Here is a 57,671-nt window from a genome sequence, read left to right on the forward strand (position 1 = left end):
ACAGCTTCGCGCCGCCGGAACTCAAGTACTTCCGGATCAACGACAACGCGGAGCGCACCGCGAGTCGCGAGGTGACGCTGAGCATCGGCGCGAGCGGCGCGGCGCAGATACGGTTCAAGAACCGCCCCGACGATCCGTGGAGCGCGTGGCAGCCGTACGCGACCCGCGCCCAGTGGCTGCTGGCGTTGGGCGCGGACGGCGAGCGCGCGGTCTATGCCCAGTGCCGCGACTACCTCGGCTGCCTGTCACAGGTGCAGGCGGATACGATCATTCTGGAGCGGTAGGGGCTGGAAGGCACCCGCACCGCGTTTCATTGCCGCATGACGGAAGAGCGACGAGCACGCTGCAACGCGGCGGTCATGGTTGACAAATCGCCGAGGATTGCCTACCATTTCCCCGGCTGACCAGCGACAAAACGATAACGACATGGCAGCCCAGGCGGCTCCGCCTGGCTTAGCAGGATAACGCGAACTCAGCCCGTGACGCGCCTGCTTCACGCCACCCGAAGTGCTCGGGGGGTGCGGCTACGCCGCGCTCCTGGGGGATCCCGATGTGTCGGGACACGGGTGGTGCGAGGCAGGCGCGTTTTCTTTTGGCGTCTGAAAGCGCATCAACGCAGACTCGTGGAGGTGACCCGCGAAGCCGCGTGCTGAGTTGAGAAGGTACGACCGATGGAGATACTGCAATTCGAGCCGGAGATGGCAGCGGGTGTCGCGCGATGCTACAGCGACCTCGTCGCGGGCGTGCCGCACTGCGCGCCGGTCAGCGCAGAGGCATTTGCCGCACTGGAGCCCCTCGCAGGTCCGCGTGCCCACAGCGATGAGATGCTGGTGGCGCGCGGCGCGAACAGCGAGGTGGCCGGCTTCGTTCACCTCGCAGTCGCCGCGCCGCCGACGGAGGACGGGCACCCAAAGGATGAGCCGGGGTTGATTCGCTTCCTGTCATACCGCCCCGGCCAGCGGGCGGTCGGTCAGGCGCTACTCGATGCGGCGGAGAGCTGGGTGCGCGAGCGCGAAAGGCCGAGCATCCTCGCGTGGTGCAACGATTACATGTATCCGTTCTACCATCTGCCGTTCGCGCATCTCTCGGAGCGCATCAGCCACGTGCACGCGCTGTTCGGGCTGCGCGAATACACCGTTCACTGGAGCGAGCTGCTATTCGAGTGGCGCGACTTTACGCCGCCGGCGGCGGTGCGGCCCGATCTGGATTTCGAGTTGAGGATCGAGCCCTTGGAGAACATCACGATCGGCCACAAGGTCATGGCCACCGGCCTCGCGGTGCGGGCGCTGCGCGGGACGCAGGAGGTCGGTGTATGCGGCATGGCACGTGCAGGCGAGGACTTCCCGCGCACCAATGCCTCGGACTGGTGCTTCTGCTACGAACTCCACGTCGAGGAATCGCTGCGCGGCCACGGCCTCGGCAAGTTCCTGCTCGCGACGGGGCTTGGGGAAATGAAGAGCCTGGGCTGCCCTCACGCTGCCATCAGCACCGACTGGGACAACTACCGCGCGGCGCTGTTCTACGCCAACGTAGGCTATCGGCTGATCGATCGGACGTTCAGCTTTCGCAAGGAGATGAGCGGCGGTGGCGGCGCCGCCCAGGATTAGCGGCACGCGCATGAAAGCACGAGCAGACGAGGATCCATGCGGGGAAGAGCGCCTGCTGGCGCGGCTGCGGGAGTCGCCGCTCGATTACCGCTCTGCGCTGGGCGTGCTCGACCCGGAGCATCTGGAATGGCGCGATGAGGGCAAGCCAGAGCATGACTTGACCTTCGTCGCCGACGTGCCGCTGCTCATGGTGTGGACGGACGGCGTTTGCCACGTTCTAGCGGAGCCGGACGAGGCCGCAGCGCGCGCCGTCGCGGAGTTCGTCTCACGCCTGAGCCTCAACGAGCTGTGCGTGCTCGGTGATGCCGCGTTCAGGGTCTTCAGGCCGCTTATTGCCAACGGTCGGTGGCGGTGGTCGCGGGAGTATGGCGTGACGGCGGAGGAGTTTCGACCGCGCACGTCCGACTGCGTCAGGAGGCTTGAGCCGGATGACCGAAGTAGACTCGAACGGGCGTGCCAGAGAGTCGCGGTGCTGCGCAAGTCACAGAGCACGAAGCGGGATTTCGATCTGATGGCGCGCGGATTCCCGGTGGTGTGTTATGGCGCCTTCGCGGGTGAGGAGCTTGTGGGCTTTTGCTCGTCCAATCCGATCTATCGCGGGGTCACGGAGATCAGTTGGCTCGCGGTGTCAGCAAGGCACCGCCGTCAGGGGCTGGCGTCGGGCCTGCTCACCGCGCAGGCGCAGCAGGCTTTCGCGCGGGGCGATGCCGCGGGTTACTATGCAGGCTCAGCGGGAGACCACCTGCACGCGATGCTATTGAAGCTGGGGTTCCGTGAGTTGCTGGCTCATTACCGTTTCATCCCGGAAGGCGCTCGCGACCAGTGGCGCGCGGACTGGGGCAAGCCGGTGTAGCCCCGATTATTCATGACGGGCGCAAGCTCCGGGCACACTGCCCGCCGCGATTGCGCCAGCGGTTCACCCGCTTCCGGCGGGCGCACAAGCGTCATGAATCATCTGCGGGCGAGGACTGTGGCGCGCGCATCAACGATGCCGCCGACCCGCGACAGCCAGGAACAAGGCAAGGTAGGCGCAATGGCACGGCGGTGAAGAGGGATGGGATTCGAATGCCTGCGGTTCCGAGAGACCAAGTCGGCGTTGCGCTCGACGTGTTCGGCTGCCCGAACCGGTGCTGGCACTGCTATCTCGGCGTGCCGCCAGTCGCGCGCAAGCCGCTGACCGAGGAGGATCTACGCGCGGTCGTCGGGCAAGTTCGCGCCTTCAAACGCCCGGGGGAGCATGAGCCGCTGTGGCGGAAGCTGCGCGTGTCAACCTGGGTGCGCGAGCCCGATTACTCGGACGACTACAAGCGGCTGTACGATCTGGAGAACGAACTCGGCGACGTGCCGTCGCCGCGGGCGGAGTGGGAACTGCTCAGCGTCTGGCGGCTGGCGCGCGACCCGGAGTACGCGGAATGGGCGCACAGCATCGGCGTGCGCGTCTGCCAGATATCGTTCTTCGGACTGGACAAGGTCACCGACTGGGCATACCGCAGGCGCGGCGCGTTCCAGGACGCTATCGTGGCAACCGAGCGACTGCTTGCCGCCGGCATCCGCCCGCGCTGGCAGTGGTTCCTCACGAAGCGCATTATTCCCGATCTGCCCGGGCTGATCAAACTGACCCGTGAGCTGCGGCTGCGTGAGAGATGCGAGGCGCTGGGCGGGCCGTTCACGCTGTTACTGCATTGCCCATCGCCGGACGGTGAAGCGTGGAATCTGGAGCACCTGCGGCCGACGGTTGAGGATGTGACGCACGTCACCGCGCTGCTGCGCGAGCGCGGCGAACTTGAGATTCTGCGGCCGCTGGGTGAACCCGAGGGCCGCTTGGTGCGTCAACTGATGAGCAACCATCACCCGGCACTCACGTCCGTGGCCGACGTGGTCCCCGGCGGCTTGTGGCTATTCGTCCTGCCCGGGTCCGACGTGTACTCCAATCTCCTCGGCGAGCTGAGCCCGGCCTGGCGGCTCGGAAATCTCAGACGTGACGGACCGGCCGCGATCGTTGACGCACTCCAGAACGAGCGACCGCCGGGCCTACAGGCGATGTTCCGCGTGCCGGTGTCGGACCTCGCACGTCGCTTCGGCCGGCCCTACGGCCGCCGTGTCTACACGGCGGATGACTTGAAGGAGCGCTGGGCGCGGATGTGGGCGAACGCAGCTTACTCGGCCGAGCCGGGCGGGATGTCACCCCAAGCGCAGCGAGGTTTGCCGGCCTGCGGCGGGAATCTCGGCTCGGGCGAAACATGCCGGCAGCATGTGGAAGGGCAGGAACCATGACCGACCGAGTCAACATGCGCCAGGCCTGGAACCGGATCTCACCGGGTTACCAGGAGGACTACCAGATTCCGACCGACTTCGTGCACTATGGGCCGCACTGCCCGAACGAGGATCAGCTTCAATTGATCGGCGACGTGCGCGGCAAGCACGTGCTCGAGATCGGCTGCGGCGGCGGCCAGTGCGCCGTCGCTTTCGCCAAGCGCGGCGCAATCGCAACCGGCGTTGACATTGCCGACACGCAGATACGATTCGCGCGTGAACTCGCGCGGCGCGAGGGCGTCGAGGTCACTTTCATCCGTCGCGGCATCGAGGACTTGACGCCGATAGCGGACGCGAGCCAGGAGGTGGTCTTCTCCGCATATGCCGTCAACTACGTCCGGCGCATTGACCGCTGCTTCGGCGAGGTCGCGCGTGTGCTGCGCCCGGGCGGGCTGTTGGTGTTCAGCGGGTGCCATCCATTCTGGCTATGCCTCGCCGAAGCGAGGATGGCCGTGGTGACGAGCTACCACGAGCGGACGCCCGATGAATGGGACTGGGAGCGACGCGGCAAGCGGCTCAATGCGGTAGTCAGGGAATACCGGCGCACGATCGGCGACTGGCACCGGCTGCTGCGCGAGGCGGGGCTGGAGGTGCTCGACATCATCGAGCCGGAGCCGGTGGAATCCGGCAGCGGCCAGGATTGGGGCGGCCACTATTCGCCGAAGCGCCAGCGCATGGTGCCCGCGACGATCATCTGGAAAGCAAGAAGGCCTTTCACGACTCGAGGCGCGCTTCGGCGACAGGAGTCAGACGATGAAAGGCCTTGATTTGTCTCGCCGCTACTTCAATGGACTGGGGATGCCTGCATTGCAGCGGCTCTTCCCGGAGTGGGTAGATCGCGTCGCCTGCGGACTCATCGGCGGAGGCTCGGACGTCTGCGGCTACGACGACGGGGTCTCGCGCGACCACAATTGGGGGCCGCGGTTCTGGGTCGTCCTGCGCCCGGAGGATTACGCCAACATCGGCGAGCGCATGCAGGAGGTGCTGCTCGCCGGACTTCCGGAGCAATTCGAGGGGCACCGCATTCGCGGATTCCCTCCCGGCGCGGGGGAGCGTCACGTCAGGGTGTGGGACCTACGCGCGCTGTGCGAATCCATGCTCGGCTATCCGGAGGTTCCCGACGACGACCTCTCGTGGCTGGGGGTACCGGAGCAGAAGCTGTTCGAGATCCACGCGGGAGAGGTGTGGCACGATCCGCAGCGCCTGCTCGTCGGACTGCGCGAGCACACCGCGTACTTCCCCGAGATGGTGTGGCGCAAGCGCATGGCGTTTCTGTGGGAAGGTCTATTCTTCGCCGACAACTTCGTGCGCTGCGCCCTTCGCGGCGAGCGGGTCGCGGAGCAGATGTACCTGGCGTGGGCGCTCCACTGCATCATGCGCACAGCGTTCTTGCTCAACCGGCGCTACGCGCCCTACCGCAAGTGGCTGCATCGCGCGTTTCGGGAATTGCCCCTCCTGGCGGATGAACTCGACCCGCGGCTGGCGCGCATGATGGACGGCCCTTCGCCGCAGGAGAAAGCCGATGCGTTCCGCGGGGCGCTCGAAATCCTCGGCAGGGCGACCAATGACCTGGGCATCATCGCGCGTCAGGCGTTCGAGAGTGACGAGTCCTTCGGCGTCGCGTTCAACTTCTATGGTTTCGCGACCGCCATCCAGGGGACGATCACCGGCCCTCTCGCCAAGCTCTCATACGCCGAGGGCGCGCCCGACCAGTGGGCATTTGACCTCGGCACGGCCAGGCCGCTGCGGTACCCCGACATCGTGCGCGCGCTGTTTCCCGACGCCTGTCGGAGAGACACGAGCGATCCCTCAGCGCAGTGAGCGCGTGCCTGGCGCAGTTCGGCCGCGTGGGGTAAGCGGATGGCGTGCCCGCCCTGCCGCTGATTTGATTGTTCGCTGATTCTGTTGTATGCTCTTGATATCGTGGGTCGTGCACCCGCGCACCCCGGCGTCCGCACCACACTCCCAGTGCGAGCGCGCCATGAGTTGTCCAAGGCATGTGATGGATTCCAGTACCGCCAGACTAGGCCGCGAACCGGTGCGCCTGCGGGCGCTGCGGTTCTTCCATGAGTCGAACACCACGGGTCCGATTCTACTCGCACTGGTGGTGGGCCTCGGCGCCGGCCTCGGCGCGGTAGCGTTCCGTTGGCTGATTACGTCAATCAACCGGCTGTTCTTCAGCGGCCTGGGCGGCACGCTGTTTCCCGTCCTGGGGCGGTTCAACGTCGTGGTGATCCCCGCGGCGGGCGGAGTGATCGTCGGGCTGCTGACATATTACCTGGCGCGAGAGGCCAAGGGCCACGGCGTGCCGGAGGTGATGGCGGCGGTGAGCCTGCGCGGTGGGCGCATCCGGCCGCGGGTTTCGGTGATCAAAGCGCTGGCATCCTCGGTGTGTATCGGCTCCGGCGGATCGGCGGGACGCGAGGGGCCGATCGTGCAGATCGGCTCGGCCCTCGGCTCGACCCTCGCCCAGGTGCTGTCGCTCGCCGCGTCGCGGACGCGCCTTTTGGTGGCGTGCGGCGCCGCGGGAGGGATATCCGCTACCTTCAATGCGCCCATCGCCGGGGTCATCTTCGCGCTCGAAGTCATCCTGCGCGAATTCACGGCGCGCTACTTCGGGTTGGTCGTGCTTTCATCAGTCGCCGCGGCGGCGGTGTCACAGAGCATCCTCGGCGATTACCCCGCCTTCCGCAGTCCGCAGTATTCGCTGGTCAGCGTATGGGAACTGCCGTTGTACTTCGCGCTCGGCATGGTAGCAGCGGCGGTCGCCCTCCTGTTCGTGCGCGGCCTGTACGGCATAGAGGACATCGCCGACCGGTGGAAGTTCCCGGAGTACCTGAAACCGGCGGTCGGCGGCTTGCTCGTTGGCCTCATCGGCGTATGGTATCCCCAAGTGTTTGGCGTCGGATACGAGACGATTGATGCTGCGCTCATCCACAAGCTGACGCTGGGCACCGCGCTGGCGCTGGTGGCATTGAAGCTGCTCGCCACGTCGCTCACGATCGGCTCGGGCGGATCGGGGGGCGTGTTCGCGCCGTCGCTGTTCCTCGGCGCGATGACCGGCAGCGCCTTCGGCGAGATCGTTCACCGGTGGTTGCCGGACATCACAGCCCAGTCCGGAGCATATGCCCTGGTCGGCATGGCAGCGGTTTTTGCCGGCGCCGCGCACGCGCCCATCACCTCAGTGCTGATCCTCTTCGAGATGACCCGGGACTACCACATCATCTTGCCGCTGATGATCGCCGTCGTGGTGAGCACGCTGCTCTCGGAGGCCTTGAGCCGGGAATCCATCTACACCATCAAGCTCGTGCGCCGCGGCATAGACATCAGCGGCCGCGCGACCGGCAATCCGCTGGAGCGCATACCCGTGTCCGAGGCCATGACCCCCGATGTCGCCACCATCCCTGATTCGGCGACCGTGGAGGAGTTGATCTCCCGCATCGAGAGCACGGGCGAGCACGGCCTGCCGGTGGTGGACGACCGAGGCCGCCTCACCGGAATCGTGAGTGTGTCCGACATCACCGATGCCGGCCCCGACGCCGGCGACCGCGTCGGCGACATCGCGACCCTGGCGCCCGCAACCGTTCACCCCGACGACCCGCTCAGCGAAGCCGCCAAGCGGTTCGCGTCCCTCGACGTCGCCCAGCTTCCCGTCGTTGATCGCCTGCGACCCGACCGGCTCGTCGGCATGCTGCGTCGGCGCGACATTATCAGGACCTACGGCCAGGCAACTGCGGACCAGTCGGCCCTGCGCCAGCGCGTCGAGCAGATGAAGGTTGCTTCGCCCGGCGCGCGCTTCGTGCACCTGCGACTGGCGGAGAAATCGCCAGGCGTCGGCAAGCACCTCGCAGAACTTGACCTCCCGGGGGAGTCCGTCATCGTGTCGGTCGAGCGCGGGGGGCGGATTCTGTTCCCGCACGGCGATACCGACCTGCGGCCCGGAGATCGCGTGGTCGCCTTCACTAGTGCCGGGGCGGAGAAGGCGGTGCGCGCGGCGCTTGCCGGCGAACCGAGTGCAAGTCGCGCGCGGGAGTAAACGAGCCATGCGCCTGGAATTGCGAGAAGTCAGCGCGGCGTATAACGGCGAGCCGGTGATTGCCGACATCTCGCTGGGCGTGTCCGACGGCGAGTTCGTCGGCCTCGTTGGACCCAACGGCTCCGGCAAATCAACCGTCGTTCGCGTGATGAGCCGCGTGCTGCGGCCGCAATCGGGAGAGGCGCTGCTCGACGGCGGCGACATCTTCCGCATGCCGAGCGCGCAGGTCGCGCGCCACATCGCCGTCGTGCCACAGGATTCGAGCTACTACTTTGATTACTCAGTGACCGAGATCGTGCTCATGGGGCGGTCGCCGCACATGGGGCGATTCGCGCTGGAGGGCGCGCAGGACTACGCGGCCGCGGAGCGGGCGATGCAGCTTACCGGGATCGCCCACCTTGCCCAGCGCCCGGTCACCGCGACCTCCGGCGGGGAGCGGCAGCGAGTCGCGATCGCGCGCGCGTTGGCGGCGGATCCGCAGTTACTCATCCTCGACGAGCCGACTGCGCACCTCGACATCAACCATCAGATCGAGGTGCTCGACCTCGTGCGCGCGTTGAATCGCGAGCAGCGAGTGGCGGTCGTCGTCGTCATGCACGACCTCAATCTGGCCGCGCAGTACTGCGGGCGGATGCTCCTGCTGCACCAGGGGCGGCCGCTCGCCGAAGGGCCGCCGCAGACGGTCATCACGGCGCAGCACGTGCGCCACGCGTACGGGACTGAAGTCGCCGTGAAGAGCCACCCCGTCACCGGGCGGCCGTACTTCACGCTGCTCTCGCGCCTGCCGATTACCGCGCGGCGCGAGGGCTTGGCGGTGCACGTCATCTGCGGGGCGGGGACAGGCACCGAGCTGATGGAGCGGCTGATCGCGACGGGCTGCCGCGTCTCGGCGGGCGTGCTGAACGTTGAGGATTCGGACCAACAGACGGCGGAGCGGCTCGCGCTGCCGCGCGCAGAAGAGGCGCCGTTCAGTCCCATTTCCGACGACGCCCAGCGCGAGAACGCGCGACTGATCGAAGTCGCGCGGGCGGTGGTCGTGACGCCGATCCCCGTCGGGGCCGGCAACCTGGCGAATCTCGAAGCGGCGCTCGCCGCGGCGCGGGCGGACAAGCGGGTTATCATCGTCAACTCGCCGCCGATTGAGGAGCGTGACTTCGCGCAAGGACGCGCCGCGGACCTCCAGCGCGAGATCGAAGCGGCCGGCGCTGAGGTCGTCCGAGGCATCGAAGACGCGGTCCGGCTGGTGGCGCGGGAAGCAGACGCCCCCGCTTCCGGCGGAGGCGGCACGTGAAGGCGTGCTGGCGGCTGTTGGACACGGGCACCGCTGCGGGCGACTGGAACATGGCGCTCGACCGGGCGCTACTGTAGGGGGGCGCTGTGGAGAGCGCGCGGCCGATTCTGTGGTTTTATTCCTGGGCGACGCCGACGCTGTCGTTCGGCCGCCTCCAGCACCCCGCGGAGGAACTGCTGCGGCGGTGCCGCGAGGCGGAGGTCCCCGCAGTGCGGCGACCCACCGGCGGCAAGGCAATCTTGCATCACCGCGAGGTCACGTTCAGCATCATTGCGAGCGCAGCCGGCTTCGGCTCAGTGATAGATTCGTACCGCATATTCGCGCGCGCTATCGCTGCCGGCCTCGCGAGACTCGGCGTCGAGGCAACGCTGTGCGAGCCGCATAGCCCCGCACGCGACGCGACCTTGCTCTGCTTTGCTGCGGCGGCGGAGTGCGACCTCGAGGTGGACGGGAAGAAGCTCGTCGGCAGCGCCCAGGCGCGCCGCGGAGGCGCGCTCTTGCAGCAGAATTCCCTGCCGCTGGCTCTGTCGCACGAACTGAAGGGGCACCTGTTCGGCGAAGAGGCGGCCGAGGAGGCGCGCATCGCGACCGACCTGACCGCAGCGCTGAGCCGCGAGCCGTCCTTCGGCGAAGTCCGGGACGCCATCGTCGCCGGCTTCGAGCAAGAGCTGGGGGCGGTCTTCGAGTCGTCCCTTCCGAGCCCAGAGGAATCCCAGACTGCGGAGAGTACACGACAGGCGGTGGCGATGTGACCGCTCACGTCGCAGGTACTGCACTACCCGCCCACATGTCCGTTACGCGCCGAGCTCGATGACGGCCTGCGCCAGCTTTCGCCGTCGCCGGCAATGCGACGCCACGGTGAAGCAGTCTCCTCGGCATCCATGCCCCACGGGCTGTCGCGCCTTGTGGGCAATGGCTGGCACGGGCGAGTCGGGTGGCAGCCCGGACCGAGATGATCACCAGAGGCGATCTGCGGCGGGCTACTTCTGGAGATGCTCTTTGCTGCGGGTGTAAGCGAGGGGTGCGTCGGCGCGGCGCCCGGCCATCAGATCGGCGGCGAGGGCGGCGTCCTCGCGCAGCTCTTCGGGTGACAGCACGCCGATGGCCACGGTGTCAATGGGCTTGACGCGATCGTAGACGAAGGTCAAGCCCGGCGCCGGGGTCAGGCGGCCGGCGGCGAGCGGCTTGATGATGATCAGCGGCTTGGGGCATTGGTTGATGAGATGCGCCTGCCACTCGACTTCGACCGGGCAGAGGAACCCGAGGACGTTGAAGGGCAGGATGAACGTCTCGACATCGTAGCCGCGCTCGACGGCGATGGGCAGCACCTCGGGCCGATGCGTGGAGACGCCGGGAACCATCCCCGCCTGGCGGATGTAGTCGAGCACCTCGGCGAGCCCGGCTACTTCGCGTTCGCCGAGGTGCAGGTGCGCCTCGATCCATGAGGTGTGGGGGAGGCAAATCTCGGCCCCGAGGCGTGCGGTTCGGTCGGTGTCCGCCTTGAGGTCCTTGAGGTCGCTGCCGGCCGGTGTGCACGCCCAGTAGATGTGGTGGCCGGTTTCATCCTCGAGTCGTCGGCGCAGATCGGCGAAACGCTGCTGTGTGCCGCTGACGAACAGGTTGACGCCGAGTTCGGCCGCGACCTGCAGCACCTCGTAGATGCGCTCATCGGTGAAATAGCGCTTGAGCCATGTGTCCTGGGCGGGCGACTTGTGGGAGAACCCGAAGAACGGGTTGCTGCCGAGCGTCAGCCGCGAGACTTCGATGCCGCCGATGGTCGTCGTCGCAAAAGCCACGGCCACTCCTCACGATTCGAGATGAGCCGACTGTGCCCGCCGCCGGGGCCGATCATCCCCGCATGCGATAGGCGTAGAGCTTGCGGCCGCCGTCGCTGAGGGAATAGCCCAACCCCGGGTCGGCGCGGACGATGCCGAGTTCGACCAGCACCCTCATCTTGCGGCGCACCATGTCCTGGTCGGTGTCGAGCGCCTGGGCCAGCTCGCCCGGACGCATCCAGCGCTTCTTAGTCAGCGCGGCGATAAAGAAGCGCGTCCACTCGCCCTCGTAGGACTGTACGTCTATGTGCGCGAGGCTGCGGTCGAGGCGCCGCAGGTCTTCCTCCCCAAGCTGGCCGACTCGCACGCGCTCGGCGTCATCTCCGAGATACTGGAGGCGGATGCGATAGGTGCTGTCGCGCTCGAAGTTGGCCTTCGGATTGCGGTCGGTGTACCGGCGCTGCCAGTCCGCGAGCGATTCCGCGCCGGCAGCGCGCGCATCGTCTTCCGTCACGTCGGCCAAGGTGACCCGAGACACGTCCTCGATGAATATGTCGCCGAGGCCGCTCACGTGATAACGCTTGCCGGAGTTGACTCGCGGGCCGTTCCAGTTGCGGAAGGCGACGGTCACGCGTCCGTCTTTGATGCCTTCGTGAAGGGCTTTATCGAACAGGAGCACTGCGGCAACACTCCCTTTGAATCTTGTGCCGCCCCGTCGGTGGCTCCCGAACGGAGCGGCTCGCTATTCTATATATTCCGCGCTACGGTATGCGTTCATTCAACAATTTTGCAGTTTCGCGTCGCGGCACGCGCCAAACCCCGAGGCCGACAGCCCGCGCAGTGGCCGTATTTCCGGCAACGAGCCCGACGGCCGGCACAGGTGGAATCGGGCGGTGCGGCAGGGTCGCGGTACCTGCGCGGGGAGCGGCCCCATTCATGGAGAGGGCCGAAGCTTCGCGAAGCTTCGGCCCGTTTCCGTTGTGCGAACCGCAGTTACCCTAATCGGCTGTCCCTGTCGTTTGCGGACAACCGCGGTTCATATTCCATATGGTCTACGATTCGTGAGATTCCTATTCGCCCGCCGGCAAGACGCGACCGATGATATCGCTGCGCGGCACGGAGCCGGAGTGGACCTCGCCGGCGGACGCCGCACTGCGGTCATCGGGCATGACGAAGTAGTGGGCGCGCGACACGCGCTGTGCCGCGAAGGACGGCGGAAGCTCCCCGTGTGCGTAGGACTCGGCAGTGGCGTCGCCGTCAATGACGAGCGCGCCGTCCTGCGCCGCCACCGACTCGCCGGGCAAAGCAACTACGCGCGAGATGACATACCCAGGCCGGGCACGCTCGGCGGCGATCGCCACGACATCTCCGCGCCGCGGCGGGGATATTCGATAGCTCAGCTTATCGAGCCACGCCGGGGCGCCGGGGCTGAGCGCCGGGGACATATACGTCACATCCTCGGGCACGATGATACGGTCAACGAGGAACGCGCGCGCCGCGAGCGCCATCGCACCGACGACGACGACCAGAATCAGGAGCGGCCGCAGGCAGCCGCGGCGCTTGCGTGGTGTTGTCGGCTGCGCAGACTCGGACATCGCGTCACCTCACGTCCCGTCGCGTGCAATGATACCACCGCGAGCGGCGCCGTTTCAACGTCGCTCCGGGAGCTGCGGCAGGAAATGCCGCCGCAGCCGTGGTCATCCGTGGACGGGAGAAGCCGCCTGCGAAACGCTCCAGGCCGGCAGGTGACGCGCCGCCCGCGTGGAAAGGACTCATGCCGGCGGCCCGAAGCGTGACGGCTGGCGGGCCGGCGCAAGCCAGGCAGCGCCAGTGTGCCGCGGGCCGCCTGGGAGGAGTGCGATGAGGGCATATCTCGTCTGCGCTTTGCTGCTGCTCTCTGCCGCTTCGCTGATTCCCATGTCAGGCTGCGGAAGTTCCGACGACATCCAGGCGATTCTCCCCGGCGATTTCCGCATCCTCGCGCCGGGGCGGTCGTGGACCTACGACGGAACGTATTGGGCGCGCGAAATCACACGGGCTACCGCTGAGTATTCGGGGTCTTTCATCCTCACCCGCGCGTGCACTGAGGTGGATTACGCGGGGCAGCCGGCTTTACGGGTCGCGACGACGGTCAGCGACGTTACCGGCGATCGGCCCGCGATGGCGCAAGACCTCGCGGGAACGGACTACTTCGTCCTCCAGTCGCCGGGGTATTACGCGCAAGCGCATCAGACGCCGGGGGGATCGCTGGAGGTGTACAACCCGCCGCGACTGTGGATGCCGGTGCCGCTGACCCGGGGGCAGACCTGGACGTGGGTCGAGAATTGGTTCGGCACTGACACGACGGCAACGTGTACCGTGACCGGGGTCGAAACCGAGGACGTCCCCGCAGGCACCTTCGACGCCGCCCAACTGTCGGCCGGAGCCCAGGCATCCGGCGTGGGCAACTGGCTGCAGTATACGTGGGTGCGGGCAGTCGCGCCCGACATCGGCGTCGTGCGCGAAACGAAGACCTCGTCTCAGACCCTGGCCACCGGCGAGCAAATCTGGGCCGAGATCAACCTCGACTTGCACAACTACTCCGATACCTACGGCCCGCCGACGCCGTGACGCACGAGGGGCAAGGGTGAGCCGCCGGAGTTTCGGGGCTGCCCGCTCTTGCGCCTTAGGCCTCACTCCTCCTCGCCGATGAACCCGTAGTAGCGCCCCATCCAGTAGGCGCGCAGGAATGCGTGCGGCGAGCCTTCGGTTTCGCCCTCGACCCCCGGAGCGTCCTCGCGATAGCGCGGCTTGATGACCCGCTTCTGTCGGCGCACCTCGTACTCGCGAAACCAACCCATCGTCCCCGGGTGAATCTCCGCATCCGGCTGCAGAACCTTGTGTGCGAACTGGAAGAACGGATTCGGGTCATCCCGCAACGCGCTCCAATACCGTGCGACGCTCTCCTGGTACAGGCCGCGGAGCGCGCGATCGTCTTCGTACTGCGCCAGGTGGAACAGCGCGGTCATGCCCAGGTTATCGTCCCACGGCGGTGTCGAGCCGTGCGGCAGAACCTTCGCCACCACCGCGCGGTCAGCGTATCCGAAGTCCCTGATGAGCCGCCGGTACTCACGCTCGAACCGCTCGTCGCCAGTGATATGGTGCGCACACTTGAGGTGGTTGAGCGCCTGCAGCGCGTTGAGGTCTTCCTCGAGAATGGCCGGGCTGAAGTTCCCCCACAGGGTCATGCGCCCGTCAATGTCCACGATGCGGAAATCGTTCTCGATCCACTGCGAGACGACGGCGCTGACGTCCTCGGCGGCCTCGCGTTTGGCGCGCTCGTCGGCGACGAGATCGAAATAGCACGCCCAACCGAAGGTACGGCCGTTCATGGAATCGGAACTTGGGTCGCCGAGCCAGCGGTAGTCTCCGGCCTGGTGCCATTCGCGGGGGAAGAAGTAGCACGCTTCATCCCAGGTCGGCTCGGCGGCGGTCTTGAATCCGCGCGCGAAGAAGCCCGTGGTGCCGGTTATGGTCTGCAGCTTGCGCAGTGCTGAAGCGGATTCCCGCGCGCGCCGCAGGGCCTGCTCGTCCTTCGTGACGGCGTAACGGAACGACTCCGCGCCCAGGTAATGGCCGGTGGAGATGCAGACGTCCTCGAAGTTGCCGGTGAGGTAGTCCTCGCGTCCGGCGGGCGGCAGCACGACATGATTCAGGACGAGACCTTCGAAGAGGTGGCGCTCGCCCTGGAACCGCTCCAATCGCACGGCCTTGTCGAGCAGCGACTCGCGCGCGGTGTCCGATTTCCGTGGCATCGACCGATACCTCCCGTAGATCGCGGATATCGTTTGATTCCAGGCTGTGTGCGCGCTTCCTCCATGCCGCACCGGAGCGCAATCTCGCCGGGCGGGGCCTACGCCAGGACTCGGCGCGCGAGCGGCGGCGCTCTTGACACATCCCCTGGGCGACCTTTAGAATGACCACGCTTGTGCGGACGCGGCCGCGCTTGGGTCAGACAGGCTACGCGCCGACGCGCAGTGTGCCTTTGTGGCGTCGCGCGACAGGACGTCTCGCCGATGCGCGAGAAGAGTTCCCGTGGCGGTACGGGCGGCAACGCCGCATTTCAGCGAACTCTCACCACCCAGGAGGAACACGCATGGCTGTCAGAATCGGCATCAACGGATTTGGGCGCATCGGCCGTCAGGTCTTGAAGGCTTTGCTGGAGAAGTATCCGGCCCACGAAGTGGTCGCCATCAACGACATTACCGACGCCGAGACCAACGCCCACCTCTTCAAATACGACAGCAACTACGGGATCTTCCCCGGCGCCGTCGAGGCGAAAGGGGACGGTCTGGCGATCAACGGCAAGCAGATCAAGGTCCTGTCGGAGAAAGACCCCGCCAAGCTGCCGTGGAAGAGCCTGGGGGTGCAGTTGGTGCTGGAATGCACCGGCGTCTTCACCGACGTGGACAAGGCCCGGGCGCACGTCTCGGGCGGCGGCGCCCAGAAGGTCGTCATCAGCGCCCCGGCCAAGGGCGACTGCCCGACCATCGTGCTCGGCGTCAACGAGGACACGTACGACCCCGCCAAGGCCGACGTCATTTCCAACGCGTCCTGCACCACAAACTGCCTGGCCCCGGTGTGTAAGGTGCTCAACGACAGCTTCGGCATCGAAGTCGGGGTCATGACCACGATTCACTCCTACACCAACGACCAACGCATCCTCGACCTGCCGCACAAGGACCTGCGTCGGGCGCGCGCGGCGGCCCTCAACATTATCCCGACCAGCACCGGCGCAGCCAAGGCGATCTACCTCGCCATACCCGAATTGAAGGGCAAGCTCAACGGCATCGCTCTTCGCGTGCCCACCCCCACGGTCTCCCTCGTCGACCTGGTCGTGACCCTGGGCAAGGACGCGTCCGCCGAGGACATTAACGCCGCCTTCAAGAAGGCCGCCGACGGCCCGATGAAGGGCATCCTCGAGTACTCCGAGGAGGAACTTGTCTCGATGGACCTCAAGGGCAACGAGCACTCCTCCATCGTGGACGCCGGGCAGACCATGGTGCTGGCCGGGCGCACAGCGAAGGTACTGGCGTGGTACGACAACGAATGGGCGTACTCCGTGCGACTCGCCGACTTGGCCGATTTCATGGCGAAGAAGATATAGGCAGTGCCCCGTTGTGGAGCCGCGGCCTTCCTGCCGCGGCTCCAAACACGTATTAACTCTGGAATGAAGGACGGGCTTGCCAAGCCGGCCGCCTCGCCTAGCGGGCTTTGCTGCGCCCGCCGCCGAACGACGGCGGGGACGGCGTCCTTCGCCCCACGGGTCGGCGTCGCGCGACGGCGCCCGGGAGAGGCAGCGATGAAGAAGACGATTGAGGATATCAACCCCAACGGCAAGCGCGTGCTGGTGCGCGTGGACTTCAACGTTCCGCTTGACGAGCAGGGCCAGATCACTGACGAGACGCGCATTGTGGCGTCGCTGCCGACGATACGGTATCTCGTCGGACGGGGCGCCCGCGTCATCCTGGTGTCCCATCTCGGGCGGCCCAAGGGGGTGGACGAGAAGCTGCGTATGGACGTGGTGGCCAAGGCGCTCCAGCAGCATCTCGGCCAGCCGGTGAAGAAGGTGGATGACTGCATCGGCACCAAAGTCGAGCGGGCCGCGCAGGATCTGCGGCCCGGCGAGGTGTTGCTCCTGGAGAACGTGCGGTTTCACGCCGAGGAAGAGAAGAACGACCCCGACTTCGCCGAGGCGCTCGCCGACCTCGCCGATATCTACGTCAACGACGCCTTCGGCACCGCCCACCGCGCCCACGCGTCCACCGCGGGCGTCGCCGACCACGTCCGCCCCGCCGTCGCCGGGCTGCTGATGAGCCGCGAGATCGAGGTCATGGGCGAGGCGCTCGCCAACCCCAAGCGGCCGTTCGTCGCAATCCTCGGCGGCGCCAAGGTCGAGGATAAAATCGGAGTCATAGATAACCTCATCACCAGAGTTGACGCCCTGCTGTTGGGCGGCGGCATGGCCTACACGTTCTTCAAGGCCCAGGGCTACGAGATCGGCAAGTCCCTGCTCGACGCCAAGCATGTTGACATGGCCGGGGAACTGATGGCCAAGGCCGACAAGGCCGGCATCCGCTGGGAGCTGCCAACCGACATCCTGGTCGCCACCGAGATTAGCGATGACGCCGAGCGGGAGCTGGTCGGGGCGGATGCCATTCCGGCGGATTGGATGGGCCTCGACATCGGCCCCGCAACGCGGGAGAGCTACGAGAATGCCATAGCCAAGGCCGCGACCGTCGTGTGGAACGGGCCGATGGGCGTGTTCGAGCGCGCGGCGTTTGCGGAAGGCACGCGCGCCATCGCCAAGGCCATGGCGGAATCGAATGCGATAACCATCGTCGGCGGCGGAGACACCGCCGCGGCGGTGGAGCAGATGGGCTTTGCCGAGGGCATGACGCACATCTCGACCGGCGGCGGAGCATCCCTGGAATTCCTCGAGGGCAAGGAACTCCCGGGCGTGACGGTGTTGGACGACAAGTGAGGGGCCCGGGAATCCACGACGCAATGCCGGGGGCTCTGTCACCTTGAGCGCGGCGACGAGTCTTCCGCGCGATCGTGCTCGCGGTGTGCAGGTGAGATCCTTCGCATAACGGCGCCGCGTGATGCGGCTGCGCCGCATTCCGGAGCGGCGCCGCGCAACTCGGAATAACACGGTCCGGGCTGTACGATGCGACGGAGGAACGGACCGCGAGGACTGCTTGTCTGCCGTACGGAGGTAATGATGCGGGTTCCGCTCGTAGCGGGTAACTGGAAGATGTTCAAGACGCAGCAGGAGGCGACTCAATTCGCCGCCGATTTCGTGTCGCTGATCGAAGATGTCCACGGCGTCGAGGTAGCGCTGTGCCCGCCCTTCACGGCGTTGGCAGCGGCGACCGAGGCGCTGCGCGGCTGTGACGTCGGCCTCGGAGGGCAGGACTGCTTCTGGGAGGAAGAGGGCGCCTTCACAGGGCAGGTCGCGCCGCACATGCTGGTGGAGGTCGGGTGTGAGTACGTCATCATCGGCCACTCGGAGCGCCGCGGGCGCTTCGGGACGACGCCGGAGGATTGGGCGCCGGAGGTGTTGGCGCTGTTCGGTGACAGCGACCAGACGGTCAATCGTAAGGTCAAGGCGGCGCTGGCGGCCGGGCTGACGCCGATCATCTGCATGGGCGAGACGGCCGACGAGCGTGACCGCGGCGAAACCGATTCGGTGGTGCGCGGGCAGTTGCAGGCCGCGCTCGACGGAGTGAGTGCCGAGCAAGTGGCCGGGCTGGTAATCGCCTATGAGCCGGTGTGGGCCATCGGCACCGGGCGCACCTGTGATGCCGCCGAGGCGAACCGGGTCAGCAAGCTCATTCGCGACGCCGTGCGCGCGGAGTTCGGCGACGCCGCGGCCGAGGGCATACGCATCCAGTACGGCGGCAGCGTCAAGCCCGGCAATGCGGCGGAGATCCTGGGCCAGCCGGAGATTGACGGCGCGCTGGTCGGGGGCGCCAGCCTCAAGCCCACCGACTTCGCCGCCATCGTCGCTGCGGGCGTCGGCAAGAGGTAGGACGACCGATAATGGCGGAACGTGCAGACGAGCGGATGCCCGTGCGCATGGTGGACGTCGGCAGCAAGCCGACGACGCAACGGGAGGCCACGGCTCGCGTCGAGTTGCGCATGCGGCCCGACACGCTGGTCGCCATTGATCGCAGCGACATGCCCAAGGGGGACGTCATCGCGGCGGCCAACATCGCCGGCGTGACGGCGGCGAAGCGGACGTGGGATCTCATTCCCCTGTGCCATCAGATTCCGTTGTCCTCGGTTGACCTGCGATTCGAGACTCGCGGGCGCCTCGGCCGCATGATTATCACGGCCACGGCGCGCACCAACGCGCCGACCGGCGCCGAGATGGAGGCGATGGTCGCGGCGGCGATGGCCGCGTTAACGGTATATGACATGTGCAAGGGCAGTGACCCAGGCATACAGATCACGAACCTCACACTGGTACAGAAGACCGGAGGGAAGAGCGGCTCGTGGGTGCGGCCGGAAGAGTAGAAGCGGTGTGCATCGGCGAGCGCACGGGCGAACCCAAGCGCGCCGCGCCGCGCATCATCCTCGTCGCCGCTCACGGGGTCGAGGGTGACGCTCACGCAGGCAGCGCGCGCCAGGTGAGCCTGCTCGCCACCGAGAGTCTCGACAAGCTGCGGGCGAAAGGGCTTGAGGTCGGCCCAGGTGACCTGGCGGAGAATATCACGACCAGCGGCATCGGACTGTGCGTCCTGCCGGTCGGTACCGTGCTGCGGATCGGCGATGCGCTGCTCGAGGTAACGCAGATCGGCAAGGAGTGCCATGCGCCGTGCGCCATCGCCCGCCAGGCCGGCGAGTGCGTCATGCCCACCGAGGGCATCTTCGCGCGAGTGAAAGTTGGGGGCGTAGTGCGAGCGGGGGACGCGATCGCGGTCAGTCACCCGCGCATCTTTCCTGCCGCTGCGGCACAATCACGAAATGAAGATTAGGGCGGCGATCCTGACGGCCAGTGACCGCTGCGCGCGCAGCGAGGCGCGTGACGAGAGCGGGCAGGCACTCTACGTGACAATGCGCGCCCGCGGCGCGGAGGTGGTCGCGTACGAGGTCGTGCCGGATGACGTCGAGCGCATCGCGAGTAAGCTGCGCGAGATGGCCGACATGGGTGCCCAGGTCATCCTGACCACTGGGGGAACGGGCATCGCGGAGACCGACGTGACCCCCGAGGCCACGCGGCAAGTGATCGAGCGGGAGGTGCCGGGCCTCGCGGAGGCGATGCGAGCCGCGAGCCTCGAAGCGACCGCTCATGCGATGCTCTCGCGCGCGGTCGCGGGCATACGCGGCAAGGCCCTGATCATTAATCTTCCGGGAAGTCCGCAAGGAGCGCGGGAATGCCTCGAAGTCGTGCTTCCGGCGCTCGATCACGCGGTGGAACTGCTCGCCGGGCCGGTGAGCGATGATTCGCATCGTCGGCCGCGCGATCAGCGGACCGACGCATAACGGGAACCGGGCTTCGGAAAGGATCGGTACATGGCTCAGAGGAAAAGCGCGGGGAAAGGCTCCAGCAGCCGGCGGCGCACCACGCCCGCCATCGGCGACGAGGTCCGTGTCCCCGCGGAGACGCGCAACGAGTTCGTCCGTTACGAGCACGCCCCGGGAACGGAGGGGGGGCGCGAGCCGATTGACGGCGTGATCGCTTCGATCCGCGAGATTTCCTCGGGCCAGTTGCTCAAGGTCGCTGCCGGAGACGCCCACCGTTACGTCTTCGACCTCGTGCGCAACGATACGTTCGACCCTCGCGTTTCGTCCAAGCGCAATTCGCAAGGGGTTATCGCCGGACGCGTCCGCGACAGCGCGATCTTCCGAGAACTGCAGCAAGCCCTCCGTCAACACGCAGGCAAGGCACCGACGACCGCCGCCATTGACATGCTCGCCCAGCCCCCGTTCTCCGACTTGCTCGACGGATGGCGCCTCATCCGTGTCCATGCCGCGCGCGTGGAGGTCAAGGAAGCCACAGACTAACGCCGAGCGCGCTGTGAGCCGACGGACGACCGTGAAACCTCGACACAAGGCGCCGCGCCAGGTCCAATACATCCTGCTCGCCACCCTCGGCTCGTTGCTCGTTTGCCCGGGGGCCTTCGCTGAGGCCGCCGACGTATCGCTGTCCAATCGCTACCTGTCCGCCGAAGTGACCGGGGCCACCGTCACCTCGCTGCGTGTTGACCCCCACGGGCGAGGACGGTACGGCGCGAATCTCGTGCGCGCCGTGTACGCCGGGGATGTCCCCGCGCCCGAGTCCGTGCGCTGGGAACGGCCCACCGAGCACACGCTGTCCGCGGACGCGGCGCCGTTCTATGTGCGGCGAGATGAATACGTCCAATCTCGCCGCGACCGCGCCGATCGCCTCAACGCGGGGCGCACGTTGGGCCAAAGCTTCAGCGTCGCCGAAGCCGGCCTCGCCGAAGTCGGCGCGTGTTTCCCAACGTGGTACCAGGTCGGGCCGAGCATGACTCTGACGCTGCGCCGCGGGGGCCCCGGCGGGGAGGCCGTGGCGTCGCGGCGGTTCTACGGCGTTCATGACAACTCATGGCAACGGCTGATCTTCCCGCCGCAGCCAGCCGGCGCGTACTACCTCGAGATAACGCTGCCGGCCGGCACTATCGGCTGGTGGACGAGCGATGAGGATGTATATCCGGGCGGCACGGCTTATGCCGACGGCGAGCCGGTGGCGGGGTGCGATCGCGCCTTCAGTTTCTCACGCTTCGACGTCGCGCGCGGGCGGCTGGAGATCACGCTGGCGGGGCGCAGGCTGGCCATCAACGCCGAGGTCGCGGGCGCGCAGCCCAGGTTCTACATGGTGACGCCGTGGCAGCTCACGGGATATGATACGTCCGAGCCCGCGACGTGCCCGTTCTCGGCCTTCATCAGCGATCGCGGCCAGTATGTCCCCGCCGCGCAGCTTAAGCGTCGTGCGACGATGGACTTCGCCATGCTTGCCCGCCACTGGATCCGGGCACGCGGCAACGGTGATTTCGACCTGCTGTTCTCGCCCTTCGCCGGCTCCCTGGTGTGGACGATGGAGAACGACGCGATGACGCTGGCGCTCGGGCCGCAGTTCGCCGTCGAGGTGCAGCCGGCCGGCGGAGTGCCTGATTTCTACCCCGAGTTCTTCTCCTCGGATCCGCGCCTGGGCGAGCGGCTCAACCCCTTCCTCTATGAGCGCGCGTTCAGTTGGCCCCTCGATCCGGGACTTCCGGATTGGATGGAATGGGTCGGAACGATCCGCGACTGGATCGCCCTGCCCGGCTACCTGGAACGCGAGCGGGCGCATCTCCTGACGTACAAGATGGACGACGACGGTTACGTCTACACCTGGGGCGAGCGCCAGGAGTGGCCTTTCCCGGACAACGAGAAGTACGATGCGCGCCACTTCACGACGAACGCGATGTTCGTTCTCGGCTGCTGGCGCTACTACTGCTGGACCGGTGACGTGGAGTTCGTGCGCGAGAACCTGGCGCGGCTGCGCGCGGCGATGCGCTTCCAGCTCGCGGACCTGCGCGGCGGTGACGGCCTGCTCATCATGACCAGCCCCGACCACGACGGCACCTCCAAGGGCCTGCACAGCAATTATTGGGACGACATTCCCTTCGGCTATAAGTCGGCGTACGAGAACATCTACTTCTACGCTTCGCTCGAGGCGATGGCGCAGATGCTCGACGCAGCGGGCGACGCCGCGGAGGCGCGGCGCCTGCGGGCGCTGCGTGAGCGCGTCCGTCGTCGGTACAACGAGGAGTTCTGGGACGACAGCGCCGGGCGATACATCGGCTGCGTTGACCGAACGGGGCAGCGTCACGATTACGGGTTCACGTACGTCAACACGGAGGCTCTCGCCTACGGCCTCGGCTCGCGCGAGCAGGCGCGCCGCGTCTACCACTGGATGGAGACCGAGCCGACCCAGAGCGGCAAGGCGGACACGTACTCCGCCTATCGCTTCGCGCCTCGCGCCAACACCTTTGATTGCAGCGGTTGGTGGTACCTCGAGGGGAAGGCGGAGATACCCAGCCAGCCGTGGGCCAAGCATCTCGAAAACGGCGGCGCGATACTCTACACCTCTTACTACGACATACTGGCGCGCGCGCGGCTCATCAGCGCCGACAGCGCATACCAACGCTTGCTGGAGATCCTCGACCGCTATGCCGAACCGGACCGGCTGTGCGGCGGCTCGCCGCTCTACTATGGCGAGGTCAACGGGTGGGAGGTCGGTACCGATGTGCCGTTCCCGGAGAGCGGGCTGGTGCCGGCGGTGTTCCTCTACGCCTTCCTGGGCATCGAGGCGCAGGGCGACGGGCTTCATATTCGGCCGAATCTCCCCACGGCGCTGAAGTTCGCCGGCGTGCGCAACCTGCTCTACCGCGGGCTGCAACTTGACATTCGGGTCACCCGCGACGCGGTGGAGATCACCTGCCGCGATCCTGGATCTGACTTTCACCTGCGGAAACCCATCACGCGCGGCGGCGAGTACGTCTTCCGGCAACCGCCCCGCGGACGCTTTCCGCCTCGGCGCACCAGCTCGTGGGACGCCGCGTGGATCTGGACGCCGGGACAGTGGCGCGTCGAGGGCTCGACGTGCCACGCGCGCCGCGTGTTCGACATCGCCGGGCGCCCGACGCGCGCCGACATCTCGATTGCCGCCGACAACAGCTACCGGCTCTATGTCAACGGCGAGTTCGTCGGCGCGGGCGGCGGCTGGGAGACCGTGGAGCGCCGCGACATCGCGTCGCAGGTGCAACCGGGACGCAACGTCATCGCCGTCGCGTGCGCCAACGCTGATGGGCCCGGCGGACTGCTCGCGCAGGCCGCGATCGAGGTCGCCGGCCAGGAACCGGTGCGCCTGGCCACGGGGCAGGGATGGCGCGTAGCTGCCGACGCGCCCGACGGCTGGACTGAAGTCGGCTTCGACGATTCGGCGTGGCAGGCGGCTGAGGTCATCGCACGGCCGCCGGGCGGCCCGTGGGGGGAGATCGAGCCGGCATCGAGCCCGTAGGGCGGCCATCACGTGCCCGCGCGACGGCGGGTTCCAGTGTCGCCGGCCGCGTTCGGCCCGGGCGGCGCTGCCGACTCCGCACCGACGGTTACGGACCGCGACATGCAAGTTGGCATCATATCACTCGGCTGCCCGAAGAACCTCGTGGACACCGAGGTCATGCTGGGCCTGCTGGCGGAAGCCGGCCACGAGATAACGCCCGATGCGCGGACGGCGGAGGCGATCATCATCAACACGTGCTGCTTCATCGAGCCCGCGCGTGAGGAGGCGGCGCAGGCGGTCCGCGAGGCGCTGGAGTTGAAGGAGCGAGGAGCGTGCCGGTTGGTCATTGTCGCCGGCTGCTGGCCACAGCGTGAAGGGATGCGGCTGGCCGACCGATTCCCCGGGGTCGACGCGCTCATCGGCGTCAACGATTTCCCGCGCATCACGGAGATCCTCGACGGCCTCGCCGCGCGGCACGATCCCGGACGGCCGACGCTCCGCGTGTCTCCTCCGGAATTCCTCTACGATCACGCCACGCCGCGACTCCTCGCCACGCCGCCGTGGATGGCTTATCTCAAGATAGCCGAGGGGTGCGATCACCGCTGCGCGTTCTGTGTCATCCCGCACCTGCGCGGGCGGCTCCGCAGCCGGCCCATCGAGTCCGTCGTCGCCGAGGCGCGGGGCCTTGCTCGCCGCGGCGTCAAGGAGCTCAACGTGGTCGCCCAGGACACGACCGGCTACGGCCGCGATCTCTACGGCACACGCCGCATCTGCGACCTACTGCGTCACCTGGCGGTAGTGGACGGCGTGCACTGGCTGCGCCTCATGTACTGCTTTCCGACGGAGGTGGATGACGGACTCATCGCCCTCCTGCGCGACGAGCCGAAACTGTGCAAGTACATTGACCTGCCGGTGCAGCACAGCGAGCGGGCGGTTTTGCGCGGAATGCGCAGGCCGGGATCGGGCGAACGCTACCTCGAGTTGATCGAGCGACTGCGCGCGGAGGTGCCCGCGGTGGCGCTCCGCACTTCCATCCTGGTGGGCTTCCCCGGGGAGACGGAGCAGAACTTCGAAGCGCTGCTCGATTTCCTGGCGGCGGCACGGTTCGACCGCGCGGGCGCGTTCGTCTATTCGCGGGAAGAGGGCACGGTCGCCGCTGCGATGGCCGAGCACGTGCCGGTGGAGGTCGCGCAGGAACGGTACCGGCGCGTGATGGAGCTTCAGCAGAGCATCTCGCTGGAGCACAACCGAGAGTTGGTGGGCGCCGAAATGGAGGTGCTGGTCGAAGCGTCGGCGCAAGCGCCGTTCTCGTGGGTCGGGCGCTCGCAGCGCGACGCGCCGGAGATTGACGGCCTGGTCTATCTGCGCGGAGGCAACGAGATCGGGCCCGGGGACTTCATCCGCGCGATCATTACTGGCGCCCGTGAATATGACCTAGAAGGGGAGGTCGTCAGCGCGACGTAGGGGCGAGGCGGCCGCCGACGTTGCCGTTCGCGCGTGACGCGCGGCGGCGCGGGGGCTGCGCGCGCGTCATTCCCGCGGCTCGACGTCTATCTCTACCTCCACTTCCGAGTCGGAGACGGTCGTGATGCCGTCGGGCCGGGTGAGGCGGGCGGTGCGGCTGATATCGCCGTCTATGCCCTCGATGTCGAGCGGCGCCGTGCGGATATACGATACCTGGCGCAGACGCTCGGCATCCCCCGCGATGGTCACCACCGGCGGGCGCACCGAAACGCCGGCGATACGACGGCCCGGCGCCGGGTTGCCCTGCAGACGCACGACGATCGGCACCGTCTCGTAGCTCAGCGTGCGTTCGACCGGAATGACGACTCGCGCCTCGGAACGCGAGAGTTCGACGCCTTCGACGACGTCATCGTTCTCGTCCACAGCCCGCAGCGGATTGGTCTGAGGGGCGTCGGGGCGAGCGGAATTCGCATCCACTTTGACCACGACATGGCTCACGCGCGCGATCGCGTCCCGCACGCCGGACACGGTTACGGTGGTGGGGGTAATCCTGGGTTCCCCGAGGAGGTAACCGGGCGGTGCGGCGCCCACAAGTCTGGCCTCGATATTCATGGTCCGGCTCGTGACGAGCTTGACGGTTACCGTGACCTTGGGTGGCTCGATACGAACGAGGCGAGTCTCGGTGGGTGCGATGTAGCTGACCTCGACCGTCCGCTGCCCCGGGTCGGCGTTTCTCAGGTTGATGTAGGCCGCGGGCGCGGGCGCGGGTGACTCGAGCGCGCCCGGACGACCGCGCAGGAAGAGCCGGACGCGCTGGGGCTCGACGGAGGCAACGTGCTTCTGGCCCACGTTTCTCAACTCGACGGGCACGGTAAAGGCCTGCGTCTCGACCGCCTGCTGCTGGGTGATGGCGACGTACAACCACAGGGAGATGGCGAGCAGCAGGGCCAGTATCTTGTATCTAAGGTTCTGGCGCAGCATAGCTTCCCATTGGCGGATGGAGCAATGCCGGTGGCACCACCGTTATCGAACGCCCCGGCGCGGGCCTGCCGGCCGGTCTACGGCTTCGGCGCGGCCTCGGCTTTCCTTCGCAGCGTCAGCGGACGCTCGCGCTCGGGAGGCACCAAGGCAGTGACGAGATGCTTCCGCAGCGCGTCGTCGGCGAGATTGGTGAACAGCCTACCCTCGAGGGCATAGGACACGGCGCCGCTTTCCTCCGACACGATGACGACCGCCGCGTCGGTCTGCTCGCAGAGGCCGAGAGCGGCGCGATGGCGGGTGCCGAGCAGGGCGCCGACGTCGTACCGTTCGCTCAGGGGCAGGACGCAGCCGGCGGCGACGACGCGGTCATCACGGATCACCGCGGCGCCGTCATGCAGCGGGCTGCCGGGGAAGAACACCGTGCGCAGCAGTTCGGTGGAGACGACGCCGTCCACGCGTTTGCCGGTGCGGATGATATCGTTGAGTCCTACCTCGCGCTCGAGTACGATCAACGCGCCGACCCGGCTTTGCGCGCACTGCCGGGCGGCGCGGACGATCTCGGTGATTAAGCGGGACACCTCCTCGCCCTTCAAGTCAGTTGCGCCGCCGGGCCACAGCCGGCCCCGGCCCAGGCGCTCGAGCGCCAGGCGCAGCTCCGGCTGAAAGAGAATGATGAGGGCGATGACGCCGGGCAGGAGCATCTGCGTCATCAGCCAGTGAAAAGTGTCCAGACCGGCCCACCTGCTGACGCCCACCAGCACCAGTAGCACCGCCACCCCTTTGAGCAGTTGAATGGCGCGCGTGCCGCGCACGAGCAGGAGCAGGTAATAGACCGCCACCGCCACCAGAGCGATGTCGAGGACGGACGCCAGGCTGACGTCAACCTGGACCGTCTGGCGAAGGCTGTCAAAGCGAAGCAGGTTCATTGACGGCCCGGCACGCTGGCAAAACCGCGGCGGTGACGAGTCGGTCGGGCGGAGAAAGTGCTGAACCAGCGGACCGGAGAACCACCCCTCTGAATGGGATTCGTCGACGCAGCGGCCTCCCGCCCGCTGGCCGCGGCTAACCGCAATATATCACACGCGCGCGACGAGTGTCAAATCGCCCGCCGTCGCGGAGTCTCGCCACGCGCCGCCGCGATCGGCGATGGTCGGCTACGGAGGTCCGTACAGCGCCTGCTCGCCGCGGCGCACGTCATCGCCGCGCAGGGCAAGCGATGACCGCACCGTGCGATCCGGATTCAGCCGGATGAAGCCGATGTCCCCGGCGGTCTCCACGCCCGCCGCTTTGACCGAGGACGCGCCCTCGCGGCCGATCAGCAGAACGTCGCGCCTGCCGTCAGTGAACGACACCTCGACAGCGAACGCCTCGCCCCGCCCGCTCGCCGTCGGCGCCGCAAACCTCTGCACCGGCAGCTCCTGCCCCGCGGCCAGTGGATAGAGGAGGTAGGCCGCCCACACCGCGCCGTCGCCCTCAGTCCCCAATATCGGCGTCGGGATGGGGCGCACATCATAGCCGCCGCTCGGAATCCAGCCCTGCACCTCCGGCTGCTCCTGGCCGGAGACGACATCGAGACTAACATCACGGCTGCCCACCGCCCACAAGGCCAGATTGGGCCCTTCCTGGTTACGCGTCAGCGTCAGCAGGGGCGCATCGCCGACCTGGAGTTCGTCCGTGTCGACGTGGAAGATGGCGTCGTAGCGATGCGGTTTCTCGTCACGTGATTGCAGCTCGTCAACGATGAGCCAGTAGTCGGGCTTGACGAAGAAGACGTGGCGGCGGTGGGACGCGGGCGTCGTCTTCCCGGGCCCGTATCCCTCGTCGTAGGTCGCGGCAGCGTAGTCGAAGTCGTCCTCGCTCACCCAGCGCTGCGGCAGGGGTTCGCTCACGACGTAGTGCCATCGGTTCGGCGCCCCGCGCCGGTTCTGCTCGAGGCCGTCAACCATGACTGTGTTGTGAGCGCGTGTGGAGAGGACGTAGCGCCGCCACTGCGACGAATCATAGGGATAGTTGCCGGCGTCAACGATGTGGCGGCGACCGTGCGCATAGAGGACGAACGTCAGCTTGTCCTCGTGCTGGTGGCCGTAGCCGAACGGCCCGGCGTCGAACAGCAGGTAGCGTGCATCCGGCTCCCACCCCGAGCGCATCACGAGGTGGCCCGCGTAGGGGAAGCGATACGAGAGGTGCGCGGGCGCTTCGCCGCCGGCGCCGCCGGTCGCGATGTACTCGAAATCGCGTCGGTGCGGGAAGTAGCGCAGTGCGTCGAGCAGGGCGTAGCGCACGTCGGTCACGCCCGCATCATTGAGCGCCGGCAGGCAGCCGTTGGGCATCGCGGCGTAGGCGTTGTAGTGATACATCTTCTCGAGCTTCGCGGTGAAGTCGGCGGGCAGCGCGGTGTCGCTGAGGCCCGCGAGATCAATCATCCCCTTGAAGTTGCGCAGCGTGACCTGATGGTAGCCGGTGCTCAACTCGATCTGCGCGCCGTCCGGATAGACCTGACGATCGAGTTCGGCATACGCGCGCTCGACGGCCGTGCGGCGCCAGGAGTCGGCTTCCGTGAACTCCGGAAACATCACCCCGACGTGGAACAGCCCGTTGCATTCCATGGCGAGCCAGTTGCCGGAGGTCGGGTGAGCCACCAGGTGGCGGGCCTGCTCGACGACGGACTTGAGCATGGTGACGACGGCGTCGTCGGTGAACGACGGGGATGACAAGAAGTAGTGGAAGGAGTCCATCCAACTGCCGGCGAGCCGGATGCCGGTCTCGATGGTGCGCCAGGCGGCCTCGCGGTTGCGGAAGCCCTCGACCGGCACCGGCTGCGACCGCACCCAGTGCGTCATCTGCGCGGTGAACTCGCGCGCGTAGCGCTCGTCGCCGGTGTCCCAGTATGCTTGGCCCAGCGTCCTCCAGAACGGATGACGGTTGAGCTGCCACGGCCACTCGTTATAGTTGATGGGGTTGAGCGTCCAGTCGACTTCGCCCTCGAACCGATGGCTGACGCCGACGCTCGTCAGCTCGCGCTCCAGGATGCGGTCGGCGGCGGAGGTGTCAGGCAGGTCCGAGTCGAGCACGAGGATCACGCGCGCGTTGGTCGGCCTTGGCGAGTAGGCCCAGAATTCCAATGCGTCAAACCGGCTCCAGTCCCGCGGCACCGCGGAGGTGGATACGCGGCGCGCCAAGTGCGGATACCGCCACCGGCCCGAATGAGCGCCGGAGCGCGCCATCTCGTCGGTCAGTTGTAGGCCGGACCACGCCGCGCGCTCGTCCTCGAAGTCGCAGATGAGCGCGCTCGCCTCCGGCCCGACGAGACGGATGTCGTCGAAGGACAACTCCATCTCGGGGTCGGGGGTCAGGTCCCACCCCGACGCGTTGAATGCCACGGAGCGGATCCAATGCCAGCCGATGGGCTGCCGGCTCGCCGCGAAGTCGCTCTTCTCGAAGCGCACGAGCTTCCATCCCTGCCAATCGACGTCGAGAAAAGCGGCGAAGTAGTCCCACCCCTCACTCCCGCCGGCAGCGGGCAGGCGCACGTCCGGCCGGCCGCGCCAGTCGAAGCGCCATCGGGGTCCGCGGCGCTGCTTCAGATGACGAACGAACTCCGACCTGGCGCGGGCAAGATCGCCTGCGTCGGCCGCCTGCTTGACGGCGCCGAGTTCGGGCCGGGTGAAATCGAGGGCGGTGATGAATTCCTCATCAGTGATGCGCGGGCCGGTCACGTGCTGCTCCTTGGCGAATGTGCTGACGGCGAGACCGCTGATGAGTACGAGGGCAAGCGCAAACACGGCGCGGGAACGCGCCGAGGCGAGGGAGCCGGTCGCAGGCGAGGCCGCACGCAGCGGCGTTCCCGGCCCGCCCGCGCCATCACGCATGAGCCCCTCCGGGCGGCGCCTTGTGGACGCGCAGGTTCTTGATCGTGACTTCGCGGCCGCGCTCGACCTCGAGACCCGGGGCATCGCAGCGCGGGCACCGCAGGGCCGGCATGAAGATATGAAACCCGGGATCCGAGGGCACCTCGATGGCCCCCTCGTACCCGCACTGATCGCACTTCACCTTGGGGGGGATGGTCGCCACCCTGATGTCCGCCCCCTCGGCCACAGTGTCGCGGAAGAGCTGGCGCAGCCAGAACTCCACCTGGTCCGGGTTGAAGAGACTCAGCTCGCCGATCTCGATGTCAACCTCGACCACATCCTGCACCTCGTGCTCGGCGGCTGCCTTCAGCACCGTGCCTTGGATCTGCATCGCCAGGGATAGCTCGTGCATGGCTTCCTCATTCACGCAACGCGGCGGCGCTTGTCACGCCGCGCGGGGCAGCGTGCCGTTCTCGCCGTGTCCCCCCGCGGCTCACAATCCGAGCGCCGCGGCGACCTGCGGGATACCCTCGCCGCCGAGACAGTCGGTGCCCACCACCTCCAGGTCCGGGTTCGCCGCCAGCGCATCCTGCCGCAGTTGATCGAGGTCGGCGTTCACCACCTGCGCCAGGTCCACCTTATTAACAACGGCGACCCGTGCCTCGCGGAAGATGTAGGGGTGCTTGCGCATCATGTACGGTCCCTCCGTCACGGACACAACCACGACGCGCGCGTGAGACCCGAGGGGGAACTCAGCCGGGCAGATCAGGTTGCCCACGTTCTCGATGAAGATGGTATCCACGTCGTGCTGCAGGACCTCGTCGAGCCCCTTGGCGACGACGTTGGCGTCAAGGTGGCATTCCTTGCCGGTGTTGATCTGCACGATGGACACGGCGCCCCGCTTCGCCAGCCGATCGGCGTCAATCGTCGTCGTTAGGTCTCCGGCGAGGACGCCGACGCGGCGGTTCGTGAGGTGCTCGATGAGCGCCCCGATGAGAGACGTCTTGCCGGAGCCGATCGCGCCCATGACATCGAACGCCTTAATGCCGCGCTCGTCGAGGCGGCCTCGATTCGCGTCTGCCAACTCCCGGTTCTTTGCGAGCAGGTTCTCCTCCAGCTCGATATCGAATGTCTCGCCTTCGCCGGCTGTGATGACCTTCAATTTTCCCCTCCGTGATCGCGGCGCGCCGCCTGGTGAGTACTAGCTTCCGTTCGCGGGCGCGGGTTCCTTTCGCGGCGTGGTCTGCGGGATCGCTAGAATCCCACTGCGCCCCAATCGTATGCCGTCGGCTCGACAAGCGGACGCAAAGCGCCGAGGTCGGCGACGCCGAGGGCGTAAATCGGCCCCGGCGCGATGAATCCCGGGATGCCGCGCGCGCCGCGTTGCCGGGTGACGGCGCCTGGGGCCTCGTAACGCGGGTTGGGCACGAGTTGTAGGCCATGGACCGCGCACACGACGTGCCAGGCGGCCCCGCCGCGCGCCAGGTATGGCTCGGGCACGGTGTCGCAGGCGGAGGCGATCCAGTTGCACATCACCAGCGGCGCGTCCCCCGCGTTGACGCTGACGTGCCCCCAACCCGGCGGCATGAGGACGACCTCGCCCGCACGCGCCTCGACGACCATCGTATCCTCGACGCGGTAGTCGGGGGCACCGGCGAGCTGGAGCACGAAATACGTGCAGCCAAGAACCACCTGGTACAGCTCGGGGTACGGCAACCCGTCCGAGGCGGCAGTGTGGTAGTGCCCCAGGGTCTTGATCGGCTCGTCTCCGATCATCGCGTGGGGCAGGACCGTCAAGTCGTAGCGCAGCCCGGCCTCGGCGATGGCTCGCCCGTGCTCGGGGAGCGCGACGCCGTCGTACATGAGGTAGAGGCTCTTGTCCTCGAACTCGTCAAGCGCTTGGGGATGCCGATAGACCGCGCGGAGTCGTTCGGGTGCACGCGTCGCCGGCTCCGGCGCCGGCAAGGGCGGAGCGAATATGAGGCCGCCGGTCTCAGCGTCAAAGGAGACCGGCAGCCCGGTCGTATCGGCAAGATCGAAAGTCAAGTCTGGCTCAGCAGCAGGTCGGGCACGGGCTCGAGGCTGTCGACCACATGGTCGGGCGGCGGCAGGTCGGCGCCCACGGCTTCCTCGCCGTTGCGGTTGACCCATACCGTCACCAATCCGGCCTCGCGAGCCGGTGCCACATCGCGTTCCAGGGAATCGCCGACATAGGCGGCCTCCGCCGGTTCGCACTCCGCCTCGCGCAGGGCGAACGCGAGCAGCTGTGGGTCGCCTTTGGCGTACCCCGCTTCGCCCTCAATGACAGTGAGCGAGAACAGCTCGCGGATCCCAAGCAGGGCGAGTTCCTCGTTCACTATGCCGGAGCTGCCCTCCGCGACGAGCCCCACTCGTGCCCGCCCGTGAAGGGCTTGCAGGGCGGGCCGAGCATCGGGAAAGAGCTGCAGCGTTCTCATTCGCGACAGTTGATAATGCAAGGCGACCGCATGGCTGAGGATGGGGTTCGCGACTCCGCACTTCTCCAGCGCGCGCTCCCACAGGCGATAGCCCTGCTCGTCGAGGCCGCTGCCGGTGGCGAAGCGGCTCGCAGTCCAGCGTCGAGTTTCCTCCGCCATGTGCCCGGCCTCGCGCACGTAGGCCTCGTGGAGCCCGGTTGCGTTCAGGCTCTCGGCATGGCTCACCGCGTAATCGCAGGCGGTGTCTATCGCCGCCTCGGCGGCGGCTTGATAGTCGCACAGCGTATCGCCGAGATCGAAGAACACCACCTTGATCATGCTGCTTCTCCGCCGCCTCCGCCAATGAGCCGATGATGCTCGACCGCCATACAGCGATCCTGGACGACCGTCAGACATGCCGCGGCGGCTCGCGCAGCCGCCGCGTCGTGACGAATGGCGAGTTGCATCCACACCGTCCGCGCGCCCGCCGCTATCGCCTGCTCGACGATCGGCGGCACATCCTGCGCCGGCCGGAAGATCTGCACGACGTCAACCGGCTGATTCACCGCCGCGAGGTCCGGGAAACAGCGCTGCTCGAGGATCTCCTCGGCCCCGGGATTGACCGGAATGATCCGATAGCCCTGCGCCATCAGGTAGCTTGCGACGCGGTGGGAATCCTTGTCGGCGCTGCGGCTGAGCCCGACCACGGCGATCGTTGTCGCCGACGTCAGGATGCCGCGCAGGGCTTCGTCGTCGTCCGCCACCTTGCCCATGCCACCGCCTCCTGCGCTGCCCAGAAGCGACGTGGCAGCAGCCTAGCGTTGCAGCTCCTCGAGTTGCCTCAGGTCACGCTCCATGGCGGCCAGTTCGTCGCCGTAACCGCTCCAGTCCCCGGCGCGCAGGCGCTCCTGCGCGTTGCGGTAATGGCCGAGCGCGGAGCCGACGAGCTGTCTCGCAGACTCCGCCGGCGGGCCTTCTGCCGGCGCGGCTTCGCCCGTCGGCTGCTCCTGTGGTGCCGCGATCGCTGTGCCGCCGAGCGCGGCTTCGAGAGCTTCGTCGAGGGTCTCGCGCATGACGACGGTGGCGTTGCCGCCCACCTGGCCGACGGCGACGATGACCCGCTTCAACTCCGGGATCTCGCTCTCCTGCGCGCGCATGAAGAGGGGCTCAACGTAGAGGAGCGCTTTGCCGACGGGGATGACCAACAGATTGCCGCGGATCACATCGGAGCCTTTGCTCCGCCACAAAGTGAGGGCGGCGCTGATATCGGTGTCCTGCTCGATGCGGGCCTCGACCATCATCGGACCGAACACCGTCTCATGGCGCGGGAAGCGGTAGACAAGGATCTCGCCGTAGTTTTCCGGGTCTGAACGAGCGCACAGCCAGGCGATCATGTTGGGCTTCCCCGCGGGCGTGTACGGGCGCATCAGGATCAACTCGGTCTCCTGCTCGTCAGGCAAGAGCGTGACCACATAGTAGGGCGGCATGAGGGAGGCCTGCTCGCCAGACCGGCTCTGCAATCCCTTCTGCGCGGACTCGCGGGCAATGTCCCACTTGTCTTCCTTGGTGTAGAAGATCTGCGAATCCGTCATATGGTAGATCTGGTACATCGTGCTCTGGAGCATGAATAGCCCCTCGGGCCAGCGCAGATGAGCCTGCAGCCCCTGCGGCATTTGCTCCAGTGGTCGAAACGCTCCAGGGAAGGCGGCCGCCCAGGTGCGGACGATCGGGTCCTCGGTATCGGCGATATAGAAGTTGACCGTGCCGTCGTAGGCGTCGGTGACGACCTTGACGGCGTTGCGCACGTAGTTGACGTTGACCGGGCCCGGCGCGGGCTCGGAATAGGGATAGCGGCCGCTTCTGGTGTATGCGTCGTGGATCCAGTACAGGTGGCCGTCGTCGCCGATCACCAGGTAGGGGTCGTTATCGTATTCGAGGAAGGGCGCAATCAAGCGCGTCCGGGTCTTGATGTCGCGATTGATGATGATCTTGCTCTTGGCCGTGACGTTGCCGGAGACAAGAATGTTGACCTCGCCGAAGCGCAGGGCGGCGGCAGTGCGCACCAGGCCGTTGGACAATCTGATGCCCGCCGCGCCGGCGTACGCGGTAGTCTCGGTCTTGTCGAACGTGGCGTAGTCAATTTCCTCGACCGCGGCGTTGACGATGCTGTAGTTGATATCCGATTCGCCGAAGTAGATCTGCGGGCGGGTGACTTCGATCTCGGGCACCAAGGACTCCGCCGGAAGATTCTTGACCAGCATCATCGGCAGCCCCTCCTGGTCAACGCGGTTCACCGGGGAGAGGACCAAGCCGTACCCATGTGTGTACAGCAGATGCGAGTTCTGCCAGGTTTTCTCCGGCAGCTGATCAAGCGATAGTTCGCGCGGCGACAGCATCACCTGCCGGTAGTCCCCGGCCATGACGTAGCGGTCAATATCCACGTCCAGGAACTCATAGTACGGTCGCAACTCCTGAAGCTTCTTGTAGGTCTGCAGCAGCGGGCGCCAGTCCCACAGGCGGATGTTCTGCACGACGCCCGGCGTAGCCGCCAACTCGGCGGCGGTGAGCTGCCCGAGCTCGGGCATGTCAACCTCGCGAATCTTGTCGAGCTGGTACGCGTGGCGCGTGAACTCGATGTTGTGCTTGATGTACGGTCGCTCTTTGAGGAACTCGTTGGGCTGCACCTGGAAGCGCTGGATCGCCGCCGGGTACATCACGTTGACCAGCAGCGACGCCGTGATCAGGAAAGCAATACCGGCGATCGGCAGCCACAGGCCCCGGAAGTGAATATTGATCAGCACGGCGAGGGAGCACAGCACCGCGATCACCATCAGGATGTACAAGGCCGGGAGCTGGGCGTGGTGATCGGTGTAGGAGATGCCGAAGGCAACTCCGCGCGCGGAGTACAGAAGGTTCCACGCGTCCAGTTGGTAGGCGACCGCCTTGGCGAGCAAGATGAGCCCGAGGATCACGGACAGGTGTCCCTTGACGTGCGGCGCGAACGCCGGCACGCCGCCCAGCACGCGGATGGCCTTATCCAGGTAATGCACCGCCGCGGCGATGATCAGCACCGCGAAGAGGGTGAGGTAGATCCACTGCCAGACGTACTCGATGAAGGGCAGCTTGAAGACGTAGAAACTGACGTCGCGGTTGAAGATCGGGTCTGCGATGCCGAACGGAGTGGCGTGGCGGTAGAGGAGGTACTTCTGCCACTGGCTCGCGGCGCCGCTGCCCACGCCGTAGCTGACGACGCCGACGAACGCGGCGAGCGCGAGCAGCAGATAGCGGTTGACGTACTGCTCGAACAACTCCGCCGCTTGACGGCGGAAGCGGCTCTCCGCCTCGTACCACGCGGCGCTCGGCGCGAGACGGCGCGCCAGCCACGCGTTGGCCATGACGAGCACGAAGAACGCGAGGCCGAAGACCAGGCCGAGGTTGATCTTGGTGACCAAGATGCCCCAGAAGATCTGGCGATAGTTGACCTCACCGAACCACAGCCAATTCAGATAGAGGTTGGGCGCGGCCGACGCGATGATCCACAATGCGACGAACGCGACGATGATCCAGATCACGGCTCGACGTCTCATGTCACCCTGCCCTTCGCCCACCCGCGCTACACCGGGAGGGTCGCGGGTATGGTTTCTGTGATTCGTCCCACCGTTCCTGCCAGCATCGTCTCCCCGCTGATACAAGGCGCATCGAGCGTCCCACGGTGCCCCTCGAGCACCACACAGCCACGGCGTGCGCGTAGCGTGCCCGCGATGATGGTGAGTTACCGCCGAAATTGTGGAATATCATCCCGACGCGGCCCGTAACGCGCTCTTCCTGGCAAGCGGCATGGGGGGTAGATCGTCTGCTATCTGCTCAGCCAGCGGGCACACGGCCCGTGGCGACCACGTGCGGCGACCGGGAAACCTGGTGGGAGGCAGACTTTCGATGCGTGCGTTCCAGTCGTTTGCACTCGTCATCGCAGTAATCGTCACTACCGCAGGGCAGCTCGCTCCTGTGCACGTCGGCGCTGAGGAACTGCCAGCGTCGGAGACGGCGGGCCTCGCGACTCACACCGAGGAGTCTCTGGAGGCCAGCATATTGGCGGCGCCGGAGTTGCTCCTGTTCCAGGAGATCCCGATCGTCGTCACCGCCTCCAGGATAGAGGAGCGCGTCACCGAAGCGCCGGCGAGCGTCACTGTCATCACGCGCCAGCAGATCCTCAGCTCGGGCGCGATCAGCATCCCCGACCTGCTGCGCATGGTGCCCGGCGTGGACGTCATGCAGAGCACCGGCGCGAACTGGGAGGTCAGCATCCGCGGCGTCATCCAGCCGATGTCGAACAAAGCCCTCGTGCTGGTGGATGGGCGCACGGTGTATAACGACCTCTACGCCAGCGTCAACTGGCACGGCCTGCCCGTCGTGCTCGAGGATATCGAGCGCATCGAGATCATCCGCGGGCCCCTGTCTTCCCTGTGGGGGGCCAATGCGTCGCTCGGCGTCATCAACATCATCACGCGCTCGGCTGCCCAGTCGCAGGGTACTTCGGCCACCGCTGCGTGGGGCACCCGGGGCACGGTCCGTGCGAACGTCATCCACGGCGGCGAACTGGGCGACCGCGGCATCCGCTACAAGCTCAGTGCAGCCCGCGAGGAGGTCGGCCAGTGGACCGCGTATCGCCCGGATGCGCGCGAGGGGTTCATCGGCGACAGAAAAGCGGGCGCAGCGACCAAAGCGAATCTGGCCGTGGAGTGGGATCGCCGCGACGGCAGCAATTGGACGCTGCACGCGGGCGAGAGCGAGAGCGGCGCTCTGATCTTCATTGACTACTCTGCAACGCAGCGGCTGTGGGAGGAAGACGTCAAATACGTCTCCCTCGATTACAGCAAGGACGATCTCAGCGTGCGCGCGTACTGGAACGGTACGCGCATTGACTACTCCGAGTACGAGTTGCCCACGGCGACGGTGTACACCGACCTCTACAACCTCGAGGCGCTCAAGTCTCAGACCCTCGACAAGCACGCCGTCGTGTACGGCGCGAGCTATCGCAGGAAGGCAGTCGGCCAGGCCAACTTCCGCCTGCTCGATGACGCACATCGCCAGCATCTATGGGCCGCCTACGTCGAGGATGCCTACCAGGCCTCGGAGCGCACGAAGCTCGTGCTCAGCGCGCGCTACGATCGCCACCCGCTCGCCGGCGGCCGCGTCTCGGGCAGAGCCACGGCCATGTACTCTCCGACGCCGCGCCAAACGCTGCGCCTGTCCGCCGCCAACGCGTTCCGCAGCCCTACTTTCCTCGAATCATACCTCGAGATATCCATTCCTCTACCGCCCCCGCTGCCGCCCACCGGCGTGTGGGGCAACACTGGTCTGGACTACGAAGGCATCACCGCCTACGATCTCGAGTACCGAGCCGAACTCTCCCCCAGGACCAGCGCCGACCTGTGCGTCTTCTACAATGAACTCCAAGATTTCATCCTCTATGACGTCATCCTCGACGTCCCACGCCAACAGCAGTTCGCGAACCTGGGCGCCGCACGCGCGCGCGGGGCGGAGGTCGAAGTCCGCCGCGCGCTGTCCCCCGTGCTGTCCGGCTTCGCCAACTACACCTACCTCTCGGTCGAGGGCGTGGGCGCGATCGAGGATCGGCACGATAGCCTGGTCAAGCACGCCCCGCGCCACAAGGCGAATCTCGGCTTCACGCTGTCAGACCCCGACCGCGGCCTCAACGGCAGCCTGCTCCTCAGCTACCGCGACAAGGTCGTCGTGCGGGATCAAAGCGCCGGCCCCTACGTTCTCGTCAACGGCTACGTCGGCAAGAAGATCGGGGACAACGCGGAGGCGGGCATCTCCTTCTTCAACCTCGCCAACCGCAAGCACCAGCAGTTCACCAGGGGCGACTACATCGGCCGCCGCATCATGGGCAGCGTCAGGTGGGAGTTCTAGCGCCACTGCTCGTGACGGGTTGCAACCCGCTGCGTGATGCGCGCGGGAGGTCATGGATGATCCCGCGTGCTCAGGCGGGGCCCATGTCAGTCCGGCCCCGCCGACTCATCGGGGGTATGCATCACGCAGGGCAGCCGTTCGGGGACATTCATCCGACCGTCGTATCATGACCCCCGTGTGCGGACGCTGAATCTCGGTCGGTGGATTGCTTCCTCGCGCTGTCGGCTGCGCCGACGTCGCTCCCGGCGGCCGGCACACCCCATGCGATGGGTGCGGATCGCGGCGGCCTCCACGGTGCGCCGGAGCTTGACACCCGCAGAATCGCTCTGCTAGAATCGCGACGGTAGCCCCCCGACGAAAGGACCCCTCAATGGCCACCGACCCAACACCTGCGCACGGCGTGAGCAAGGACGTGGTCGTGTACGACACAACCCTGCGCGACGGCGCGCAGACCGAGGGCATCTCGCTGTCGGTCGAGGACCGCGTCAAGATCGCGCAGCGGTTGGATGAGCTGGGCATTGACTACATCGAGGGCGGCTGGCCCTCGCGCGAGAACCCCACGGACATCGCCTTCTTCCGGCACATGCGGGAGATGCCGCTGGCGCACGCCAAGCTCGTGGCCTTCGGCAGCACGCGGCGCCCCAAAGCGAAGGTCGAGGAGGACCCCCAGATCAACAGCCTGCTCAACGCGGGAACCAGCGCCGTCACCATCTTCGGCAAGAGCTGGGACCTGCACGTCGTGGGCACGCTGGGAGCGACGCTGCAACAGAACCTCGAGATGATCGAGGACACGGTGAGGCATCTCAAATCGCGCGGGCTGGAAGTCATCTTCGACGCCGAGCACTTTTTTGACGGTTACCAGGGCAACGCGGATTACGCGCTGGCCACGCTGCAGGCGGCAGCCGCGGCGGACGACGACTGCATCGTACTGTGCGACACCAACGGCGGCACACTGCCGCATGAGTTGGAGCCGATGTTTCGTGCGGCCCAGGCGGCGGTCGAGACGCCGCTTGGCATCCACGCTCACAACGACAGCGACGTCGCGGTCGCCAATACTCTGTTGGCCGTACATCTCGGCGCGACGCACGTGCACGGGACGATCAACGGTTACGGCGAGCGCTGCGGCAACGCGAACCTGTGCTCGGTCGTACCGAACCTCCAGCTCAAACTCGGCAAGAGCGCGCTGGCACCCGACAAGCTCGCCCGGCTGTACGAGGTCGCGCATTACATCTCAGAGGTGGCGAACATGCCACCGGCGGAGCGCCAGCCCTTCGTCGGGCGGAGCGCTTTTGCCCATAAGGGGGGCGTCCATGTGGACGCGGTGCTCAAGCGCCCGGAGACCTACGAGCACGTCACACCCGAGGTCGTCGGCAACCAGCGCCGCCTGCTGGTGAGCGACCAGGCGGGCACGAGCACCGTGGTCTACAAGGCGCGCGCGCTCGAGATCGACCTCGACAAGCAGTCGCCGGAGACGCGGGCGATTCTCCAGCGGGTCAAGGAGATGGAGCACGAGGGCTACCAGTTCGAGGGGGCAGAGGCGTCGTTCGACCTGCTCATGCGCAAGACGATGGGCATCTACCGCAACCTCTTCGATCTCGGCGGGTTCCGCGTCATCACCGAGAAGCGGGCGGAAGGCGACATCCTGTGCGAGGCGACGATCAAGGTCACGGTGGACGGTGTCGAGGAGCACACGGCGGCGGAGGGTGACGGGCCGGTGCACGCGCTGGACGGGGCGCTGCGCAAAGCGCTGGAGAAGTTCTACCCGGACCTCAAGGAGATCAAGCTCACGGACTTCAAGGTGCGCGTGATCGCCGGCTCCGAGGGCACGGCGGCGAAGGTGAGGGTCTTGGTCGAGTCGTCGGACGACGCCGATTCGTGGAGCACCGTCGGCGTCCACACCAACATCATCGAGGCGAGCTGGCAGGCGCTGGTGGATTCCATCGAGTACGGCCTGATGCGGCGAGGCGAGGGGGCGGGGACCGGGGTGGGGGGCAACCGCAGCGCGTGATGTCGCGGCGGCGCGGGGCCGCCAGGCGTCGGTTGTGCGGGACTCGCGATTATGCTAGACTACAGGATTGGGGGGCAGCGATAGTCCTGAGCGAAATGAAATGATTCTCCAGCCGTGGGCGGTCGGGGCGTAACCTTTTGCGCCCTGACTCGTCTAAAGCAACGAGGCGCGGCCTCGGCGCGGGCGCGCTCGGAGCGGCCAGGGGAGGCGCGGTGCGGGAAACTGATTCCAGGGCACAGGGCCGGGATGTGCCCGACAGCATGTGCGCCGAGAGCTTCGACGAGCTGTTCGAGCGCTACGAGCGAAAGATCTTCAACCTCATTTATCGCTTGATCGGGGATCACGAAGAGGCGACGGATCTGGCGTCGGAGACGTTCGTGCAGGCGCTGCGATCCTTCAACCGGTTTCGCGGCGAGGCGCGCCCCTACACCTGGTTGTACCGTATCGCGATCAACCAGTGCAAGAACTACTTTCGTCGCCGGGACGTGCGCAAGCGAGTGCACGGGCCGTCGCTCGACGAACGCGTCGCCGCGGACGGGGACGGTGGGGTGCAACGCGAGGTCGCGGATTGGCGGCACGCGCCGCAGCGCAATGCCGAGCGCCGCGAGCTTCAGCGAGAGGTCGAGCGCGCCATCGCCGCCCTCAGCCCCGACGCACGGATGGTCGTCGTCCTACGCGACGTGCACGGCTTCAGCTACCAGGAGATAGCGGAGATGGTGGGGGTCTCGCTGGAAGTGGTGAAGGCACGCCTGTTTCGGGCGCGCGCAGCGCTCCGGGAACAGTTGTCCGAGTATCTCCTGCCTGAAGCGTAACGGTACCACATGGAGGAGAGCTGAGCATGGGGAAAGCGTTGGCAGCCTGCTGCCTCGCGTTGGTGCTGTGCGTTGGGGCGTCGGCCCAGGAATCTGCGCCATCGGTGGAGCAGACCGAGCAGGTGGCGCCGCAGCCGCCGGCCGCTCCGGACGTGTCGGCCGAGGCGTCGCAGCCGACCGCACCATCTGTAGACCAACCGGCACCTGCGCAGGACGCCGAATCGGCAACTGAAACACCGCCCGAGAATGCGACACCGGCAACTGAAACACCGCCCGAGGAGGCGAAGCCGGCAATCGAGGCGCCCGCGGAAGAGCCTCAGGAGGCAGAGCCGGCGGCACCGGCGGAGGCCGAGCAGCCGGGCCCGCCGATCACCGCCATCGTCGTCCGCGGCAACGAGCACATCGCGCTCGAGCAGATCACCCCGTCGCTCACGGCACAGGTCGGCCAGAACGTCGCTGACGCACTGCTCGAGGAGCAGGAGAAGGCGGTGCGCGATCTCGGCTGGTTCTACGACGTGCGCGTCACTACCGAGCCGACGGAGCAAGGGGTGCGGTTGGTCGTGACCGTGGTCGAGAATCCGGTCATCAGCGACATCGTCATCGAGGGCAATACGGTCTTCAGCGACGAGCAACTGCGGGCGGTCATGGAATCGAAGCCGGGCGAGGTGGCGAGCAACCGCACGATAATCAACGACCTGCGCGCGATTCGTGAGAAGTACGACTCCGCCGGCTATATCTGGGCACAGGTATCCGACGTGTGGACCGACGAAGAGACGGGCAACCTGGTCATCACCTTGCTCGAGGGCGAGGTCGAGGAACTGCGCATCACGGGCAACCGGAAGACCCGGAGTTACGTCATCCGGCGCGAGATGCGCACCAAGCCGGGTGACATCCTCAATCGCGACCGGCTGCGGCGCGACCTCGACCGGCTCATCAACCTGGAGATCTTTCAGGACGTATCATCGCAGCCGACGGTGGGCAGCGCGCCCGGCCTGGTCGCGGTACCGGTCAACGTGGTGGAGAAGAAGACCGGGCTCGCGGCGGCGGGCGTGGGCTACAGCTCGGTGCAGAAGCTTGTGGGCTTCGTCGATCTCACGGAGTCGAACCTGCGCGGCACCGGCCAGAAGGTCACGCTGCGGATGGAGTTCGGAGGCCGCGAGAGCTACGAGCTGGGCTACTTCAACCCGTGGATCAGCGCGCCCGAGACGAGCCTGCGCGTCGGGGTTTACAACAAACTCATCCTGCGCCAGGCCGTGGTCGGCGATATCGGCTTCCTGTACGACGAGAAGCGCACCGGCGGGAACGTCACCGTGAGCCGGCCCCTCGGCGAGAGCGAAACCACGCGCATCTACATGAGCCTGCGCGCCGATTCCGTGTCGGTGCAGGAGGCGGACGACGAGACGCTGCCCGATGTCATTGCGCTCCAGCGGGGGGAGGACGTGCGAAGCCTGGGCGTGACGTTGCGCAACGACGACCGCGACATCAAAGCCAACCCGACGCGCGGCGGCCTCAACAGCGTGTCCGCGGAGTTCGCGGGCTGGCTCGGCGGCGCCAGCTTCAACAAGTACGGCGTCGACCTGCGGCGGTACTTCCGCGTCGGCGGCAAGCGCATCCTTGCCACCCGCCTCATGCTGGGCTTCGCCGCCGGCCACCCGCCGTTCCTCGAGCAGTATCTCATCGGCGGCGGCGACACGCTGCGCGGGTATCGCAACGACCGCTTCCCCGGCACGCGCATGGCGATCCTCAACACCGAGCTGCGCGTCCCACTCCAGGAGAATCTCGCCGGGGTCGTGTTTGTCGACGTCGGCACCGCGTGGGGTGGCGTGTTTGCGCGCGAACTCGGCGATACGCGCTTCGAGGCGCACGTCGGCTATGGCCTCGGCGTACGCCTCGTCACGCCGATCGGGCCTATCCGCATAGACTACGGCATCGGCAGCGAAGGACAGGAGACTCACTTCAGCGTGGGCCACGCCTTCTAGCGCGGCCCGAGATCCGTCGTTCGTGGCCCGAGACTCGCGCTCCGCGACCGTGTGTTGCGGCGCGCGGCCGTCGCCGGGAGCGCGGTGCGGGGACATCGCACCGCGGACCGCAAACGGCGAACATAGGACGTGAAACCATGGACGACCCACGAAAGGAGAGGGAATTGGCGAAGCAGGTGGCGTGCTTGGTCGTGGCGCTGATGATTGCGGCGCTCGTGGCACCGTTCGCCTTGGCGCAGGAGCAAGCGCCGAGGCTCGGTGTGGTTGACATGGCCAAGGTGCTCGAAGGATACACGGAATTCCAGGCATCGGACGCCGAGTACAAGCAGTTCTTGCGCGACCGGCAGGGGCAACTCCAGCAGCGCATGAGCGTGCGGCTGCTGCGCGACGACGAGTTGAAGGAGTACCAGAACCTGACCAGCGTGGTCGCGCCAACCGACGATCAGAAGCGGCGGCTGGAGGAATTGCGGGCGCTGGCCGAAAAGCGCGAGAACGAACTGAATGGGCTGTCGCGGCTCCCCGACCCGACTCCCGAGGAGAAGCAGCGGTTGACGGAGCTCCAGGCGGTGGCCGATAAGGCCGATGAGGAGATCAGCGGGCTCCAGCAGCGCTTGGCCGACGAGATCAACCAGCGCAACAAGGAACTCTCCGAGAAGCTCAATCAGAAGATTGAGGCCGCGCTGGCGGCGGTCGCCAGAGAGAAGCGGGTGGACTACATTCTGTCCAAGGATGCCGTGCTCTACGGCGGGCGAGACCTCACCGATGAGGTCCTGGCGAAACTGAACCCGAGCGCCTAGAGGCGGCGTCGCCGACAGCGCGTCTGATTTCCGAGGCTCCTTTCGATGAGACCAGCGAGCGCCACTATGAGGCTGCTGCGAGCGGCGGCGCTGGCAGGTGCCGTGATCGCCGGGGGCTGCGCCGCGCCCGTGGCGCGCGAGCCTCGCGTCGCTTATGCGCGGCTGGCACCGCTTGCCGCCCTGCACCCGCGCTACCCTGAGTTGGCGGCACTCGAACAGTGGGGGCGGGCGGCGCGAAGCGCGGCCGAAGGCCCGCTCGCCGACATGCCCCTGCCCGTTGCCCACTTGTTCTCGCCGGTCTCGGGCGGCGAGTTGGCGCCGCCGCCGGTCGCCGCCGCTCTCGAGCGCGTCAGGACGGTCACCGAGGAGGAAGTCACGCGCCTGACGCGGGAACTGACGGCGCGCGCTCATGAGGATCTCGTCCGCGGGGCGCGGGAAGCTGCGCGAGCCGCGCGCGCGCAAGACGCGCAGCGGCGCAGTGAGATCCTCGCGGCGCTCGCCGATGACCGCCGTCGGGTACTGCTGGAGCGGCGCGACCGCGTCTATAATCTACGCCTGAGAGTGGCGAACCTCGAACGTAGGGGTGGCGAGCCGAACCTGCTGCCGGGGGCGCGAGGGCCGGCGCAGGAACGGCTGAGGCAAGCGCGAGAGGAACTGGGAACGGCGCTCGAAGAGCAAGCGTCTCGTCTCGACGAGGTGCAGCAGCAATACGACGCGCAGCTCGCGGCACTGGAGCAGGCGGCGACCGAACGGGTGGCGCGGGAGGTCGAGGAGCTGCGCCGCCGCCTGGCTGAGGAACTCGCCGACGCCGTCGCCGGTGAGCGCGAGCGCCTGGCGGTGCCGGTCGCGGCCGCGGCCGAGCAGATGACGCTCGGCCTCGAGCTGGCACCGGGTCCGCCCGCAGCGCTGCTGGCAGGTGTGTTGAGCCGTGATCTCGAACCAGCGTCCGGGGCGCCGCGCCAGAGGTCGTACTCGGCCGCCATGGCAGGCCGCGCCGACGAGTTGGCGCGGCGGCGCAACAGGTTGGCGGACCTGGTGCGCGAGGAGACCCGCGCGACGGCGGAGGCGCTGGCCTACGCCCGCAACTGGCGCGTGAAGTGGGGCGAGCCGCCCGGCGCCGGCCCGGCCGATATCACGGAACGGGTCGAGGAATGGCTGCGCGCCTATTGGGGTGCGTGAGCGAATCGGCCGGGCAGCATTGACCGCCTCGTCCCGACATCGGGAGATGCCGTGCCTGCACTGACTCTGAAACAGATCGCCGACGAGTTGGGCGGAGAAGCGGTCGGCCCTGCCGAACTCCTGATCGCCGGAGCCGCGGGGTACGAGGGCGCCGGGGAAACCGACCTGACGTTCGCCGACAACCCGCGACTGCTCAAGGTCGCCGAGCAGAGCCGGGCAGCCGCGCTGATCGTGTCGCGGGAAGTGGCGTCATCGGTCAAGCCCATTATCCGCACCGATAACCCGCGGCTGGCGTTCGCCCAGGCGCTGGAACTGTTTTGGCCGCGGCAGCGGCCTGAGCCCGGCATTCATCCGACGGCGGTGGTCGGCGCGGGCGTGGAGATCGGCGCAGACACGTACGTCGGGCCGTGTGCGGTCGTCGGCGACGGGGCGCGGCTGGGACGCGACGTCGAACTGCACGCGGTATGCTCCCTCGGCCGCAACACCGAGGTCGGCGACGGGACGATCATCCATCCCCACGTCACCGTCTATCACGACGTGCGCATCGGCAAGCGCTGCATCATCCACTCCGGCTGCGTCATCGGGGGCGACGGCTTCGGGTTCGTGCGCAATGGCGAGGGCGCGCACATCAAGGTGCCCCAGGTGGGCACGGTCATCATCGAGGATGACGTGGAGATCGGCTCCAACTGCGCCGTGGACCGGGCGACGACCGATGCGACCGTGATCGGCCGCGGCACCAAAATGGACAACCTCGTGCAGATAGGCCACAACGTCAAGATCGGGCGCAACTGCATCATCGTCGGCCAAGTCGGCCTCTCCGGCAGCGTCGAGATCGGCGACGGCGCAGTCCTCGCCGGACAGGTCGGCGTAGCGGACCATATCACGATTGGCAAGGGCGCCACGGTCTGCGCGCAGGCCGGGGTGATTGGCGACATCCCCGAGGGTGCGGTCGTGTCCGGATACCCGGCGCGGCCGCACAAGGAGCAGATGAAGGCGGAGGCCGCCCTGCGCAGGTTGCCGGCGGCGCTGTCCGAGCTGCGCGCCTTGCGGCGGCAGCTTGAGGCGCTCCAGGAGCGCCTCAAGGAGCGGGACGGGAGCTGAGCCTCCGCTGCGGAACGCCGCGGACCCGGGCGGAGCGTTACGAGGAAGCCGCTTCTCACGTATCACCCTGTTCCCGCCCCTGATGCGCGGGAAGCCTGACGCAATCATCATGCGCATCGCACTCCTGGCGGCAATAGCTCTCACCGCGGCGGCGGCAGTCGCCTACCTGTGGCTCACCGCGAGCCGCATTGCGCCGGAGCCGCAGCCGCGGCTTCCCGTCGCTCCCGAAATCCAGGTCAAGTTCGATCGCATCACCGTGCGCGGGCGGGCCGAGGGAGACCGCTACTGGGAGCTCGAGGCACAGAGCATCGAGATGACGCGGGACCAGAGCCTGACCCGGCTCCAAGGGCTGCGCCGCGCGACGCTGTACGCGGGCGACAAGCCCCAGCTCTTCGCTCGCGCACAATGGGCCGCGCTGCGGTCGCCGTCGCGCGACATGGAACTCGGCGGCGGCGTGGAAGTGAAATCCGACGCGGGCCTGTTGCTGCGCACGGAGAGTCTGCGTTGGGACGCGGAGCGCGAGCGCTTGACCTCCGCGGGGCCGGTTGAAATGGAATTGGGCGAGACTATGGTGACAGCGACGCGCGCGTACTACGTCGCGGACGGCGAGAAGATCGTGTGCGACGGCCGCGTGCAGATACGGCAGGGGGAGAACTACCTGACCGGCGAGAAGCTTAGCGCAGACCTACGGGCGGAGACGCTCGAAATCGCGGGGGGCGTGCGCATGCGACTCCGCGTCGAAGAGGGGCGCGAGTTGACCGAAACGGAAGGGCCGCTCGGCGCCATGAAAAGCCTGCTCGAGAAGGCGCCAAAGGAGGCACGCTAGTGCGCGTATGGTCGTGGGCGGCGGCTGGGGCGATACTCCTGGTCACGGCGGTGAGTTGCCTCAGTCGCGCGCCGTCGCATCGCGCGAATGCGCAACCGACGGCGGCTGCACCGGCGCAGCCCGCCGCGCCTGCGGACGAGAACGCGGCCGCCACCGCGCCGGCGGCCGCGGACGAAACGGGCGGCGACAAGAAGACGGAAGAGGTGTTGCTCGAGCACGCCGACCGCGTCCGTTACGACAACAAGACAAAGGAGTACACGCTGACGGGAGACGTCGTGCTGCGCCACGAGGACGGCGTGCTGCGCGCGCAGACCGTGCGCATGAACAGCGACACGAAGAAGGGCGTCGCGACGGGCGACCTGTCATTCGCCGACGAGGAGACGACGCTTACCGCGGAGCGCCTCGAGATCGACTTCGACGCACGGATCGGCCTGTTCAAGGGTGACGTGCGCCTCGTCACGCAGAAGAAGCCCGAGGCCGAGGAGGGACCGGCCGCGGCCGGCGGAGAGCAGGAGCAGGCGCCCGCGCCCGGCGCCGAATCCGAAGGCGAAACGGCAGGCGCCGGCGAGGATGAGGAGGCCAAGCCCTTCAGCGAGTACTGGGAGGAGCGGACGGAGATACGCTGCCCGGAGCTGGAGTATTCGTATCGCGAGGATCGCGCGGTCGCCCGCGGTGGCATCACGGCGCGGCAGAAGGATCGCACCGGCCGGGCGGACGAGGCGGTGTACACAGACCAGGATGAGATGCTCGTCCTCAGCGGCAGCGTGGAGATGAAGAACGAGCGGGGCGAGACCCTTCGCGCCGACAAGATGACCATCTCTATCAAGGACGAGTGGCTGGAAGCCGAGGGCGCCGCGGACAGCCGCTTCCTGATCGAGGAGGAAGAACAAGGCGAGGCGGCGCCGGGCGAGGTGGCGCCTGAGGGGGCGGTGGAGAGCGAACAGGCCCCGCAGTAGTCCGGGCGCTACCGTCGCGTTCCTCTGGTTCCCGATCATCGAAGCTGAAGCGTCGGGCGCGCGGTTTCCCGGCCGCGCGGGCCACGTGGGGTTTCGGCAAGGGGCGCGAACTGCGCGCGTCCACGGCCCGGTTAGACGGAGGTTAAGACATGACTTTCTGGCAGCGCGTTTTCGAGCAGCATCCTCCGGAGCTGTTGTTGGGCCAAGGCCTGAAGATCGTCGGCATCATCGTCGGCGCCCTAATCGTCAACTTCCTGGCAAGTCGCGCGCTGCGCCGCGTGGAATCGCGCGCGCAGGCTGTGGAGTCCATGCGAGTGGTCGAGGCGCGCCGCGCGGTGACGACGGTGGGGCTCGCGCGCAGCATCGTCCGGTGGGCGATCTTCCTCGTCGCGGCGGTGATGATCCTGCGCGAAGTCGGCATCAACCCGACGCCGATCATCGCTGGCGCGGGCATCGTCGGGCTCGCCGTGGGCTTCGGCGCGCAGACGCTGGTGCGCGACGTCGTTTCCGGCTTCTTCATGATTCTCGAAGGGCAACTTGCGGTGGGAGATCAGGCGGAGGTCAACGGCATCTATGGTGTGGTGGACGAAATCGGCCTGCGCGCGACGCGCATGGTCGTCCCCGGAGGTCAGGTCCGCTATTTCAGCAATGGAACCATCGCCAACATCGTCCGCTATCCGGCGGGGTCGGCGCCGTACCTCGTTAGCGTCCCGGCTGCGCCCGATAGAGTCACCGAAACGCGCGAGGCGGTGATGCACATACTGACGGATTTCGATGCCCAGCGCAAACTGTTCGCCGGCTCGCCGCACCCGCGCGATGTCCTCGATCTGCCGACCTACGGCAAGGTGATGCGTTTCGTCGTCGCCGTGCTTCCGGGCCGTAAGGCTGCGTTCGAGGCCGCGGCGGCGCCGCGCATCAGCACCTTGCTCGCCGAGCGCGGCCTGCCCGTCCCGCAGGGCCGCGAGATCATCGTGCAAACCGACGTCTCCGCGGCCGATGAGCTGCCGCCCGGCGGCGCTGATTGACGCCGGGGCCGGCGCGTCCTATTGGTCGTCGGTGCCCGGCGGTGCGGGCTGCGGCGGACCTCCCGCTTGCTCGCTGCTGCGCGCCCCGTCCGCCGCTCCGGCAACGCACGTGCGCATTGCGGCCAGGTACTGTCCGCATTCGCTGCACGCGTTGGCGAGCATTGTGTTGGCGCGGTAGAGCTTGCCCTCAAGCGTGCGTTCCATGTTATCGAGCAGCCGCGCGATCTCGGCTAAGCGCGCTTGCGTCTGCGCCGCGTCGGCCCCCGTGGCGTAGCGCATGTGCAGGTTGTAGATCGTCAGCAGATACGGGATGAGCATGCCGTACGGGACGACCACGACGCCCCGCTCGTGAGCCTGAGCTTGCGCGCTGCGGCATGCCGCGAACGCTGCCTCCGGCACCGCCGCCACCGCCCACGGCATGGTCCGCTCGGCGTCTATGTATCCCGCCACCTCGCGCACCCGGCGCAGGACGTGCTGCTCCACTTCGGCACCGAGTTCGCGCTGCGTCTCGGGATTCTCTTCCTGCGCGAAGCGCTCCAGCAGATCCGTCGCGGGCCACTTCGAGTCAATCGGCAGCAGGCGCCCGTCGCACATGACGAGCGCGAATTCCACGCGCTTCCCTCCAAGCGCCACATCATTCTGCACCATGTCCGGCGGGAAACACCGCAGCGTTTCGGCGACGACGTTCTCGCCAGCGCGGCCCTTGGCATGGCTGCCGATGAGCACCGCTTCGAGCCGACTCAACGTTTCCCGCGCCCGCTCCTGGGCTTCGCGATATGCCTCGTTCTGAACTTGTATGCGTTCGAGGAGCGACCGCGCCTGGCCGAGGCCCGATTGCATCACCCCGCTGACTTCGCCCGCGACGGCAAGTCGCTCGCGGATCTGCGCCAGCGATTCCCCTTGCTGCGCGATGCTGTCTCTGATCCAGGACAGTTCCGGCGGAGCGGGCTGCGCCGCTGCCCCCTTGAGGCGCAGGATGATCACTGCCAGCAGCACCACCACGACAACCAGCCCGACGACGAGCGCCGCATCAATCCCGTTCATGGCTGCCTCCGCAGAGCATACGCAAACCTCGGTTCGCTGTCGCAGTATAGCATACGGCATCGCGCCGCGCAAGGCAATGTCCAGCGCGAGCGAGCGGTGTGAGAGGCGCGTTCCAGCCGACCGGCGGCGATGGCCGAAACGACGGCGCATGACCCTCCGGGTGCCACGGATTCCGGCCGAGCGGGCCTGTTTCCCCGACACCCAAGGGGAAACGTCCGCGCCACAGATACCGGTGCGCGGCGGTGCTGGGCACGACACGCCTCAAAAGGTCGAGGCGCGGGATGCGCCGAACATTTCCTTGTGATGGGTTTCACCAACGCGAGGAGGGCGACGCGGATTGCCGTGGGGCGTGCGAGTCTGCTGGCAATCGCGGCGTCGGCGGCAGCCGGGATGGCACTCGCGGGCATCGCTGGTTGCGGCCCTTCGGGGCCGACCGAGCAGGAACTGCGCGCGGCGCTAGTCGAGGAGATTCAGAAGGACGACCGCGAGTACAACCAGCGGATGGATCGCTGGGGGCCGCCGAAGCCGGAGATAGACGGTTCGAGCTTCAGCATGACGCGGTCGGGCCGACAGCTTGCGGTTCCCGCGTCCGAGATCGAGATCCGCGAGACCGGCGGGCGCACGACGGTGTACGAAGCCGACGTGCCGCGCGAAATCGAAACCTATATCAAGACCGGGCTCAATTACGACGAGTGTCTGGCGGCGCCGGAACGGAAGCTCGATCCGCAGCAAGTCACCGACAAGTACGAATACGACGTGGTGCGTAAGAAGTGGCACGAGGTCAAGTTCGAAGGCCCCGGCGGCCTGTTGGGGATGTAGCGTGGCACGGAGATATCAGGTCACGGCGTGTCAGGATAGGGGCAGTCAGGGATGATGGATTTCTCATATCGCTCGCCGACCACCGGCGTGCACCGTATTCGCGGGAAGTTCACCCGTCCGCACGAGAAACAGGCGATGAGAATCGTCGTCTCGGTTCTCGATTTCCCGGAGCCGGGCAAGACCGCGGCAACCGGCCTCGCGCTGTCGGAGATGGTCTATGCTGATCAAGGCGGCAGCGAGCACAAGGCGAGCATCGGGCGCTCACTGGCGCGCGCCGCCGCCGATGAAGTCGTCAGGCAGTTGGATGACGGCGACGTGGATAATCTGGTGCACCCTATCCTGCGCAAAGATGCGGAGTGGCTCGACGACTTCCGCCGCCGCGCCTGTGAATTCCAGCGCAAAGGCGCGCGCGCTCTGATCTGCACCGTCGCACGCGACCCCCAGGAGTCCCATGTGGCCGAGGCGGAATGCGAGCACTGCCCTCTTCCCGAGTACTGGGAGCGCTGTCGCCATCTGGTGGAGGTGCAGACCTACCGGGAGACGGCGGAGAAGCAGCGGCGCGACCTGCGGTGCGCGGCCAAGTGCGCGCGGGGCGAGACCATTGGCAGCCCCGGCATGTGCCGCCCGGGCGGCCGCGCGTGCTTTGCCTGGGGTCTGTTCACGCGCGCGAAGTCGGGACTCGTGGTGCCGATGGAGGAGATGCCCCTGCGCCGCGTTCCCGGCGGTCCCGGCAGATAGACGACATGCTGGAGGGCGGTGCACCGCCGCCCCGACCGCGGCGCGCCTCGCGCATCACGCCAGCCACAGGAAGTACAGCCCGACGGCAATCAGCACGACCCCGGCCGCTTTCTCCATCCACCGCGTCCAGCGCTCCATCACGGGCAGCGCCTTGACTAGACCGGTGAAGGTTCCGGCGAGGACGATCGGCACGCCGCGCCCCAGGCCGTAGGCGAAGAGCAGCGATGCGCCGTAGGCGAGTTTCCCTTTCGCCATCGCGATGCCGAGGATCGCGACCAGCACCGGCGTTCCGCACTGCGACCCCGCCAGCCCGACCACGAGGCCGAGCGCGAACGCCCCCAGCAAGCCGGTCATCGCGACTCGCTTCGGCTGCAGCCGCGTCAGGAAATCGAAGTTGAGCTTGACCGCGCCGAGCAGGCTCAACCCGATCGCGAAGCAGACCAGCGCCACCAGCCAGTGCAGAATCGCGCTCTCCGTCCCGAACAGCCCGCCCACCGTCGCCGCGACGATTCCCAGCAGCATGAACGTCACCGAACTGCCGAGGGTGAAGCAGCCGGAGAGCCAGAAGCCCCGCGCGCGACTGAGATCTTGCTGCCCGCCGACGTAGCCGATGATCACCGGCACCATCGCCATGTTGCACGGCCCGATGCTCGTCAGGACACCACCGAGAAACACCAGCACGTAGGCGAGCGCAGAGAGATCCGCAATAATGCGCGGCAGCGTCTCGGTGACGAACTCGGTCACCGCGCGACCCCGATGGCGGCGAGTTGGCGCTCGATCTCCGCCTGCGGGTAGAACCCTTCGTGGCGCAAGACTTCCTTGCCGGCATCGTCGAAGAAGACCTGCACCGGAATGGTGCCGATGCCGTAGCGTGCCGCCAACGCTGGTTCGTCGTTGACGTGCACGAACAAGACGTTGGCCTTGCCGTCATACTTCTCCCGCAGCGAGGCGAGGATCGGTGTCATCATGTCGCACGGGGCGCAGCCCTTGGCGCCGAAGTCCACGAGCGTCGGCCTGCCCGACCGCCGCGCGCGGTCCACGGGGTTGTCCATCGCCAGCCGGTAGTGCCGTTCGCTCCAGCCGCGATCCACCTCCACTCGCTCGCGCCCGCCGATACCGGCGATGTGCGCATCCACGGCGGCGCGGCCCTTCTGCTCCAGCAGGTACAGTTCCAGGTCACCGCGGATGTCGGCAAAGGGAACGCCGCCGACGATGTCCTGATTCTCCTCGTAGAAGCGCTTCAGTTCCTCTTCCGTGACCGTAGCGCCGCGGGCGATGCCGGCGAGGTACGATTGAAGCAGCTTGTCGTCGTCGCCGGGATTCTCCGCGCGCTTCTCGCCGGCGGCCCACGCGCGCGCCTCGCGCAGCAGGACCTCGCGCGCCGCCAGTTGCTCGACCACGAAGAAGGCGTTCTTGCGGAACTGCTCGCGCAGCCGCTGAGGTGCGTTCTCGACGGCCGCCGTCACCGTCTCCTTGGTGATGACCACCGCGGACGAGCGACACGCGACGCCCTCGTCTAAGTCAGAGACGCGCGCCAGCCGCAGTGGCCCCGAGCTGAGCCCGGGAAAGGTGACCTCAACGGTTGGCGCCCCGCCTGCTTCGCGCGGCGCATCTGCCGCCACGGGCGCAGCCAGGCCGGCTTGCGCGAGGCTGACCAGGACGGCAACCGCAGTTGCCAACCCGAGACGTTCATCGATTGACCGCAAGCGTGCCCCGCTCACTTCTCCACTCCGAGCGCGGCGAGTTGCCTGTCCATCTCGGCGCCGCTCATGTAGCTCATGTGACGGGCGACCTCCCTACCTTGCGCGTCGAAGAAGACCTGGGTGGACATCATGGCGATCCGGTACTCCCGCCAGAGTTCCGGGTAATCGTCGAGATCAACGAACACGATGTTGGCCTTGCCCCAGTAATCCTGAGCTGCGCGTTTCAAGAGCGGCGCCATCAACTTGCAGGGCTTGCACCAGCCCTTCCCAAAGTCGGCCAGGGTCGGGCGGCCGCTCTTCAGGCATTCCGCGAGCTTCGAGCCGGGCAGGGGGCCTTCAGGCTTCCCGTCGGGTGCCGGCGGTGGCTCCGCGCGCCGCGAGTTGGACGCGGCAGTGGGCTGCTCCGAAGCCCCGCGGTTCTCAGCGTCGGTCTGTGCGGAAGCACTCGCGCCCTGCGCGTCGGGCAAAGACGACGACACGGTCGCGTGTTGGTCATCCCCTGGAGGCGCGGACTCATCGGGCGCCGGTTGGACACCGGCGTCCGGGCTCGCCGGCGCCGCTGCAGTCGCCGCTCGCGCCTTGGCCGCGCGGAGCTTGATCGCCTGCTTGGTCGTGAGCACGGCCACGATGGCGACGATGACGGCAAGCACAATCCATTTCGATCCTCTCACTGCACGCCCCCTTTCAGAGCCAGTCCTCGGGAACATCATAGCCTGCGTCGAGCAAGACCTGGAGCAGCGCGGCGCGTTTCTCATCATGCTGCGGCTCGAGCAGCGCGGAGCACCGGTCGAGCGCAGTCTCTTCTCCAGCCAGTTTCAGCCCGAACGCGAGGCACGTCGGCTCCCCGCACGCGCCGCAGTTGGTGCCCGGCAACATCTGGTAGAGCTGCAGCGCGGTGAGGCTGGGCGCGCTGCGCTCGCTCGGCGTGATCTCCGCGCGCCGCTCCCAGGTGTCGTTGATGAGGTCCTTCACCCAGTCGAGCACCTTCCGGGCGTCATCCGCGTCGGCGAGTTTGCTGACCGCCGCCTGGCGCGGGCGCAGGGTGACCACGTGCCCCTCGTGGCGCAAGCGCAGGAACGGCGCCTCCTTATTGTACTGACATCCCTTGACGCGCCCGTTGAGATAGGGCAATACCTCTCGGATGTCATCGCGCAGCGCCGCCAGGCAGTTGGCGTACTCCGCCGACGGGTTGCATTTCGGCGCGAACAGTTGAAACTTGTACTCTCTCAGGAGCACGGGGCCGCCTCCAGTTCACGACCGTTGCCCGATGCGCCGGTCAGCCTGCCGTCGTCCTTCGCGGATTCTGCTGCGTCGCCTTGAGCGCAGTTCGCACATTCCCGTGCTTCACCTGCGCCCAGGCCGATCACGCGGCCGAGTTTGGGTTGCGTACACAGTGCTCCCCGCAGCGGCCATGAATGATCCGCGAGCAGCGAGCGCAGCGCACGCAAAGAGGATACCGCCAAACCATGACAGATACCAGCCATGCAGGCTAGGCCTCGATCCAGCCCTTGATCTCCTCCACGCTCGGCACGCGCCCGGAGCAGATCACCTCGCCCTCCACCGCCAGCCCGGGGGTAAACATGACGCCGAACTTGGCGATGTCCATCGGCTTGGAGATCTTCTCGATCTCTACCTCGACGCCGACGGCCTTGGCGGCATCTGCGACGTTGGCCGCGACCTGGCCACACTTGGCGCAGCCCGGCCCCAACACTTGGACTTTCTTCATACTCAGCCTCCTACGCAACAATCGTACCGTAGATCATCCCCGTCGCCGTCGCAAGCACGATGACGAGAAACGCATAGACGACGGTCTTGCGCGCGCCCATGATGCCGCCGATGACAAGCATATTCGGCAGGCTCAGCGACGGCCCAGCGAGCAGCAGCGCCAGCGCCGGCCCCTTGCCCATGCCGGCGCCGAGCAGCCCTTGCAGAATCGGCACCTCGGTCAAGGTCGCGAAGTACATGAGAGCGCCGGACATCGCCGCGAACAGATTCGCCGACAACGAGTTCCCGCCGACCAGCCGTCCGACCCACGCCTCCGGTATCAACGCCGCGTGCCCCGGCCGGCCCAGCAGAAAGCCCGCCACCAGCACGCCCCCGAACAGGAGCGGCAGGATCTGCCACGCGAAGCTCCACGTCGCCGACGTCCACTCCGTCAACTCCGGCTTGCGGAACCATCCCGCCAGCATCAGGACGAGCAGCGCGAGCAGCACGGCCGTGATCCCCCACTTCGCCCGGTAGATCGTCGCCCACAGGCTCGGATTCGTTACCGGCTTGCCCCAATTGGCGAACACGAGGATACCGACCATGACCGCGAAGTACAGCGCCGTCTGCCACAGCGGTCGCGCGCCGGCGTCTTCCGGGATGACGAACCCCGCCGCCTCCTGCGCTTTCCGGCGCTCTTCGCGCACGAAGAACAGGTGCATCCCGAGGCCGATGAGGAAAGCGAACGCGACCGCCCCGATGGCCCGCGCCAGGCCCATCTCGAAGCCGAGCACGCGCGCGGTGAGGATGATCGCCAGCACGTTGATTGCGGGTCCGGAGTAGAGGAAAGCCGTCGCGGGACCGATCCCCGCGCCGCGCGTGTAGATCCCCGCGAACAGCGGGAGCACGGTGCACGAGCACACCGCCAGGATCGTGCCGGACACCGAAGCCACGGAGTACGACAGCACCTTGTTGGCCGCCGGCCCGAAGTACTTCATGACCGACGCCTGGCTCACGAAAACCGCGATCGCGCCGGCGATGAACAGCGCCGGAACCAGGCACAACAGGACGTGCTGGCGGGCATACTCGTTGAGCATGGCGAACGCCTCGACCAGCGCGCCCTGCACCCGGCCGCTGCCCACCGGCAGAAAGTACGCCGCCAGGAAGACGCCCAGCAGCAAAAGGAATTGCCTCAGTTTCGTGCTCATGGACGGGGTGATCGGCCTCACGCTTGAAGCGTCATGGCAAGGCTGTCCGCGCGAGCGAGTTGATCGGCGAGAATCTCGCGCATCCGGTCAATGACCTCAAAGATGCGCGGGTCGCGGACGCGGTAGTAGATCGAATGGCCTTCGCGTCGCGTCTCCACAATGCCGACGTTGCGCAGCACGGCCAGGAGTTGCGACAGGTTGGACTCGGTGACGCCGACCTGCGGCGCGAGCCGGCAGACGCATTCCTCGCCGTCGCGCAGTAGATCGAGCACCTTCATCCGCACCGGGTGGGCGATCGCCTTGCACACGGCAGCGTGCAGATCATAGACTCTGTCGTCAGCAAGCGCCATCGGCTGTAACCTCTAAATCCGCGATTATTTGCGGATTCATTATACCGCAATCGGCCACATGAGTAAACGCCCAAGGTCTAGCGGGGTGTGTTCGCGGGCGGAGCTGGAATGGCGCTGACGAGGGCGGCGCAGGCGCACCGTCCGTCAAGGTCAGGGCAGCCCTCGCCTGCGCATTGCCAAATGCCGGTCGTGTGTGCGCGCGTCTACGCGCGTCGTTGCGGGCGTGGTACAATGCGCGCAGGGCGCGCGTCGCTGGTGATCCCGCGGTGCCGCCCGGCGTGACAGGGACCCCACTTGGCGGGAGGAGGGTCAGGTGAGAAGGCGGATCGCGTACGGCATCGTGATCCTAGTTCTGGCTGCAATCGTCGCCTTGCTCTGGGTTCACCGAGAGCCCAGACCATTGCCGTCTCCGCTCGAACCGTTCCGGGTGGACGACTGGGATAGGGTCCATCAGGAACTGGAGGAGGTCGGCATTCAAGGGATGCGCGCCAGGGCACTTGCGGCAACCGCACGATTGGAGAAGCAGCGCAAGATGGACCAGCTTCAGAGGCAGAACACCTACGTCATCCTGGTCCTAGCTCTAGTCGTGATCGTTGCCGTGGCCCGGATGTCCTTTGCGCTGGCGGCCAGGCGCAGGGCTCGCGTCACGGCACGCACCCCGACGACGGGGGATACCGAAAAAGCCCGCGCTGCCGCGCGGGAGGCACAAGCCGAACGGCTCGAGGAGAAGCGGCGCTCGGAGCGCGGGCCGGGCTGGCACAGGGGCTGGTCGTGATGGCCACGGGTGACCGACACCGCGGTCTGAACAGCGGTTGACAGCGGCGCCGGCGCGGGCCGGCAGCGATACCGAGGCACAGCATGGAAGCTGGCACCACAATCGCTTCGGCGATGGCGAGATTCCTCGCTGCGCGCCTCGCCTACGCTCAGCGCACCGCTCTGAATGACGTGTTCGGGCCAGCGGATCGCAAGCAAGCGGATTCTGAGACAACCCTATGCTGCGGCCCTACGGATTCTTCATCAGCCAGACCTCAGACACCACTGTCGCCATCCCGCCCGTGCCTTTCTCGAGCCACAGCTCCAGCTCGCCGTCCGCCGTCGCCGACTGCGGGATGTCGTATTCGAATTGCTGCGCGGTGTACTCCGGGGTTTCGATGTCCTTCGCCAGGTACTCGCCGTCGGCCA

Annotated in this window: 54 protein-coding genes (1 of these 54 running past the window's edge); 32 read left to right on the forward strand and 22 right to left on the reverse strand. The window is 67.0% G+C overall.

Annotation, left to right across the window (positions count from 1 at the left end; translation table 11 throughout):
- The 9 genes from JSV65_09040 to JSV65_09080 form a co-directional block, all read left to right on the forward strand.
- Positions 1-284: hypothetical protein (locus tag JSV65_09040; protein UCH36480.1), on the forward strand; the 284-nt coding region annotated here is incomplete at its 5' end.
- A 387-nt stretch (positions 285-671) separates the two neighbouring features.
- Complete coding sequence (locus JSV65_09045) at positions 672-1,607, forward strand: GNAT family N-acetyltransferase (protein ID UCH36481.1); 936 nt, start codon at positions 672-674, stop codon at positions 1,605-1,607.
- A 10-nt stretch (positions 1,608-1,617) separates the two neighbouring features.
- Positions 1,618-2,460 (forward strand): GNAT family N-acetyltransferase, encoded by an 843-nt coding sequence (locus tag JSV65_09050; GenBank protein ID UCH36482.1) that lies wholly within the window; start codon positions 1,618-1,620, stop codon positions 2,458-2,460.
- A gap of 212 nt (positions 2,461-2,672) precedes the next feature.
- On the forward strand, positions 2,673-3,881 hold the full coding sequence (locus JSV65_09055) for a radical SAM protein (GenBank protein UCH36483.1): 1,209 nt from the start codon (positions 2,673-2,675) through the stop codon (positions 3,879-3,881).
- Entirely contained in the window at positions 3,878-4,687 is an 810-nt protein-coding gene (locus JSV65_09060) for a methyltransferase domain-containing protein (protein ID UCH36484.1), read from the forward strand. The genes JSV65_09055 and JSV65_09060 overlap by 4 nt, the downstream gene beginning before the upstream one ends.
- On the forward strand, positions 4,674-5,741 hold the full coding sequence (locus tag JSV65_09065) for a DUF4037 domain-containing protein (protein ID UCH36485.1): 1,068 nt from the start codon (positions 4,674-4,676) through the stop codon (positions 5,739-5,741). Before JSV65_09060 ends, JSV65_09065 begins: the two co-directional genes overlap by 14 nt.
- Before the next feature lie 181 nt (positions 5,742-5,922).
- Positions 5,923-7,956 (forward strand): chloride channel protein, encoded by a 2,034-nt coding sequence (locus JSV65_09070; GenBank protein UCH36486.1) that lies wholly within the window; start codon positions 5,923-5,925, stop codon positions 7,954-7,956.
- Between the two features lie 7 nt (positions 7,957-7,963).
- Entirely contained in the window at positions 7,964-9,247 is a 1,284-nt protein-coding gene (locus tag JSV65_09075; protein UCH36487.1) for an ABC transporter ATP-binding protein, read from the forward strand.
- 86 nt (positions 9,248-9,333) lie between these two features.
- Positions 9,334-9,999 (forward strand): hypothetical protein, encoded by a 666-nt coding sequence (locus tag JSV65_09080; GenBank protein ID UCH36488.1) that lies wholly within the window; start codon positions 9,334-9,336, stop codon positions 9,997-9,999.
- Positions 10,000-10,227: 228 nt separating this feature from the next.
- Here the strand turns inward: JSV65_09080 and JSV65_09085 are convergent, their stop codons facing one another.
- From JSV65_09085 to lepB, 3 genes are all read right to left on the reverse strand, one after another.
- Complete coding sequence (locus JSV65_09085; protein ID UCH36489.1) at positions 10,228-11,043, reverse strand: hypothetical protein; 816 nt, start codon at positions 11,041-11,043, stop codon at positions 10,228-10,230.
- Between the two features lie 52 nt (positions 11,044-11,095).
- Positions 11,096-11,701 (reverse strand): hypothetical protein, encoded by a 606-nt coding sequence (locus JSV65_09090; protein UCH36490.1) that lies wholly within the window; start codon positions 11,699-11,701, stop codon positions 11,096-11,098.
- A gap of 391 nt (positions 11,702-12,092) precedes the next feature.
- Positions 12,093-12,617 (reverse strand): signal peptidase I, encoded by a 525-nt coding sequence (lepB, locus tag JSV65_09095; GenBank protein UCH36491.1) that lies wholly within the window; start codon positions 12,615-12,617, stop codon positions 12,093-12,095.
- 265 nt (positions 12,618-12,882) lie between these two features.
- Here lepB and JSV65_09100 point away from each other — a divergent pair, with 265 nt between their 5' ends.
- Positions 12,883-13,632, forward strand: coding sequence for a hypothetical protein (locus JSV65_09100; protein ID UCH36492.1), 750 nt, complete (start codon positions 12,883-12,885; stop codon positions 13,630-13,632).
- Between the two features lie 62 nt (positions 13,633-13,694).
- Here JSV65_09100 and JSV65_09105 read toward each other — a convergent pair whose 3' ends face one another.
- Positions 13,695-14,816: a hypothetical protein gene (locus JSV65_09105; protein UCH36493.1), complete on the reverse strand. Its 1,122-nt coding sequence runs from the start codon at positions 14,814-14,816 to the stop codon at positions 13,695-13,697.
- A gap of 341 nt (positions 14,817-15,157) precedes the next feature.
- On the opposite strand from JSV65_09105, the gene gap reads away from it, so the two are divergent.
- From gap to rimO, 9 genes are all read left to right on the forward strand, one after another.
- Positions 15,158-16,168: a type I glyceraldehyde-3-phosphate dehydrogenase gene (gene gap / locus JSV65_09110; protein ID UCH36494.1), complete on the forward strand. Its 1,011-nt coding sequence runs from the start codon at positions 15,158-15,160 to the stop codon at positions 16,166-16,168.
- Positions 16,169-16,363: 195 nt separating this feature from the next.
- On the forward strand, positions 16,364-17,545 hold the full coding sequence (locus JSV65_09115; protein ID UCH36495.1) for a phosphoglycerate kinase: 1,182 nt from the start codon (positions 16,364-16,366) through the stop codon (positions 17,543-17,545).
- Positions 17,546-17,785: 240 nt separating this feature from the next.
- Positions 17,786-18,595, forward strand: coding sequence for a triose-phosphate isomerase (locus JSV65_09120; GenBank protein UCH36733.1), 810 nt, complete (start codon positions 17,786-17,788; stop codon positions 18,593-18,595).
- A gap of 11 nt (positions 18,596-18,606) precedes the next feature.
- Complete coding sequence (gene moaC, locus JSV65_09125) at positions 18,607-19,083, forward strand: cyclic pyranopterin monophosphate synthase MoaC (GenBank protein ID UCH36496.1); 477 nt, start codon at positions 18,607-18,609, stop codon at positions 19,081-19,083.
- The gene (locus JSV65_09130) at positions 19,062-19,544 is read left to right on the forward strand and encodes an MOSC domain-containing protein (protein ID UCH36497.1); all 483 of its coding nucleotides are present in this window, start codon (positions 19,062-19,064) and stop codon (positions 19,542-19,544) included. The genes moaC and JSV65_09130 overlap by 22 nt, the downstream gene beginning before the upstream one ends.
- Positions 19,534-20,052 carry a MogA/MoaB family molybdenum cofactor biosynthesis protein gene (locus JSV65_09135; protein UCH36498.1) on the forward strand — a complete coding sequence of 173 codons (519 nt, stop codon included), beginning with the start codon at positions 19,534-19,536 and terminating at the stop codon, positions 20,050-20,052. Before JSV65_09130 ends, JSV65_09135 begins: the two co-directional genes overlap by 11 nt.
- A gap of 30 nt (positions 20,053-20,082) precedes the next feature.
- Positions 20,083-20,574 (forward strand): hypothetical protein, encoded by a 492-nt coding sequence (locus JSV65_09140; protein ID UCH36499.1) that lies wholly within the window; start codon positions 20,083-20,085, stop codon positions 20,572-20,574.
- 31 nt (positions 20,575-20,605) lie between these two features.
- Complete coding sequence (locus JSV65_09145; protein ID UCH36500.1) at positions 20,606-23,596, forward strand: hypothetical protein; 2,991 nt, start codon at positions 20,606-20,608, stop codon at positions 23,594-23,596.
- 102 nt (positions 23,597-23,698) lie between these two features.
- Positions 23,699-25,042 (forward strand): 30S ribosomal protein S12 methylthiotransferase RimO, encoded by a 1,344-nt coding sequence (rimO, locus tag JSV65_09150; protein ID UCH36501.1) that lies wholly within the window; start codon positions 23,699-23,701, stop codon positions 25,040-25,042.
- A 66-nt stretch (positions 25,043-25,108) separates the two neighbouring features.
- Here rimO and JSV65_09155 read toward each other — a convergent pair whose 3' ends face one another.
- The 9 genes from JSV65_09155 to JSV65_09195 form a co-directional block, all read right to left on the reverse strand.
- The gene (locus tag JSV65_09155) at positions 25,109-26,023 is read right to left on the reverse strand and encodes a hypothetical protein (protein UCH36502.1); all 915 of its coding nucleotides are present in this window, start codon (positions 26,021-26,023) and stop codon (positions 25,109-25,111) included.
- A 77-nt stretch (positions 26,024-26,100) separates the two neighbouring features.
- The gene (cdaA, locus tag JSV65_09160) at positions 26,101-26,949 is read right to left on the reverse strand and encodes a diadenylate cyclase CdaA (protein UCH36503.1); all 849 of its coding nucleotides are present in this window, start codon (positions 26,947-26,949) and stop codon (positions 26,101-26,103) included.
- Between the two features lie 228 nt (positions 26,950-27,177).
- Entirely contained in the window at positions 27,178-29,892 is a 2,715-nt protein-coding gene (locus JSV65_09165; protein ID UCH36504.1) for an alginate lyase family protein, read from the reverse strand.
- Positions 29,885-30,283, reverse strand: coding sequence for a hydrogenase maturation nickel metallochaperone HypA (gene hypA / locus JSV65_09170; GenBank protein UCH36505.1), 399 nt, complete (start codon positions 30,281-30,283; stop codon positions 29,885-29,887). The genes JSV65_09165 and hypA overlap by 8 nt, the downstream gene beginning before the upstream one ends.
- A gap of 81 nt (positions 30,284-30,364) precedes the next feature.
- Positions 30,365-31,024 (reverse strand): hydrogenase nickel incorporation protein HypB, encoded by a 660-nt coding sequence (gene hypB / locus JSV65_09175; GenBank protein ID UCH36734.1) that lies wholly within the window; start codon positions 31,022-31,024, stop codon positions 30,365-30,367.
- A 101-nt stretch (positions 31,025-31,125) separates the two neighbouring features.
- The gene (locus JSV65_09180) at positions 31,126-31,917 is read right to left on the reverse strand and encodes a glucose-6-phosphate isomerase (GenBank protein ID UCH36506.1); all 792 of its coding nucleotides are present in this window, start codon (positions 31,915-31,917) and stop codon (positions 31,126-31,128) included.
- Positions 31,914-32,645 (reverse strand): HAD family hydrolase, encoded by a 732-nt coding sequence (locus JSV65_09185; GenBank protein UCH36507.1) that lies wholly within the window; start codon positions 32,643-32,645, stop codon positions 31,914-31,916. Before JSV65_09185 ends, JSV65_09180 begins: the two co-directional genes overlap by 4 nt.
- On the reverse strand, positions 32,642-33,079 hold the full coding sequence (locus JSV65_09190; GenBank protein ID UCH36508.1) for a CoA-binding protein: 438 nt from the start codon (positions 33,077-33,079) through the stop codon (positions 32,642-32,644). Before JSV65_09190 ends, JSV65_09185 begins: the two co-directional genes overlap by 4 nt.
- Before the next feature lie 42 nt (positions 33,080-33,121).
- Positions 33,122-35,893: a UPF0182 family protein gene (locus tag JSV65_09195; GenBank protein ID UCH36509.1), complete on the reverse strand. Its 2,772-nt coding sequence runs from the start codon at positions 35,891-35,893 to the stop codon at positions 33,122-33,124.
- A 349-nt stretch (positions 35,894-36,242) separates the two neighbouring features.
- Between JSV65_09195 and JSV65_09200 the strand changes: the two genes are divergently transcribed.
- From JSV65_09200 to JSV65_09245, 10 genes are all read left to right on the forward strand, one after another.
- A complete protein-coding gene (locus tag JSV65_09200) occupies positions 36,243-38,240 on the forward strand; it encodes a TonB-dependent receptor (protein ID UCH36510.1) in 1,998 nt (665 codons plus the stop codon).
- A 370-nt stretch (positions 38,241-38,610) separates the two neighbouring features.
- Positions 38,611-40,248, forward strand: coding sequence for a citramalate synthase (locus JSV65_09205; GenBank protein ID UCH36511.1), 1,638 nt, complete (start codon positions 38,611-38,613; stop codon positions 40,246-40,248).
- A gap of 212 nt (positions 40,249-40,460) precedes the next feature.
- On the forward strand, positions 40,461-41,060 hold the full coding sequence (locus tag JSV65_09210) for a sigma-70 family RNA polymerase sigma factor (protein ID UCH36512.1): 600 nt from the start codon (positions 40,461-40,463) through the stop codon (positions 41,058-41,060).
- 26 nt (positions 41,061-41,086) lie between these two features.
- Entirely contained in the window at positions 41,087-43,039 is a 1,953-nt protein-coding gene (locus JSV65_09215; protein ID UCH36513.1) for a BamA/TamA family outer membrane protein, read from the forward strand.
- Positions 43,040-43,176: 137 nt separating this feature from the next.
- Positions 43,177-43,836 carry an OmpH family outer membrane protein gene (locus tag JSV65_09220; protein ID UCH36514.1) on the forward strand — a complete coding sequence of 220 codons (660 nt, stop codon included), beginning with the start codon at positions 43,177-43,179 and terminating at the stop codon, positions 43,834-43,836.
- A 66-nt stretch (positions 43,837-43,902) separates the two neighbouring features.
- The gene (locus JSV65_09225) at positions 43,903-45,015 is read left to right on the forward strand and encodes a hypothetical protein (protein UCH36515.1); all 1,113 of its coding nucleotides are present in this window, start codon (positions 43,903-43,905) and stop codon (positions 45,013-45,015) included.
- A 51-nt stretch (positions 45,016-45,066) separates the two neighbouring features.
- Positions 45,067-46,116, forward strand: coding sequence for a UDP-3-O-(3-hydroxymyristoyl)glucosamine N-acyltransferase (gene lpxD / locus JSV65_09230; GenBank protein ID UCH36516.1), 1,050 nt, complete (start codon positions 45,067-45,069; stop codon positions 46,114-46,116).
- A 109-nt stretch (positions 46,117-46,225) separates the two neighbouring features.
- Complete coding sequence (gene lptC, locus JSV65_09235; protein UCH36517.1) at positions 46,226-46,942, forward strand: LPS export ABC transporter periplasmic protein LptC; 717 nt, start codon at positions 46,226-46,228, stop codon at positions 46,940-46,942.
- The gene (locus JSV65_09240; GenBank protein ID UCH36518.1) at positions 46,942-47,898 is read left to right on the forward strand and encodes a hypothetical protein; all 957 of its coding nucleotides are present in this window, start codon (positions 46,942-46,944) and stop codon (positions 47,896-47,898) included. Before lptC ends, JSV65_09240 begins: the two co-directional genes overlap by 1 nt.
- A 149-nt stretch (positions 47,899-48,047) precedes the next feature.
- Positions 48,048-48,923 (forward strand): mechanosensitive ion channel, encoded by an 876-nt coding sequence (locus tag JSV65_09245; GenBank protein ID UCH36519.1) that lies wholly within the window; start codon positions 48,048-48,050, stop codon positions 48,921-48,923.
- A gap of 18 nt (positions 48,924-48,941) precedes the next feature.
- On the opposite strand, the gene rmuC is transcribed toward JSV65_09245, so the two are convergent.
- Positions 48,942-49,967, reverse strand: a complete 1,026-nt coding sequence (gene rmuC, locus JSV65_09250; protein UCH36520.1) for a DNA recombination protein RmuC — start codon at positions 49,965-49,967, stop codon at positions 48,942-48,944.
- Between the two features lie 303 nt (positions 49,968-50,270).
- On the opposite strand from rmuC, the gene JSV65_09255 reads away from it, so the two are divergent.
- Both JSV65_09255 and JSV65_09260 read left to right on the forward strand, forming a co-directional pair.
- The gene (locus JSV65_09255; GenBank protein UCH36521.1) at positions 50,271-50,786 is read left to right on the forward strand and encodes a hypothetical protein; all 516 of its coding nucleotides are present in this window, start codon (positions 50,271-50,273) and stop codon (positions 50,784-50,786) included.
- A gap of 51 nt (positions 50,787-50,837) precedes the next feature.
- Positions 50,838-51,524 (forward strand): hypothetical protein, encoded by a 687-nt coding sequence (locus JSV65_09260; GenBank protein UCH36522.1) that lies wholly within the window; start codon positions 50,838-50,840, stop codon positions 51,522-51,524.
- Positions 51,525-51,578: 54 nt separating this feature from the next.
- On the opposite strand, the gene JSV65_09265 is transcribed toward JSV65_09260, so the two are convergent.
- The 7 genes from JSV65_09265 to JSV65_09295 form a co-directional block, all read right to left on the reverse strand.
- Positions 51,579-52,268 (reverse strand): cytochrome c biogenesis protein CcdA, encoded by a 690-nt coding sequence (locus JSV65_09265; GenBank protein ID UCH36523.1) that lies wholly within the window; start codon positions 52,266-52,268, stop codon positions 51,579-51,581.
- The gene (locus JSV65_09270) at positions 52,265-53,245 is read right to left on the reverse strand and encodes a thioredoxin family protein (GenBank protein ID UCH36524.1); all 981 of its coding nucleotides are present in this window, start codon (positions 53,243-53,245) and stop codon (positions 52,265-52,267) included. The genes JSV65_09265 and JSV65_09270 overlap by 4 nt, the downstream gene beginning before the upstream one ends.
- A complete protein-coding gene (locus JSV65_09275) occupies positions 53,242-53,898 on the reverse strand; it encodes a hypothetical protein (GenBank protein ID UCH36525.1) in 657 nt (218 codons plus the stop codon). The genes JSV65_09270 and JSV65_09275 overlap by 4 nt, the downstream gene beginning before the upstream one ends.
- 13 nt (positions 53,899-53,911) lie before the next feature.
- The gene (locus JSV65_09280; GenBank protein UCH36526.1) at positions 53,912-54,463 is read right to left on the reverse strand and encodes a Fe-S cluster protein; all 552 of its coding nucleotides are present in this window, start codon (positions 54,461-54,463) and stop codon (positions 53,912-53,914) included.
- Positions 54,464-54,716: 253 nt separating this feature from the next.
- Positions 54,717-54,953: a TM0996/MTH895 family glutaredoxin-like protein gene (locus JSV65_09285; GenBank protein UCH36527.1), complete on the reverse strand. Its 237-nt coding sequence runs from the start codon at positions 54,951-54,953 to the stop codon at positions 54,717-54,719.
- Between the two features lie 10 nt (positions 54,954-54,963).
- A complete protein-coding gene (locus JSV65_09290) occupies positions 54,964-56,139 on the reverse strand; it encodes a permease (GenBank protein UCH36528.1) in 1,176 nt (391 codons plus the stop codon).
- A 17-nt stretch (positions 56,140-56,156) separates the two neighbouring features.
- Complete coding sequence (locus tag JSV65_09295; GenBank protein UCH36529.1) at positions 56,157-56,489, reverse strand: helix-turn-helix transcriptional regulator; 333 nt, start codon at positions 56,487-56,489, stop codon at positions 56,157-56,159.
- Positions 56,490-56,802: 313 nt separating this feature from the next.
- Between JSV65_09295 and JSV65_09300 the strand changes: the two genes are divergently transcribed.
- Entirely contained in the window at positions 56,803-57,264 is a 462-nt protein-coding gene (locus tag JSV65_09300) for a hypothetical protein (protein UCH36530.1), read from the forward strand.
- A gap of 228 nt (positions 57,265-57,492) precedes the next feature.
- Here the strand turns inward: JSV65_09300 and JSV65_09305 are convergent, their stop codons facing one another.
- Positions 57,493-57,671, reverse strand: partial view of a hypothetical protein gene (locus JSV65_09305; protein UCH36531.1) — the final stretch only. It continues 2,152 nt past the right edge of the window; only the last 179 of its 2,331 coding nucleotides appear in the window; its start codon lies off the right edge, out of view; it ends in the stop codon at positions 57,493-57,495.

Source organism: Armatimonadota bacterium, from assembly GCA_020354555.1.
Lineage (GTDB): Bacteria > Armatimonadota > Hebobacteria.

Excerpts from the sequence above, each read along its gene's own strand:
- JSV65_09045 (UCH36481.1), top strand. The coding sequence starts at position 672 with ATGGAGATACTGCAATTCGAGCCGGAGATGGCAGCGGGTGTCGCGCGA.
- JSV65_09050 (UCH36482.1), top strand. The coding sequence starts at position 1,618 with ATGAAAGCACGAGCAGACGAGGATCCATGCGGGGAAGAGCGCCTGCTG.
- JSV65_09055 (UCH36483.1), top strand. The coding sequence starts at position 2,673 with ATGCCTGCGGTTCCGAGAGACCAAGTCGGCGTTGCGCTCGACGTGTTC.
- JSV65_09060 (UCH36484.1), top strand. The coding sequence starts at position 3,878 with ATGACCGACCGAGTCAACATGCGCCAGGCCTGGAACCGGATCTCACCG.
- JSV65_09065 (UCH36485.1), top strand. The coding sequence starts at position 4,674 with ATGAAAGGCCTTGATTTGTCTCGCCGCTACTTCAATGGACTGGGGATG.
- JSV65_09070 (UCH36486.1), top strand. The coding sequence starts at position 5,923 with ATGGATTCCAGTACCGCCAGACTAGGCCGCGAACCGGTGCGCCTGCGG.
- JSV65_09075 (UCH36487.1), top strand. The coding sequence starts at position 7,964 with ATGCGCCTGGAATTGCGAGAAGTCAGCGCGGCGTATAACGGCGAGCCG.
- lepB (UCH36491.1), bottom strand. The coding sequence starts at position 12,617 with ATGTCCGAGTCTGCGCAGCCGACAACACCACGCAAGCGCCGCGGCTGC.
- JSV65_09100 (UCH36492.1), top strand. The coding sequence starts at position 12,883 with ATGAGGGCATATCTCGTCTGCGCTTTGCTGCTGCTCTCTGCCGCTTCG.
- JSV65_09105 (UCH36493.1), bottom strand. The coding sequence starts at position 14,816 with ATGCCACGGAAATCGGACACCGCGCGCGAGTCGCTGCTCGACAAGGCC.
- gap (UCH36494.1), top strand. The coding sequence starts at position 15,158 with ATGGCTGTCAGAATCGGCATCAACGGATTTGGGCGCATCGGCCGTCAG.
- JSV65_09115 (UCH36495.1), top strand. The coding sequence starts at position 16,364 with ATGAAGAAGACGATTGAGGATATCAACCCCAACGGCAAGCGCGTGCTG.
- JSV65_09120 (UCH36733.1), top strand. The coding sequence starts at position 17,786 with ATGCGGGTTCCGCTCGTAGCGGGTAACTGGAAGATGTTCAAGACGCAG.
- moaC (UCH36496.1), top strand. The coding sequence starts at position 18,607 with ATGGCGGAACGTGCAGACGAGCGGATGCCCGTGCGCATGGTGGACGTC.
- JSV65_09135 (UCH36498.1), top strand. The coding sequence starts at position 19,534 with ATGAAGATTAGGGCGGCGATCCTGACGGCCAGTGACCGCTGCGCGCGC.
- JSV65_09140 (UCH36499.1), top strand. The coding sequence starts at position 20,083 with ATGGCTCAGAGGAAAAGCGCGGGGAAAGGCTCCAGCAGCCGGCGGCGC.
- rimO (UCH36501.1), top strand. The coding sequence starts at position 23,699 with ATGCAAGTTGGCATCATATCACTCGGCTGCCCGAAGAACCTCGTGGAC.
- JSV65_09155 (UCH36502.1), bottom strand. The coding sequence starts at position 26,023 with ATGCTGCGCCAGAACCTTAGATACAAGATACTGGCCCTGCTGCTCGCC.
- cdaA (UCH36503.1), bottom strand. The coding sequence starts at position 26,949 with ATGAACCTGCTTCGCTTTGACAGCCTTCGCCAGACGGTCCAGGTTGAC.
- JSV65_09165 (UCH36504.1), bottom strand. The coding sequence starts at position 29,892 with ATGCGTGATGGCGCGGGCGGGCCGGGAACGCCGCTGCGTGCGGCCTCG.
- hypA (UCH36505.1), bottom strand. The coding sequence starts at position 30,283 with ATGCACGAGCTATCCCTGGCGATGCAGATCCAAGGCACGGTGCTGAAG.
- JSV65_09185 (UCH36507.1), bottom strand. The coding sequence starts at position 32,645 with ATGATCAAGGTGGTGTTCTTCGATCTCGGCGATACGCTGTGCGACTAT.
- JSV65_09190 (UCH36508.1), bottom strand. The coding sequence starts at position 33,079 with ATGGGCAAGGTGGCGGACGACGACGAAGCCCTGCGCGGCATCCTGACG.
- JSV65_09195 (UCH36509.1), bottom strand. The coding sequence starts at position 35,893 with ATGAGACGTCGAGCCGTGATCTGGATCATCGTCGCGTTCGTCGCATTG.
- JSV65_09200 (UCH36510.1), top strand. The coding sequence starts at position 36,243 with ATGCGTGCGTTCCAGTCGTTTGCACTCGTCATCGCAGTAATCGTCACT.
- JSV65_09205 (UCH36511.1), top strand. The coding sequence starts at position 38,611 with ATGGCCACCGACCCAACACCTGCGCACGGCGTGAGCAAGGACGTGGTC.
- JSV65_09215 (UCH36513.1), top strand. The coding sequence starts at position 41,087 with ATGGGGAAAGCGTTGGCAGCCTGCTGCCTCGCGTTGGTGCTGTGCGTT.
- JSV65_09220 (UCH36514.1), top strand. The coding sequence starts at position 43,177 with ATGGACGACCCACGAAAGGAGAGGGAATTGGCGAAGCAGGTGGCGTGC.
- JSV65_09225 (UCH36515.1), top strand. The coding sequence starts at position 43,903 with ATGAGGCTGCTGCGAGCGGCGGCGCTGGCAGGTGCCGTGATCGCCGGG.
- lptC (UCH36517.1), top strand. The coding sequence starts at position 46,226 with ATGCGCATCGCACTCCTGGCGGCAATAGCTCTCACCGCGGCGGCGGCA.
- JSV65_09245 (UCH36519.1), top strand. The coding sequence starts at position 48,048 with ATGACTTTCTGGCAGCGCGTTTTCGAGCAGCATCCTCCGGAGCTGTTG.
- rmuC (UCH36520.1), bottom strand. The coding sequence starts at position 49,967 with ATGAACGGGATTGATGCGGCGCTCGTCGTCGGGCTGGTTGTCGTGGTG.
- JSV65_09255 (UCH36521.1), top strand. The coding sequence starts at position 50,271 with ATGGGTTTCACCAACGCGAGGAGGGCGACGCGGATTGCCGTGGGGCGT.
- JSV65_09260 (UCH36522.1), top strand. The coding sequence starts at position 50,838 with ATGATGGATTTCTCATATCGCTCGCCGACCACCGGCGTGCACCGTATT.
- JSV65_09285 (UCH36527.1), bottom strand. The coding sequence starts at position 54,953 with ATGAAGAAAGTCCAAGTGTTGGGGCCGGGCTGCGCCAAGTGTGGCCAG.
- JSV65_09290 (UCH36528.1), bottom strand. The coding sequence starts at position 56,139 with ATGAGCACGAAACTGAGGCAATTCCTTTTGCTGCTGGGCGTCTTCCTG.
- JSV65_09295 (UCH36529.1), bottom strand. The coding sequence starts at position 56,489 with ATGGCGCTTGCTGACGACAGAGTCTATGATCTGCACGCTGCCGTGTGC.